Raw genomic sequence first — 53,104 nt, forward strand, 5'->3', positions numbered from 1 at the left:
GGCGAAACCGACGCAGCGGTGCCGGTGCCGATCGAAGTCGGCAAGGTGCTTGCTTCGCAACCTTTTCCCTGCAAGCAATCCGGAGGCGGCATTGTTGGTGATTCAGGCGACTGCTCCACCCGGTCAATCCGCAAGACGACAGGGATCGCTGCGCCGGAGGCCGGGGGGCCGCCTGCCACTGTCACCGGGTGCGCGCTGATTGGCCATGGCAGTTGCGTGAGCAGCGTCACCGCGACCGGCACCGAACTGTCCGTTGCAGCAGCGTCGTCGGTGGCTTCGGCAAGCGTATCGTCGAGCGAATCGCAAGTAATAGCCTGGGGAGGCGTCGGGCCGGCGACCGGCCCCGCAATGGCAGCAGGAACAAGCGGCAGCGGCGCAATGGACACGCAGGCTGAGCCAAAGTAAATGGGCGGGGCCGGCGGACCAGCGAGCCAGTCCGTCATTTGCTGCCAGACGTTGCGCTCAGACGAAAGACTGCGGCTCGAATCCGCTTCGGGCGGCCCTGCAAAAGCGAGCGAGCTGCCTGCGCAGACGACGAGGACGATTGCGAACCTTCGACGCGAGGCATAAGTGAACGCGATGGAAGTGCTGCGCCTGACTGATGTTACCGGAGACCCGAATGCCATTAATTCATCGCTAAAAGAATTGGCCTGCAAATCGTTATCGATTGGACCGTTACGCGTAGGCGAAACATCGAAAGGAGTGGAACCGGTCTGCGCCGCACTTTGCCAGCGTGTGTGCGTCCACAATAGAAGCAGATTGCAAAAGAAATGCCGTATCAGCTTGAAAAACGGCTATCTTCTATAGAGGATGGGTATGCTGGCGGCGCGGACCCGACGCCAGCGCGTGTCCTGCAAGGAGTACGCGTTGAAACGGTACGAGCAGTTGGCCGACCAACTCAGCGAGCTCATCAAGCGCGGTGATCTGCCACCCGGCGCGCGTATTCCTTCGATTCGCGTCGCGTGCAAGGCATGGGGCGTGAGCCCCGCGACGGTATTCCGGGCTTACTACCTGCTCGAAAACCGGGGCTTGATCAAGGCGCGTCCGCGTTCAGGGTATTTCGTGTCGCCGAGTCCCGAAGGGTTACTGCAGGAAAGTCCCTGGCCCTCGATGAGTCCCGACCCGAAGACCGTCAAGATCAGCGACCTTGTCTTTGAAGTCCTCAAGACGATCAGGTGTGCCGGGACTGTCCCCCTTGGTTCTCCGTTCCTGAGCCCCGCGCTGTTTCCGACGGCGCGTGTCGGAAAGTCGTGCGCGACTGTCAATCGTTCAACGCACCTGGCCGGCATGGTCGACGCACTGCCACCTGGGCACGAAGGATTGCGCCAGCAGATTTCATTGCGATACCTGATGGCGGGGATGACCGTGCCGGTCGACGAAATAATCATTACGAGCGGCGCACTTGAAGCCCTCACGCTAAGCACCCAGTTGCTGACCGGTCCCGGCGATGTGATCGCGGTCGAAAAGCCGACGTTCTATGCAGCGCTGCAAGCTGTCGAGCGTCTGAAGCTGAACGTAGTGGAGATTCCCGTCGACCCGGTGGAAGGTCATGATCTGGACGCGCTCGCGCAAGCGCTGCAGCACCATCCGGTGCGCGCCTGCTGGTTCATGACGTCGTTTCACAATCCAACCGGGGTGACGCTAACCGAATCCAGAAAGCAGGCGCTGGTTGATCTGCTCGCCCGACACGACGTGCCGCTCATCGAGGATGACGTCTACAACGAGCTGCATTTTGGCCGCGAGCCGGTGCGTCCGGCGAAATTCTTCGACCGGAAAGGTCTTGTCATCCATTGTGGATCGTTCGCGAAGTGCCTTGCGCCCGGATATCGCATCGGCTGGGCGGCAGCCGGACGATTTGCGGGCAGACTGGAGCGTGCAAAATGGATGACCACGCTATCGGCCAGCATGCCGGCGCAGCGCGCAATCGCCGACTATCTGGAGCACGGTGGCTATGAACGCTTTCTGCACCAGCTACGTCGCGCATTGAACGATCAGCAATCGCAGATGCTTGACGCGATCAGCCGGTATTTCCCGGCTAATACACTAGCGACGAAGTCTGACGGCGGCTATTTCACATGGGTCGCGCTACCGGACCACATCGACTCGATACAGCTTTTCCAGGCAGCGCTTGGCAAGGGCATCAGCATCGCGCCCGGACCTATCTTCTCTGCGGATGGCGCCTTTCGCCACCATGTGCGTCTGAACTATGGATACCCGTGGTCGGCGCGGCTCGATAAAGCGCTCGCGACACTCGGCACCTTGTGCGCCGAACAATCGCGTTGCGGCCTGGACCTGGCCGAGCCGGTTCGTCCCGCATAACGCTGGCATCGATCTCAGCCGGGCATGCGGGCGGGTGAGTCGGGAAGCTCATCTATGACACTGCGCGCGTTGGCCGCCAGCTTCGCACGAGGCATCGCGCCTGTTTCTGGACGCCACGGGACCCGTAACCGGGTCATCCGGTCGAAGTACTGAGCGTCGTTGCTGTCTATCGTGGTTGCTGCTACGCATCCCACGATGCCATCGCCTTTCACGCTTCAAGCTCCGTTCCGGCGCCATCCTGCAATGCCTTTAGCGACGCCGACGCAAATGCCTGGAGTTGATCGACTGCCATCGGCTTCCCAAACCAGTAACCCTGCGCCAGGTCGATTCCCGCACGCCGTACCGCATCGCATTCGGCAGCGTTCTCGACGCCTTCCGCGACAACCTTCGCACCATGGGTATGCACTAATGCGGCAACCGCCTTGAAAAACTCGCTGCGCGCTTCGCCGCGCATGGCTAGAAAACGCCGGTCGACCTTCACGTAATCGAAGTGGAAGTCCGCAAGCAAGTCGAAATTGCTGAAGCCGGTGCCAAAGTCGTCGAGCGACAGGCGTACGTGGCGCTGCCTCAACTGGCTAAGCGCTGCGACAACCCGCGCCGTACGCTCGACGCAGCTGCGCTCGGTGAGTTCAAGAACAAGGCGCTTCAGCACCGGACCGGCGGACTCGCAGACATCCTCGACGAAGCAGTCTTTCATCAGATGCCGCGCGCAGATGTTCACGGCTATATGCCAGTGCTGCGGGAACGGCGGCTGCGTCAGTGCGTTATTCGCCTCGCGCAGCACGAAGCGGGTCAATTCGCCAAGCAGACCCGTGGCCCCGAGCTCTCCAATAAACCGCTCCGGGCCTCCGGCTCCGAACTTCGGGTGCCCCCACCGGAGCAGAGCTTCTACGCCCACGCACTGTTGCGTGCGCATGTCCACGATGGGCTGATAGACGACATGGAACTCCCGACGCCGAAGGCCGATGCGCACCGCGCGCCGCAATCTCGCTTTTGGGCGGACCCAGAGACCGACATACAGAACCGCACCGCAAGCAGATAGTGCAATAAGCGGAACGACGGCTGCGCGAGAGACGAACAGGCTGGCCGCGAGGAGGCCTGCGACGCTGGCCGCAATTGAGAGATTCAGCGCCGCCTCATGATGCTCACAGAATAGAGCTCGCGGCCAGCGTAATCGTGCTGTAAAGCGTTCCGAAAATCGCATGAAATTGTGTTCGCACGGTTATCTCAGTTGCGAACTATGACCTGACTGCGATCCCAAAACGAGTAGCAGTTAGTTGTCTAACGTGCGTATCAGATCCGCATCGAAACAACGAACTTTGTCGATCTCGCTTGCTGCCGCCTGCGCGTGCTGAGGACATCGCTAGCAGACTTGACGGACACTAACCACATGAGCGCCCCTTTTCGTTTGACGAACTCAGCCCAACGTCCGCTTCCATTTGAAAATGAAGCGCGAAGTGTCGACCAGGATACCAAACCGTTCAGAATAGGGATGCTTTTCGAGCTATCGGAGTCCGGCGGCGATCTCGACGTTGGAGACCTCCTCGCGAGTTTGGCGCGGCGATTCAGGCAAGCACGATAGCGCCTGCCGCACACGCTCCCAGACCGAACCATGGCGAAGGCGCTCGCAACGTGTGCCGTCGCTTCGCCGCCTTTTGTCAGACGCCTTCGACGAGAACTGCACGATAGCGCGCGCCCTTGAATCGGTGCTGCACGACCTCCTGATATGCCGGGCCGTCGTACCACGCACGCGCGGCCTCTGTCGAAGGAAACTCCACGATCACGACGCCCTCCGGCGCGTCGCCCTCAAGGACCTGCTGAGGTCCGTAGGCAGCCAGAATCTTGACAGGATGCCCTTTGAACGTCTCGCCCACCTTGCTTTGGTAGACGTCGAGCTCGGCTTGGTCCTGCGTGCTTTCCCTTGTGAAGACAATGTATGTCGCCATGACGTGCACTCCTGCGGTAGTGTGAAGGTGCATGGAATGATGCCATGAAAGCGCATGAAGCCCCATGCAGGAGGCTGCTTCCCCCGCAACTACCGTTACCCATTGACCGCTCGCCGGTCAGGAGGTGTCGCCAGGCGCCGCATGGGGAAACAACGACAGCCGGAGTCCGACAAGCGCATGCAGCGCACCTTTGCGCAGCTTGTAGCCAGGTGCATGCGGATCGTCCGCGAACCTGGCGAGGATCCGTGCAATGGCGGCATCAATGTCGATTGCAAGTGTCAGCGGCACGCTTTGGCGGTGACCCGATGCGACACACCGTTCATAGTGCGCCCGAACGTCGTCGAGCACTCGGTTTAACACGACTGGCAACTCTCCCGGAAACTTTCCCGAGAGTCTGCGCAGGTCGAGTGTGTTGAGCGCAATGCGCATGTCGCGCAAGCTTTCGATCGACGGATGGGCGGCATCCTCGCTTGGCGCCACGCGCGGAATAAGCTGCATGAGCCGGTCGAGCATGCGCGCGTTCAAATCGCGTTGCTGAACGACCGATAACGGGGTCCCGCTCAGGATGACATCCCTCCAGTTGGAACGGGTCAGCCGCGCCGCCGCGGCATCTGCTCCGAACGGGCGCATTATCCCCGTCATCAACGAAGCGAAGAGGACCCCGGCCAGCCCTGCCAGATTGGCATTCAGGAAGTTGAGAATGTTCGCGTCGTACGCGCTATCGATACCGAGAAAGGTCGCGGTCGTCAGCGAAACAAGGGTCGATACCAATGCCCATTTCGGGCGAGCCATCAATAGTCCAAGCGGAACGAAGACGAAAGAAAAGAAAATGACCAGCACCGGAAAGTCCTGGCCACTAGGTAACACGACGAACAGATAGAACGCCGAAATGATAACGCCCACCGTCGCGCACCTGAAGAAAGTGATCATCATGGGCACGGGCTCGTCGAGTGCTGCGAAAAAGCAGACGCCAATGGCGCCCAACGAAACAGCCGCCGCACCGTCCTGCCAGCCGGAAGCAATCCACAGGCATGACGAAACAAACACGACGAGCCCCGCCGAAGCGGCGGAGAACACGGCAAGACCGCGGTCCAGAAATGCGCGTCGGGCGCCGACCCGCCAATGCCGGAAGCGCGGCCGCCAGTGCCCTCGTTCGTGAACGATGATGAGGCGCAGGGTCCGGCAATCGACCCAAAGATCCACCAATTGCCGCAACCGCCAGAGCGCGCTGGATAGCAACGCCGCGCGCCAGGTCGTCAAGTCGTTACGAGCCGATTCCTGTTGCGCAATACGCATCCGCAATAATGGCGCCTCGCGCTCCGGGTCCTCGCTGAGCGGCGCGTCCATCCAGCGTGCGATGTCGCGCAGCAGTTCGCCGATGCCTGCGGGCGTGCCGGAGCCCGATTTCTGCGCGGCGGCGATGATGTCCGCGAGCGACGACGTGATCGGCAGTATCAGCTCCATCCGGCCTTGCAGTTCCTCGCTGCGGGCGAGAATCACGGGGCTGGCGTGATCGTACGCCAGCTGGCTCAACAACAATTCGAAGCCGCGCGCACTCGACGCCATGTTTTGACGGCTTCCCGAAACCAGCGCCCCCGCGACCCGGCCAGCGAGCGACTCTTTCAGGTAAAGGGCGGCCTCGCCAAACCACGAGTCGGTTCGCTGGATCAACGCCGGCGCGAGCCGGTTAGGGAAAAGAACGCTGCCGACGACGCTCGCACAGACGATGCCCAGCGTGATTTCTTCAGTCCGCGCCACGGCAACATCGAAAATGGTCAATGGGTTCGACAAGGCTGGCAGAGCAATGACGGACAGCGAATAACTGGCGAGCAGGAATACATAACTGCGCGCCGCTCGCGTCGAGATCGAAATGTAGACGAACACGCTTGTCCAGAGCGCGATAAGTGCGCTCAACAGATAAGGCGTCTCCGCGAACGGCGGCACAAGGGCGACAGAGGCAAGCGCGCCCAGCACGGTCCCGAGCGCGCGGTATAGCGCTTTCGACCGTGTCGCTCCGACAAACGGGTTCGATACGATATAGACCGATGCCAACGCCCAGTATGGCCTCGGAAGGTCGAAGTAGAACGCGATGTAAAGCGCGAGCATCCCTGAGAAAAAGGTCTTCAGCGAAAAAATCCAGTCACGTAGCGAAGGGAGTTTCATCGGAAGGATCGCGTTGAGATGAGTCTCTCTCCCGGCAGGTCGCATTGGGCTCGCAATAAAACGATCAACAGTGTGAAACCGGGACGTCGACGCGAGACTCTGCGATTGACAAGCTCAGCCCCAAAGCAGTTTTTTTTCGGTAGTTCGCTGAATGAAAAATACGAGTATTCGCCGCATGTCGTCGGTGTGATCATCCTACGCGCTATCGCTGCGGAAATAATTGTTTCGCTCAGTTGCCACCTGCATTTGCGGTTCGCACTGTTCACTTTTTGCGGTCAGCATTGGCCCACTGCCTAATGAATCAAGTAACACGAACATTGCGTAACGACTCAATAGACGCGGAATGAAGCCTGGTTATCCTTCGGAAAAAGTATCCCTTGGATATCGCGCATGGCCGCCTAGAATTCATCGTGCCCCCATGACAGTCAAGCGAACCTGGAGCCAGACGATGAACACAATCAATGTGCTCAGACTTGCCGCGATCGCGCTAGCGACCGTGTTTTCCGTCAACGTGTGGTCGCAAACGGATGGTGCCGCCGCGGCCTCCTCAGGCACGCCGTCGGCGAGTGCGGGAATGTCGAAGAAGGACATTCGTAAAGCCGACCGTGCGCTGAGCAGAAAAGTGTCCCGGGCCCTTCAGAAAGGCGGCGTTCAGATGAATGGCCTCAACGTGATCGCCAAACGCGGTGCAATTACGCTCGCCGGGCAGGCCACCGATCAGGCCGAGATCGACAAGGCCACCGCTATTGCCAAAGGCGTGGAGGGCGTCTCGTCGGTAAAGAACGGTTTGACGGTTCGCTACGGAGGGCAGTAGGCCACGTCACGGGCGTGTGCCGATCTTCGTTCAGCAATCTCCCATGTCATCGTCACGCATCCTCGCTCCCGCATTGCGCCCGTTGGTCCGTACTGCCGACGAAGCCGCCGCCCAGATTCGCCCCAACATGACCGTCGCGATGAGCGGCTTTACCGGATCGGGCTACCCCAAAGCGGTGCCGAGTGCGCTCGCGACGCAGATCCAAACGGCGCACGAGCGCGGAGAAGATTTCCGCATCAACGTGCTCACAGGCGCGTCGACGGCGCCGGAACTCGACGGTGCGCTGGCCCGCGTCGACGGCATCTCCATGCGCCTGCCGTATCAATCCGATCCGACGTTGCGCGACAAGATCAACTCCGGCGAACTCGACTATCAGGACATCCACTTGAGTCACGTTGCGCAATATGCGTGGTTCGGACTGTTCGGCCAGATCGACGTGGCGATCGTCGAAGTTGCCGGCATCCGTGAGGATGGGCTGCTGATTCCTTCCGCGTCGGTCGGCAACAACAAGACGTGGCTCGAGCTTGCGAGAAAAGTGATCCTCGAAGTCAACTCGCGTCAGCCGGCCGGCCTCGATGGGATGCACGACATCTACTATGGCACCGCGCTGCCGCCGAACCGCGAGCCGATTCCGTTGACGAAGAGCAGCGACCGCATCGGCCAGCCGTATCTACGCTGCCCCGCCGACAAGATCACCGCCATCGTCGAAACCAACGCACCGGACCGCAGCAATGCCTTCTCCGCGCCGGATGCAACGTCCAGGCAGATAGCCGCGCATTTACTCGATTTTCTGCGTCATGAGGTTTCGCGCGGACGTCTGCCAACGAATCTGCTGCCACTGCAGTCGGGCGTCGGCAACATCCCCAACGCGGTGCTCGCGGAATTGAGCACGGCAGGCTTTTCCAATCTGACGGCGTTCACGGAGGTGATCCAGGACGGCATGCTCGATCTGCTCGCCGACGGCACGCTCAGCTGCGCGTCGGCGACGGCGCTGTCGCTGAGCCCTGACGCGGTCAAGCGTTTCGCGAACCAGATCGACTTGCTGCGCGAGAAGATCGTCCTGCGTCCACAGGAAATCAGCAATCATCCGGAACTGGTGCGCCGTCTGGGCTGTATTGCTATGAACGGCATGATCGAGGCCGACATTTACGGCAACGTCAATTCGACGCACGTGATGGGTACGAAGATCCAGAATGGGATCGGCGGGTCGGGGGATTTCGCGCGCAACGGATATCTGTCGTTCTTCATGTCGGCCAGCGTGGCAAAGGACGGGGCGATATCCCGGATCGTGCCGATGGCGAGCCACGTCGATCATACTGAGCACGATGTGGCGGTAGTCGTCACTGAACAGGGCATCGCGGATGTACGCGGCCTGTCGCCGAAGCAGCGGGCGCGGAAAATTATTGCGAACTGTGCGCACCCTGATTTCCGGCCGATGCTCGAGGACTATTTTGAGCGTGCATGCCGTGAGAGCTTTGGCAAGCAGACACCGCATCTGCTGGGCGAAGCTCTCAGCTGGCACGAGCGCTTCGTGCGCACCGGCTCAATGAAGCCGTAATGGCGACGCCGCCCGGCGGCGATACCCTGGCAGGCGGCCCGAATGCGCCGCCTCGTGTCCGGGTACCCGCCTGCCCGCGTCGTCTTTCACCTGCACTTCGATAACATTCGGGCGCACTGGGACCGGTCGCTACTTCAAGTATCTGCGCCGTGCACCGAGAACGTCGGATGTGTGGGATCGTTGAGCACACCGTCCTCCTGAGACAGTGCGGCGGGAAGGATCATCTCGCCAGCGTTGGCTGGACGGGGACGGGAAAACGGCATGAACACGGGTGTGCCGGCAACGATGGCGCGCCCGCTGAGTACGCAAGTCCCCTTATGTGGTGCGTGCCTCAGGCGCCATGTCTGCTCTGCGTAACAGCCCCCCTGCGGATCGCGCCAGGAAACGGTGATGGCGTTCTGGTCGAGGCGGTCGAGAACGATCACCAGCTGGTTGCGGTTGTGAGGACGCAGCCCGGCGCGACGCTCGGCGTCGCGCGACGGCGCTGTCCGGCGTACCAACCCCTGCGACGCAACAGATGGGTGATCCGTTGGCGATTTCGATCGCAGCAGATCGAGAATGCCCGACCAGATTCTGCGCTGCTGCCGCCTCGTGACCATAACGTGTTGTCCTCCGTACTGAGCCACCCCGGTCAACCGCATCATGAAAACGACACCTCAGCACGAAGACCCTGCTCAATCGCAGTTAGCCGCAGTCTCGCGGGCACCGGCCCTGCACGAGGAAACGGCCTGCCGCTTGCAAGCACGTTAGCTGCCCTGATAAATATCGCACGACAATCCGACCACGCACGGCTCCCCTCCCCGCGTTTTGCCATAACCGTTCCGTCCGCCGGGCTGGGCGCCGTAGTCCCAGACATTGTCGCGCTCCATCGGCCTCGTGGGCTGCGGTGCATTCATTGACTGCTGCCCGGTTGACTGATCGACATTGCCCGACGGTTGCATGCCTTGAGCGTGCGCAGCACCAGCGGCCGAGAGCAAAAATATCGCAACGACTGCGGAAGGTTGCACTTTCATTTCATCACCTCTTCGTAGTCAACGGGTCGCGCCAGCGACACCGGCCTGGCCAGGAGCGAGTCCCGCGATGAGGCCATTTCCGCTCGCTCCGGAAATTCGGGCGAGCCTCTCTGCCGAGGCACCTCCGCTATCGGGACGTGCCCGCTCCCGAAAGAATGACAGCGTGCACCGTCAGCCGGACCGAGGCTCTGGCATGTTTTGCACTACTTCGTACCTATGTGTCGGACACGCCGCCGTATGCGTCGAATTCCACACCTGGGTACGCAGTCGGGGAATCGGGAGGGTGCTGAGTGCAGCGCGCGCGGTCGCGGCTCACGGCGCGAGTCGGCGTCCGGATCAACAATGTCAACGGACGTGGTAAACAACTGCCGTGTGGCACTCGCCCCTGCAAGTATGTTATAGCGCAGGCAATGACACAGAGTTAGCGAATAATTGAGTCGGCCATCCGGATGAGGGGTGACGGCTTTTGAAGGCCCGATGAGAGCGGTCGCAGACTGGCTGCGCTGCGTACCACACTTGACGACCTGATTCCCGTTCGATGAATGTCGCACTCGCCATGAAGCAAGATTTCGACACGTTTCGGCAGAAACTGGAAAGAAGCGCTGCTGCGCTCCTACTAGACTTGATCTCATCGCCCAAAGGGATGTCGTTCAAATAGCGACCAACGGATCGGTTGGCGTTTCGGACTGATCGATTTGATAGTTCGCAGACGATACCCCTATCCCTATCGAATGTAGTGCTCGCCACTCAATAAGGTATCCTGATCTATTATTGCTCGCCTGACGAAAGTACTTTACTTGCATCAGAACGGTCGTCGGTACGGAGCGCCACTGCACGCAGGTGACATTGCTGATGCGCGCTGTTGACCGCGAACACGCTGGAGTGGGTCAAACACGATGCCGACCACAGAGAGTCCGACCTGCGGCTCGGCCGTCAGGCCGTGCTGACTCGGCGGCCGTCGGAACTCGATTGCCGACGCGGTGACCGCCGAAGTGCGCAAATGCAATGCCGGACATTTTGCTCGGGAAACATGCGGCGGCCCATTTAAAAGGGCTGATTCGATACCTGCTCGCCGGTGTCTCAGCCTCTCAGATACCTATATTTCGAAATGTGCAGGCCAGAGCATGTTTTCTCCGAATTCCATTCCCTATCAGCAACAACCTGGCTATCAGCGCACCTACCGCCAAGGGCGCCTGAGCCTCGGTCTTTTCTTTCCTCTCGAAGCCTTCACCGGCGACACGCCAAGCATGCTCGACCAGGTGAGCCTCGCCCGCCGGGCCGAAAAACTGGGTTTCTCCGCTCTCTGGTTTCGCGACGTGCCGTTACGCGACCCCAGCTTCGGTGATTCGGGCCAAGTCTTCGATCCGTGGGTCTACTTGGGTTTTATGGCGGCGCACACTCGCTCGATTGCGCTGGGTACCGCGTCGGTCATCCTGCCAATCCGCAATCCCCTCCACACCGCCAAGGCCGCAACCAGTGTCGATCAGCTCAGTGGTGGCCGCCTGCTACTCGGCGTGGCTTCCGGTGACCGGCCAGTAGAGTTTCCAGCATTCGGTGTGGACCCGGAGCAGCGCGGCAGCCTGTTCCGCGAATATCTCGAGGTATTTCGCAAGGTTCAGCTCACCAGTTTCGCGACTGTGACCTGGTCCGGCGGCAGGCTCGAGGGAGCAGATCTGATTCCCAAGCCGACCACGGCGGAAATTCCTTTCTTCGTCACCGGCCATAGCCGCCAGTCGCTGGAGTGGATCGCACGCTACAGTCATGGCTGGATCACCTATCCGCGTGCGCCGAAGGTTCAGCAGCTGATTGTCGAGCGCTGGCGCACGGCGGTCCGTGCCGAGTGCGGGGAACTGTTCAAACCCTTCACCCAGTCGCTCTACATCGACCTGACCGCCGACCCGCAGACACCACCGCGGCCGATCCACCTGGGCTATCAACTGGGACGACATCACCTGATTGCGCTGCTGCACAGCCTGCAGGAGGAGGTTGGCGTGAACCATGTGATCTTCAATCTGAAATACGGCCAACGCCCCGCAGCGGAGGTCATCGAGGAGCTCGGTGAGTTCGTTCTCCCGGACTTTGTCATGGCGAGCTGAGCAGATGCTGGAGAGCGACGACCGGCACTTCCTATCCGGTCACCGCGACGCCCAGCGCATCAGCACTGCCCGCTCAAGTGGTCGATACCTGCCCGAAGATGGCCAGTGCGCGAAATTGGATGCTCTCGTGCGGCGCGGCTAGCGGCGGCGCATGGAGTTCTGGAAGAGGCGGTACGAAGGGTGAGGCGGTCACCGCTCGACGGCGCCGAAGTTCTACGACGAGCAGCGATCTCATTGGGCGAATGACAGATTGATGCGATGTCGCTTCGCGGGGCCGGGAACTCGCAGCCGTGAAGTCGCTATGGGTGAACATTTTCGTTTCGAAAACGCTGGAGAGCATACGAACATGAAAACAGTCGTCGTAGCAGGCGCGGTCGGAGTGATCGGGCGCGGATTACTCGCACACTATGAAACCAAAGGCGTCGATCTGGTCGCCGTTTCCCGACGCGCGCCTGATTTCCCGACGCGCGCGCGGCACCTGGCGGTTGACTTGCTGGACAGAGAATCCTGCGAGGCGCTACTTGCACAAGTACCGGAAGCGACGCATCTCGTGTTCGCAGCCTACCAGGAGAAGCCAACGCCAGCGGAACTGGTCGCGGTGAATCTGCAGATGTTGAAGAACATAGTCGAGGTCATGGAGAAGCACGCTCCGAACCTGCAACACGTCGCGCTGATGCAGGGAGGCAAGGCGTACGGCGTGCATATTGGCCCGATTCCGTCGCCCGCGAAGGAAAGCGACCCGCGCCATATGCCACCGAATTTCTATTACGATCAGGAGGATTTCCTTCGGGAACGTTCAGTGGGCAAATCATGGTCCTGGACCGCATTTCGTCCCGAGGGTGTCGCAGGGGTAGCCGTGGGGAATCCCATGAATCTGCTGATGGTGATTGCTGTGTATGGAACCTTGGCGAAGGCCTTGGGCGTTCCCATGTCTTTTCCCGGCTCGCGCGCCGCTTATGACGCACTCTACCAGGTGACCGATACGCGAATTCTCGCGAGCGCTGTCGATTGGGCCGGCGAGACCGACGCATGCCGAGGCGAGATTTACAACATCACCAATGGCGATTACTTCAGATGGTCTCGCGTCTGGCCGCGTCTGGCGCGGTTTTTCGAAGTGGCGGCCGGGGAGCCGTTCCCCATGGTGTTACAGCAGATGATGGCCGACAAGGCAGAACTGTGGAAGAGGCTGGTCGAGAAGCACAACCTTCGAGATTACCCATACGACCAGATCGTGTCGTGGAAGTTTGGCGACATGATTTTCAAAACGACTTTCGACAACATCTCCAGCACGATAAAGGCGCGCAAACACGGCTTCCATGATTGCATCGATTCAGAGGAAATGTACATCGAGATGCTGACCGAGCTTAGGGAGCAACGTTACATTCCCTGAAAGATTCTGCCGCGCGAAAAGCCGTCGTATGAAAATGGGCGGCCGAGCAACGGAGCGATAGTGTGCTCAACGGGCGATGTCCGAAATCCGTGGCGGAAGGCAGCCGGAGTCGAACCGACCTGAGAACGTCTGACGCCCTCAACTGGGTTTGAAGACCGATACGCCTGTGCATCTATACAGCAGTTTGTCTTGGAGCGACGGTCCTATAAGGCTTTGCAGGCAGCCGAGATGCTGTATATGTGAACAGTGTTTGCAGGTTTGAGGCAGAAAAACCCACACCGTTTTCCCGCGCCGATGGTGCGCTCTCCACCGCCGCGGCACTATGCCGACGTGTGATTATTTATGAATTTACGAGCAACAGCATGGATACGCCGGACCGTGAGTGCGAGAATCGCCGCTGGTCTCGAACTGTGGCTGGACCCCCCCTGCTAGGGCCATGGTTCGCTTAGGACGACACCACTGGTGTCGTCTTTTTTTTGTTCGTTAGCCGACCGTTCGGCTGCCTTGTAGTTGAGCGAATTAAAAAGCGCAAGCGGTAGTAATCTTGAGTTGTAGGAATTGAGTAGTAGGCGCTAATCTCCCCCCGCTTTTCGATGTGCCATTCGGATGATCGGCATTTATCCCGTGAAGCAGTGATTTTCTCTATCAAGGACTATTAATGCAAGGTAATCTCATCCTCAAATCCAGCCTAACCATCGCGGACATCATCGGCCACGCTATCATCTGGGTTCTGCTCGTACCGCTCACACTCGGGTTCGCTTTGTTCGTCTACCCGTATTACCTGTACCGCTTCGTCATCAGCAAAACGACTGCTTACAGCGCGGACGGTCGCGAAATCGGACGACTCGCCTGCACGATCGATCTGGCAACTATCATCGGCAACATCGTGATCTGGGCGATCATCTCAGTGGTTACGCTCGGCGTCGGCTACATCTTCTTCATGTACAAAATTATTGCGCATTGCATGAGCCACACTCGCGTCATTTCGCACGCCTCGGCATGACGCTGGACGGCCGCAAGCGCGATAGCGCCGTGCCGCCCCGCGCACCGTCATAACCCTCCGCCTTAAGTCTCAGCCTTCCGAAAAGGAGCCGAAGAGGTCATCAGCGCCTGCTTCGAGATCCCAATTCGCAATGACAAGCTCACGGCTTGGCTGAGACGAGGGGGCACACCCCGACGCGTTGTTCACTGAATAGCGGATGTCGAGCTCCAGCATTGACTGCCCGATAAATGCTCGGCGGATGTCGGGGTGGTCGTTGATACTCACCATCACCCGGCCCTTGCACTCCAGCATGAACGCTGCAAGGCGCTCGTACTCCTCGAATGGAAAAGGGACGCCATAGCCCTCGGTCTGCCAGTAAGGCGGATCGCAATAGAAAAACGTGTGACTACGATCGTAGCGCTCCATGCACGTCAGCCACGACAGATTCTCGACCGTCGCACCGGCAAGGCGAAGGTGCGCCGCCGATAGACTCTCTTCAATACGCAGCAGGTTGACGGTTGGCGCTGTTGTCGCTGTACCGAAATGCTGTCCACTAACCTTGCCGCCGAACGCGTGATGCTGAAGGTAATAGAACCGTGCCGCTCGCTGGATATCGGTGAGCGTTTCCGGGACCGATTGTTGGTGCCATTTAAAGACCTGCCGACTCGAGATCGCCCACTTGAACTGTCGAACAAACTCCTCGAGGTGGTTCTGAACCACGCGATAGAGGTTGACGAGTTCGCCGTTCAGGTCGTTAAGAATTTCGACGCGGGCGGGTTGCGGCCGCAGGAAGTACAGCGCCGCTCCACCGCAGAACACTTCGACATAGCAGTCGTGCTGCGGAAACAGTGGAATGATTTTGTCGGCCAGACGGCGCTTGCCGCCCAGCCACGGGACTATCGGGTTTACCATCGTGATTTTGCCGGAACGTAACCGGTAGAATTCGCCCCGCCTTCGAAGGTAGCAGGGCCTTGGCTAATTCACTGGCATGGGCAGTGGAAAGGTGGTCGGCTCGATGCCCTCACATCGAACCGATCGCCCTGTCTCTCTAATGCTGCCGTTACTGCTGAATCGGTGCTGTGGCGACAGCCGGACATACGCCGTCAATCGCTGGCGTAATATCAGACTGCACCGTATTCAATGCGCCCCCCGTGAACACGTCAGTTGCAATCGCAAGACCGCCGTCAGCAGCCCGACATGCGATCGCGAGTTGCTGTGTGTCGGACAAAGGTGGCTGCGTGCCGCAAGCCGCAAGCGCAGTCGCGAGAAGGCTTGCCAAAAGGCATGCGATGGTTCGTTTCATGCTGTCTCCTTGGGTTGAGCCACGAGCGGCGCAACGCTCGCAGCGGGTTGTGCAGTCGCCGGATTGGCGGCTCGGCGACTCGTGTATTGCTGAACAAGCCAGTGAGCGCTGACGACAATGCCTGTCGAAATCGACACTTGGTCTTGCGCATTCAAACCGAGACCGAAACGGTTGTTCAAAGACGCAATGACAGCGACGAGGCATGCGATTGCGGCACCGGCCGTACCGGTTGCTGTGGGCGACGATTGGTTCATGCTGCTCCTTTTAACAGTCGAGTGACGATAGGTTGTGCGTCCGGATAATCGAGACGAGCTTCTGTCCGTATTGCGGATCGGTGGAATATCCTGCCGCGGCAACCGCCATTGCGAACGCCGAGCCGCTGGTGCACGAGAACGCGGGGTGATAGCGCGGATTCGCGACGAGGAACGTTGCGTGGTCGTCCATGCAGGCTTGCCAGTCGGGATACTTACGCCAGGTCGCTGGCTCTGTTACCCGTTGTCCCTGTATGAACTCCGATGTGTTCATCTCCATGACCGCCCCGTGCCAGGACGCATCGGCTTTTACGCCGAACAGGTTGTAAGCCTGCATCGCCAGCGCTGAAGTCCCCCATCCTGATTCGAGTGCCCCTTGCGCGACTACGAACGATGCTGGGATGCGCGTGTTTTTTGCGCTGGCCTGCGCGGCCGGCGCGATCGCCGCAATGAAATCGCTCGCGTTCATTTGTGGATCCATCCTTGGCCGACGAGCGCGAGATACACACAGCCCGCAAACGCTGCAGCCAGGAGGGCGCCTAACGTCCACTTGCCGAACTGCGCGAACTGCTTGTCGAGCCACGCATCAAGTGACTCGCGGAACACCACCTTCATTTCTTCGCGCTGGAACGCCTCCTTGATCGCGGCGTGCTTGTCTGCTTCGGACATCGAGTACCCCAAGAATGAAAAAAGCCGCCCGGTGGGCGGCTGTGATCGAGTTTTACTGCCGGAAATTCAGGCGATCTTGAGGAACGCGAGATTGCCTTGAAGGCGAAGCGCTACGCCGCCCGGGCCAACGATCTTTGAGAAGCAGACCGCGACCGGGTTAGCGATCCGCACGACGCTGGAAAACGACAGGTAGCCAAGCTCACCGCCCTGTGTGACGGTGGACACGGGTGGCGGTGGAAAATACTGCGCGCTGTATTGATAGATCCCGGGAAACCCGAAACCGAGGAAGCCAGCGGAGAACACCATCTGAATGGGCGACTGAAATGTGTCTTCCGAGTCAGCCACGATGTTTGCAGAGCCAACGACGAGGTAAGTGCCGAAGGGTAGATTCATCGTCTTGTCGTCATTGAACTCGACGCTCAAGCCATTCAGGGAATTGCCCAGGCTCATGTCAAGCTGGTAGTAATTCCCCATGTCAATGCCACGGCCGAAGTTGCCCTGCGAGGTATTGCCCGGTTCGATCTGGAAGCCGGGCAGGCTCGCGGCCGCAGCGGCAGGCAAATCCCTCAGGTCGTTGTAGCTGCCTGAGGTCGCCACATCCGCAAGCCCGGCTACGTCGGCCGCCTCAACTCGCACGCTCAGACCGTTCTGTCCAGCACGCAATAGGTTGCCGTCGATGGGATCAAGCGCCACGGAAACCTGCAGCGGCGACTGCGCTGTCCCGGTCCCTGAGACCGTTATGCCGAGGCCGGACGAGGCCGACACTGCCTGCAGGAAGGCCGTCAGATCGATCTGCACGTCGGGCTCGCCGTCGGTGCCCTGCAGTACCAGTACCCCCGCCTGGAGCGTCGCGCCGGCGAGATGTGCATCGACAGCGGCGAGGTTGACTGTCAGCGTCTGGCCTGCCTCGTTCGTGAACGTCAGCACCTTGTTCACTGCATCCCAGCTCTGCTGCGTGACGGTCTGATGCTGCTTCACAGCGGCATCCGTCAGCAACGCCTTGCCGTCCGTGCCTGACACGAGCACGTTTCCCGCGTCCGACGACGGCCCCTGGTATAGCTTGTTGAGTGCGTCCGCGAGGTCGTCGTACCGGTTTGCTGTCGGCGTGATCCCTGCCTGCTGCAGGACGCGAAGCAGGTTGCCAAGCAGATCGTTCATCGGGTCGGCACCGACTTTTGTCCCCGCGACCCCAGGCGCGCAATCACGCCCCCATCCGCCGGTACCGGTCGGCGGAATTACCTGCCCCTGTGCGGCGTTGGATGGAACGCTTACGCTATTGATCTGAAATCCCTGCATGCCCTACCCCAGATCGACGACGTTTGACGGAAACACGGCTTCTGCGCCACTCCGCAAGGCATTGAGCGCCTGTCGGCAACCGGAAACGTACTGCGCAGCACCTTTCGCGAACGCCATGAAAGATGCTGTGCTCGTGAAGGTGCGGAGGTCCCCACCGGCATCGGGCCACGCGAAGCTGGACTGGCCGTTCGTGAACTCCGAATACGTCGAGATGAATTGCGCCTCTGCGGCAATGTTGCTGACATCCTCAGCCGACACGCCATAGGTGCCTTCGAGCGCTGGCACCGAGCTGCTTCTGACTGACAATCCGGCTGAAATGGCTGCGGCATATTGCTGCTCTGGCGTCAACGCGGGCGCAACGTAGGCTCCCACTGGGCCATATTTCCCGGCGGCCAGATCCGCGAAGATCTCCGCGCCGTGCTGCACCGGATCGTCCCGCACCGCGAGGAATTGCACGGGCTCCGCAAAGCCATCGAACTGCACCATGCAAGCGATGCACGATCCGTCCGCACTGCCATAAACCGGGTTAGTTACTGTCGTGTAATTCATCACGCAATCCTTGTCCAGACACACCAATTGTCGGATGCCGCAGCGGCGTTGCCTCCACTCAGCCAGGCACCCGGCCTTCCGGGCAGCGCTTGAACGGTGCCCTCCGGGGCCGACTGGCTGCTGTCTCCATTGCGGACGATGAAAGCCCGGTAGCCCACTGTGTTGACGCCGAAACCCAGCTGGTCCTGCGACGCGTAGTTCCCTGCGGGCTGATAATTGCCTGCAGGCTGGTAGTTACCAGCTGGCTGATAATTCCCCGCAGGCTGATAGCTTCCCGATGGCTGCTTGCTATCGATCTCGTTCTGCAGCGACTGGGCGACTGCATTCAATTGAGCATTGAAGACCACGTCGCCGAGATCCGTCGAATCCACAGTCACACCCAGACCGGAGCCGTCAGCGCGCCATCCCACATGAACGGTATTTGCGCCCTGCCCGGTGCCACCACCCTGCCGCACGAACGGGCCCGCCTTCTGCAGCGCGTCGATGGCTTGCCCGGGGCCGCTCAAGGCCTCACTGATCAGCGCATTGATAGCCTGGAGCAGGTCATCATAGCGATTCGGCGTTGGCGTGACGTCGCCCGCCTGCAGCACGCGCAGCAGGTTGCCAACGAGGTCATTGAAGAAGTCTGCATCTGGCGTCGTGCCGTCCAGGCCGGGCTGGCAGTTGACTGCCCACCCACCGCCGCCCGTTGGCGGGACCACCTGCCCGGTCACGATTGAGGAAGGCTGCGCGACCTCGTTGATGTTGAAACCTTGCATGAATCAGAACTCCCGATAGGTAACGCACACATGTGCCGGAACGAACTTCGCGATGAGGCACATAAGTGGCGGAGGGTCGGCGCCGCAGACCGGTGTGCAGCCGAGCTGGAAGCTGCACGAACCGATCTGTGCAAAACGGGTGGCGGCCGGCGGTGCGCAGTTGCCAGACGACAGGTCGTTCGAACCCATCTGCGCGCAGCCCATTTCAGCGCTTGCTGCGTCGGCATTGGCATTCACACTCACCAGCAGAAATTGCCTGCACCCATGCAGCGCTGGAGCGTCGGGACTGCCGCCTATCTGCATGCATCCGATCTGGCCGCACCCCATCGACGACTGGGGGACACCCCACTCCGCCAGGCTCGCCTGCGGGTATCCAAACCACTCGGCAACCTGCTGAAGGAACGCTATGGTCGGACCCGCGCACGGGCTATCCTGAAGCGCAATCCACTCGCACAAACGCTCGTAGGTCAGTTCGGGCGCCGGGCAGTCACTTGGATAGCCGAAGATCGCTGCCCACCGCTCCAGCATCGAGACGGACGTGCAGGGAAACATCTCTGCCAAGATGCCGCACAGGAACTGTGAGCACGCGGCAAACCCGCAAGCTATGGCGCGCCAGAAGCGGGCGATCACTCGCGTGTCGTCTTCCAATGACCAGATGGCGCCCTTCGGCAGATTCTGCTGGATCGCCTGGAAGTAATCGTCATCGCTCCACCCGCATGCATCGTCTGTGATCCTGCATGTGGTCATCAGCACGTCTCCCAGTTGATGACTGAATGCGTGAAGAGCTCGGCCGGCGGTCTCGATACGAACGTCGACTGAGGCAACGTGTAGTCGAACAACGCGGCAGCATCGATCACGCGCTGCATGTCCTGCGCGGTATAGCCCCGTCCCGGTGATGCAGTACGCAGCAGATAGCTGTCGAGCTCCGACTGCACCGCACTCTGGATAGCTGCGGTGAACGGGCTCGGGCACCGGATCGTGATATTGAGCGGGATACCCGTGGGCAGTCTCGCCATCGGAATGGCGCCGATCGGTTTGCGACACGGGTCCGTCAGATAGGCATCGAGAATTACGGCGTCGCTCTGCTGAGGCACTCCGAACTGACCTGGGTATGCGGCGTCCATTGCGAAATAGACGTTGATCACGTTGCCGACGGACGACGCCCACGCCCGCGTCACGCCCGGCACTTCGAGGGCCCAATCCTCATAGTCCTGTAGGGTTCCGTAGCGGTTCCGTCGCGCCATCCGTGCGAGCATCCGAGCGCGCAAATCGTCATCCTCTTCGATGTCCGTGCCAGCTCCAATGCCACCGCCCCCGACCACTGCGTCTGAATTGAGGCCCGGCACACTTGAAACGAGCGTCATCGGATCGTTAGCCAGTGCATTGCCGTCAGAACCCGCCACCGAGCACGCGACCGTCGCGACGCCGTCGCCGTTTGCGTCAAGTGCCAGATCCGTCTGCGTGACGTACTGGGTACCGTCTGCGCGAGCAAAGATGGTCTCGGCGGGCACGTCCGTTCCGGGGATACCGCTGACAACAAGTGGGCCTGTGGCGGCCTGCGGCATCTTGACGTAGACGCGAAACAGGTTGGCCCAGCGCTGAAGCCAGATGCCCGTAGCGGTATCCGGCATGCACTGAGCAAGGATTGCGACTGCCTGCGCATACAGTTCCCACAGCATGCCGCCAACGACGGTCGCCGCGATCCACAGGTTGTTCGGGAAAATCCATGCATCGGAATTTGGAAGCTTCGCGCGGAATCCCTGCCGCACGCGCTCGATGAGGCTGGCCTGAGTGGGTTGGTCCATGAGATCGAAAAAAGATCGCCGCTACATGACCCTTCAGGTCCAGTAGCGACGGAACTGCCTGTTGTAAATGATCCGACCATCGCGGCCGTATAGCATTGGCTGGATGAACATCGCGCCTTGCCGCTTGTCGGCGGTGACCGTGCACTCCTGACGCGCCGCTGCGCCCTGATCGACAAGGTGCTGCATGGCGTCCCGTGCATAGCCGCCTGCAGCCTCGATGACCTGGTCGGTTAGTGGTTGGCGATAAAGCGTCCAGAGCAGACTTCCGACAGGAAATGGGCTGTAGACATCGCCCCACCATCCGCGTCTGTCTTCCGGGTTATCCAGAAACGGTGAGTCGGCAGGCGCGCGTGCCTCTGTCAGCAGCTGGATGATGACTGCGCTATGTAGCTGGTTGCCAGCGGCAAGGTCGCCGTTGCTCACCTGCCAGTCGGGGACGTTCGAGAAATCCGCAGCACCGGTCGGATCCGGCATGGCGACGAAATCCCATCCGTCGCCGTAAGTGGGAGAGCATCGAATCATTCGGGACCGTCCGATTCTTCATTTCCGTGCTGCACACCGCCGTGCCGATGCTGCAGACCGGAGACGGCGCCGAACTTCACGTCTGTGTCGCCTGTCACCGTGCCGCTGGCCGTGATGTCGCCCGTCACATTCTGGTCGCCGGTCTGCGCAAAGTTGCCTTGCAGAGTCAGGTCGCCAGTGATGCGAAGATCGCCAATCAGGTCAGCACCCTGCGGCACTTCAATACGCAGCGCTTCTCCGAGCAGCTGAATGGTGCCGTCATTCCTGAAGTGCAGACGGTGCGGCCGCTGCGAGTTGATGTATGTGTAGAGCGCCACCTCACCATCGTCGACCACGAAGCGAAAGCGGCGATCGCCGACGACCACGACGACGTTATGCGACTCGTCACCGTCGATGCATTGAGCGACGGTTTCGGCACCGATCTTCGGCGTGGCGGCCAGGCCGTAGGGCTCGATCCATTCGGCGGTTTTCTGCTGGTCAGCCAGACCCGCGAGCGTCACGACCTTGTTCGCTGCCTGCGTTATCCCAACGACAAAAGCGCGCCGGAACGTCGTTCGGGCACGCTGCACTACCTTTCTCATGACTCACCTTTAGTCGGGCTCTAACGATGCCACAGCACTGACTTGGTTCCCGTGGCTCCCGTGGCAGAGGAAGCGGCTACCGGCTCGGGGCTGTACGCCCCCTGTGGCGCGAGCTCCATCTCCGTCACGGTGCCCGATGCATCCTTGCGGAATTCGACACTGGCGATCAGCAGCTCGTGATCAAGATTCAGACGTTCATCGGTCACGCGCACGAGGCGGTTGACCTGCCAGAGCGTGCCGTCTGGCGCATGGAAGCCCTGAACGATTACCTTCAGGTTGATCGACTCGCCGAAGTCGCGCGCCATCTGCCACTGGACACGCTCAAGCGTGGCGCCATGGTCACACGGACCCTCAGGACGAACGATGCAAGGTCGATAGCGGCCTGTGCGCTTTCCAGCCGGACTTACGTAGTTCGAGATCTGCGCGTCCGTGACGGACGCTGACGGTGCCAGATGCGCCTGTGCCTTTTTCACGTAGGCCGCGTGGTCCGCATTCGTCCACGCTACCGCAGACGCCCCAACATTTCCGAAATGAGGGTCGCTCTGCTGCCCTTTGCCAATGTACTGGGAGAAGCGCTTGGACCAGTCGAACTTGGCGGCTGCGTGCTTGAAGGGAGGTAGTTTGAACGAATAGCGGTCGCTGCCAGCGCGGGCAATCTGGAGATCTCCATCCGCGCGGCTGAAGACCAGAAGGCCCGACAACTTGCACAGCCTTTCGATTGTGTCATACGCTTTTTCTCCCTGATTTATCTCAAAGTTTCCAATACGCGACTTGCCGGCCGACAGCTTCTTGCTAGCCTTTTTCAACGTCGCCCGGCCCGCCTTGTTGAACGTTGCGTTCGCAACGCGGCTCGGCGTGTCGTCATCCGTTTGCGCATGCACCGCGATGCCATATGGCTTGGCAATTGCGCCAATGATCGAAAGCGCATCGGCGCCCCGGAAGTTGCCACCGGGCACCACCGTCGACGAGTCGATCAGATCCCCCGCGCGCGAGCGGCCGCATACATTGATCTGATGCTCGGTATCCGAGATCGAGATCTCGAGCGCGTCGACGAAGCCTGTGCAAACGAGTGTGCCATCAATGAACAGCCGCGCCGCGGCGCCCGGCTGAATTCGCCACGCCTCGGTTCGCCCGTACCATTTCTCGGTGACCTCAAGTCCGAACGCAATCGCCCCCTGCTTGATCGCCTGGGTGACTTTGACCGACTTCCACCCTTCGAATGTGAGGCCGTCCACCTCAAGCGTGACAAGGTTCGGAAAATCAGCTGGTTGCGTTGCGGGCATACTGTATTTGCGGAGGAAGGAAGGATCCGTTCATTGCGCCGTTGCGGTCGATCAGTTCAAGCGCCCGCGTCGGATCCTCGTAGAGGTCATATGCGACCGACAACGACGTTCGTCTCACGGTCCCGTTGAGCGAATCCAGCGGCTGCAGATCGTCCGACGCGGTCGCAAACTGCTCGCCGACGTAACGCAACATATCAGCCAGCATCGCGTGAATTTCCATCTGCTGATCGTCAGCGGCCTGCGCCTGTGCATCGACAACACGCTGTGCAAAATCGTAGCGTGCTGCCATTGCGCTATCGCGATCCGGATAGGACGCGGCGACGACGATCTTCGCTAGCTCGCCGATTGCCGTTCGCGAGATCAGTGTCTCGATTGCCTGCGCTGCACCGTTCAAAAGACTGATCTGTGCACTGGCTCCATCCACTCTCGGCAGCGCTATATGGGCGGTGTCTCGCAGTGACTGCATGAGCGACGCCGCCGGCTGGAACAGAGTCACAGGTGACGCCTCGGTGTCGGGCGATGACGCGCCGTTCAGCGTGGTTTCGGGCTGGTCGATCCTTTGCTCATAGACGGATGTCAGACCCTGAACCAGGCTCACGAGCGACATTGCGGTGTCGAGCGTACCGAACGAGCCCGGCGCGAAGTCCGACGTCAATGCCATCAACCCGCGCAGATCAAAATTCGTCGCAATGAACGACAACGTGTGCGCGTATCCCACCCACGTCACCGCCGTAGCGAGATAGCTATCCACGGTCGTACGAATATCGCGCGCCATGTCTCCGGATGTGATCGCATCGAGATAAGCCGCAATCGACTGATCGCCCAGCGCCTGCGCCTTGTCGGCAATCATGCCGCTGTTGTTCGTGACCTGCAGCGGCGACGCTTCGCCGCCTTCGCGCACGAATTCGAGCGACACGTCGAAGCGGCCAAGCTCATCCTTCGAGCAGCGCATGTCCCACGTAGCGACGCGCGCGTTGATGTACCGTCGCTCGAACGGATGATAGAGAGACCCAGGCCCGGGCTGCCTCAATGCCGCAAGCAGTGCCTCGCGCTTGCGTTCAAGATCTGGCTCGGTGATGTAGCCTTCGAGCTTGATCTTTTCAGCGCCTTTGCCGAGATCCTCGTTGCTCCATTCTTCACGGTTCGGGTATTCGTGCGTGACTACACGGCGACCGCCGGCGTCCGACAGGTCAGCCGTCTCAAACTCGATCCCCCGGAATGAGCCCTTCGTCAGGTAGGGCTTGATGATGTCGGTCATGGTGTCACCATCGACACGCCCGTGTCACCGACGATTCGCGGCGCGCCTGTGCGGTCCACTCCGGTTTGATTGACCTTCAGACCCTGATCGGCGCTGATGCGAACGTCGATACCGAGCTTGCCTTTCGTGTCGACCTGAACCGGCCCGCTGAGCTTCACTTCCTGCGGACGTTCTGACATCGTTTTTGCTGCGGGCCGCTCAAGCACGCGCGCGTTGTCGCGTGCGACGTCGCCTTTGCGGCGCATGTCATCCGCCGTGACCATCTTCGACGGATCGAAAATATCCTTGAGCGGGTCCATCAGCTTGTCCCCCACGCCCTTGAAATTCTGCCCCATCCGCTTTCCAAGGTCGTCGCCTGCGGCCTTTGAGTCGAAAAGAGCCTTGATGCCACCCATGAAGCCATCGCTCCGGAATGCACCCACCACGCGGCTGATCGTATCGAAGATCGTTTCAAGCCAACCGGCCAGGTAGCGAAACGGCACGGTCATCAGCGTCACGCCCACCTTGATGCTGTCCAGTGCTATGCGCAAACCGTTCGACAGACCCGCAAGCAGCGACATATGGTCGGATGTCTGGCCAAACAGATCACCCAGGCCGCTGATCGAGGGGAACATGCCAGCGAAGGTATTCCACAGTTCCTTCGCGATGCCCCAGACCTCCGAGAACGTGTCTCTGCAGACCTGCCAGACACCACTGCCAAAAGCAGCGAGTAACGGCTCCACCGCGTTGTACAGCCCGACCATGGAATTCCAGACCTTCATCACAACCGGTTCGATCTTGTCCCAGTTGTAATAAACGAGGGCTGCGGCGGCACCGATGGCCAGCAACCACGGACTGGCGACCATCAGCAGACGCATCGCGCCTGATACGCGAGTCACACCCACCGACAGAATCTCCATCATCCGTCCGGATACAGCCGCCGTTACGCCTACCTGTCCGATCTGCGCGACCAGCTTGCCGCCGGCCAGAAACGCAAAGCCCAACTGCGCGAGGCGCGCTGCAGCCGCCATCGCGACCAGCCCCGATACGGCCACCAGCAACGCACTTGCGAACTGGAAAATCTGGGGATGGGCAGCCCTGAATGCACCAATGTTGTCTGCGAGTTTCGCGATCTTCGTCCCAAGCAGCTCCATCTTGTCGGCGAACAGGGTGACCATGAGGCCCTGCTTGGCAAATTCGACCTTCTTCATTGCCCGCTCATAGCGCTGCAGCTTTTCGATCTGCTCCTCGGACATTACGCCCCCGGTGCCGTCCGCCTGCGCAAAGGCTCGGCGAATGCCGTCCTTGCCCTGAACGAGCAATGCTGCGACCTCGCGCGCCTTCATACCGAAGAGTTTTTGCGCCGCATTGTTCTCCTCGGTTTCAAGCGAGTCCGCGAGCGCCTTGTTGCCGCCGGCACGCAACTTGGCGATACGGTCCACGTGTTCCTTGAATCGCGACGCCACATCCATGGCAACGTCAGTGATGCCGCGGGTGTTACCCTTCGCGTCCCGCACTGACACGCCCATTTGCTTGAACAGTTCAGCCTGCGCCTTTGCACCGCCGTGCGCGACCTCGAAGACCGTCTCATTCATCTTGGCGACGCCCTTCGTCATCATCTCGGCATCGACACCGGCCTGTTCCGCCGCATAGCTCCATAATTGCAGATCCCGGGTGGACATACCCAGCCCGATGGCCGTTCGGTGCAGGTTTTCGGCTTTCTCTGCCAGCGATCCCATCACCTCCGCGGTGCCACCAGCAGCGAGCGCAGCGCCGAGTGCACCCACTACGCCAGACTGCCCCCAAAGGCCTTTCGTATGGCTCGCGATTTCCTGCATTTTCGCGCCGACGGTACTGGCCATGTCGTTCATGACAAACTTGGTCTTGTCATGCACTTTTCTGGCCATGTCGCCAAGCCGTGCTGCGACACGCTCACAGGTCGCAGACACGGTTTCCGATGCCGTAATCTCGACCTTGGACTTGAAGCTGGTGCCCATCAAAACTCCGGATCTTTGGGTCGATTGCGATCAGAGTGCCGAACCGCCCGCGCATGCAATCTCACAATGCGCGAGAGCGGTGAATCAAGGACGAAGCGCGGCTCCATCCTGACGCTGAAAAGAAGGTCGTCGATGACTTCGTCCAGATTCTTCGGCATTACCCTAAAAAAGCGAACATCTCATCGGTGACCGCACGGATGTCCCTGAGGGGCATTGTCACCAGAAGGGGCCGATGGATCTGGGTGACCTCGGCGACATAGGAAAGCAGGCGTGCACGATTGAGCTCGATGCCGCTCTGCTTGCCGTCGATCATCAGCATGTGATACGCGTCACCGATTTTCTCGTAAGCGGCACCACTCGGCTCCCTGAGAGTCAGCGAACCGTGCTGCTTGCCGTTCTGGTCGATGACCGGGCGGGAAAGTTTGACCACTTTCTCGTCCTGGCTTTGGGATGCGTCGCTCATTATTGGCCTGCTCCATTAATCTTTCGCACGGTCTGGCATGCAATCTTGAAATCGCTGATTTCACCTTTTTCGGTGTTCAGCTTCGGCGAACCGACGATGTGAGCTTTGGGGAAAACGAACGTGTCCCCGTTCACGAGCTCGATCGTGCAGGGCACATCACACAGCGTGTAAAGCGCCTGCAGATCGATGTCACGGGAATAGGACAGCGTGCCGCTCGCACTTGCCGGGACAGGCTTCTGCGTGATGTACACCGTACCATCCATGTTCGCTTCGACCGACCGCTCGAAGTTCAGCGGCATGATGTCGAACGCTCCACGTGCGGACACCTGCTGGCCGTTGACGGTCAGATAGAACGTGCCCGCAATTGCGCAACCGGACATATAACTCTCCAATAAAAGAAACTGGCCCGCGTGACGGGCCTTCGTGAAATCAGTTCGTGGCTGGGTACTGGTTGTAGAACTGAACCAGAATCTTTCCGATACGCCACTGGTTCACGAAGTCCGGCGGCAGGATGATGTCCATGCAGTTCGGATCGGAGTCACGCTGTACCAGCAGCAGGTTGGCGAACTCATCGACGTTCTCGATCACGTTGAGATCGGCCAACTGGTCGGCCAGCGCAATCACGTGAGCGCGGATAATGCTCGGCGTCACCGCGTACTGACCGGGAAATACCGGATTGCCATCATCCTTCAGGGCGACGCGCGGGAACGCTGTCATGATGCCGGTGTTCATGTACTCGATGAAGTACATGATCTGCGCCATCGTGTTGATGTCGAGATACGAGTTATCCGCGGCGCCCATGCCGTTGACCTGATAAGTCGTCAGCAGACGGTCCAGGCGGACGACTCCCGCCTGATCTACGGTCGTTGCACCGATGCCCTTGTAGTACAGGGTCTCGCGCACGTTCTTGTTAAAGCGATCGGCGATCTCCGGCGCGTAGATGCCCGGCAGCTCAATGGTCTGCTCAGGGCGCGACAGCTCGGGCGCATCGGACAGATGCACGAGCGCGTACGCGGCGAGCGCGGCGGACACCTCCCACGGAGAGCTTGGCGTGCCATACAGGCCAAGCACCGACAGGTGCTGGTCGTTATTTGTGCCGCCGAACTGCACCAATTCCGCCGGAGTATCGGTTGTGCGGGCCGAAAACGCCTGCCCGTAGACCATCCGCATCGCGGCCCACCGGCCATTCATGTCATCGAAAAATGCCCGCGAAGTGGCGCGGCTGATGACATCCGTATACGGAAGTGCCACCCACTTGTAGGGCTCGTCACCGAGCGTCGCAAGCGCTGCCGTCATGTCGGGGTTCGATGCACCCACAACGGTTTGCGCTACCGACAGCGACACGCCTTGCACGGGCGCGCCCACCTTGTTGTAAGTGACACGAATATCAATCTCGCCGGCCGTTTCGCCTCCGTGATTGGCGGTCAGTGTCACCACACCAGCGTTGGCGCTGGCCGAAACCTTGGCGAGGGGGTCCGCATTGATCGCGGCTGCGAGGCCGCTTGCGACAACGGCTGCCGTGTCGTTGAGCAGTACGGCAACCGCATACTGCACGCCACCGATAAATACGCCGGCCGTGCCTGGGCTCGTCAGTTCCGTGTTATCGACCGTGCAGGTAAGCGTCCAGACGCTCTTGATCGCCGCCGGACTATCCTGCAAGGGCAACGCCCACATTTCGGCGAACCCGCTTTTCTTGCGCACGATGCGCACCATGTCGGCCAGCATGGAATCAGCACCAAACAGTGCCGCCTCGTTTCCGATGATCTGAACGGGCTCACCGGGTGTTGCCGATCCGCTCCCGGCCATCTGACCGATGAGCAATACACGCTCGGCGCTCTGGAAGTATCCCGCCTGGCTGTTGTCGACGCCGAAATACAGGAACGGTACCCGAACGCCTTGCGGCAGACCCGGGATCGTGATGTCAGGCATGTGTCTCTCCGAAAAAGATGATCCGGTGTTTACGAGGCGGCGGCACCGCCCGCCGGAACGGGTGCAGGCTTGTTACCCGCAACCGCAGGCGGCTGGATTTCGACGACATCACCGAATCGCAACAGCTGCAGGTAGTAGGGATTCACCGGCACCTCCTCGCCTTCGGCCCGCATCTCACGGTAGGCGCGTTCAGGCATCAGCACGACGCCGCGCGTCGGCTTTACAAATTTTGTCAGCATGAGTTACTCCGAGAATCCCGGATTGAATTGCACGAGGTTGTCGCCGCGCTGCACGCCAACTTTCGTACACGTAATGACGGGAGGACCAAGACATTCGCCAGCGATGATCTCGGGCGGAAGACAGTTTTCAACGTAATGCACGGTCAGCGAAAAGCGGCGCATTCCGATACGAGCCTGCCGCTCACTGTCAACGGCACGGTTCGACTGGTACTTCGAAATACGCGTCACGAGCCGCCGCCAGCCCGCAGGATTTCCGCTCGCGTCCGTTATTGCCTCGCGATACAGCCGGACATCCCACAGGAGCTTTCGCCGAACCTGTTCCTCCATCTGGTCGAGCGCCGACTCAGTGTTGAAATCAGTATTCAAGCTAGCGAACATCTCGATATGGAGCACCAGATCGACGTGCGAACTGTAGTTGTTGGTCATGCCTGCGCCCAAGTCGCCGTCCTCCGCGTCCGTGTAGACGGAAATGGCAGGCAGCTCGTCGTCTTTTTCAAGCAGTTGCAGCGGCTCCGAGTGACTATCGAACACTCGGTCGCCAGCCAGTGTCAGCCCGGTTGCGCATGAGCCTGTCTCCAGAGCCGTGGACGGGTCGGACAGAATCGTGACGACAGCTCGACGGATAGCAGTTCGAATCAGCATGACTGACCACCAGGACAGAGAAACGACGCCAGATCGGTATAAAAGTCTGCATCGCTGCCACCGGAGATTCGCAGCAGTTCAAGCCGGATTTCCCCCCACGGATTGCGCTTCACGTCCTGCACTTCGAAGAGGTCGCCGCGCACAATCATGATTGAGCCGGTGCCGTTACGCGCATGCCCTTCGGCATACTGCTTGTACTTCTGTGCGGGCACCGTAAAGTCGGCGTCCAGTCCTCGCAGCTTGGGGTTGACCTCGGAAATCTGAAGGTCGGCAACGCCCAGGTGAAGGTCGTCCGGAGGCGCGATGTAGTGCATGAACACCCAGTCGTCGGCACCGTCAGACGGCCGGTGCTTCACCCACTCACCGAACTCCTTGAGCTGCGCCCGCACGGCCGCAACATAATGCTGCGCCCACCCCCCTGTGTATCCCTGAGGCACCCAGGCCGACCCCATCAGGCCTCCTTCGATGGCTCATTCAGCGTTACGGTTGGTCCCTTCGGCGTGGTGACGACCGGCGCCGGAGCCGACTTGGCAGCCTCATCCACCGCATGGCCTGCGTCGATCAGCGCCTTCGCCAGTTCCTTGTCTTTCGGATCGAACCGTTCGTTCGGCAGGATGTACTTCTCGACACCGATGTGTCGATGGCCGGTGACATTCCCGTCTTTATCCTTGACTTCGACGACAGGACTTTCGATTTTCAGGCGACGTTTTGCGATCAGCATGTTGGACTTCCTTGAAGACAGCGGGCATCGCGCATTGGCGCGGCGCCCGGTCGGAATTAGAGAACCTGCGCGCTGACAGTCGCGTTAGGACGGACCGGCACAACGAGCGGGGCCGATTGAGTGAGCAGGATGACCGCGCTCGGGTCGAACTCCTCTTTCATCTTCGCGAAGAAACGCTGCGGCAAGAGAGAGGCCACATCCTGAATCGCGCCGTACGCCTGAACACCAGCAACGCCGGTGTCGCCGCTTGCCACCATCGTGACGGTGCCTGGAGGCATGTAAAGCGACTTGTTGCCAAGCTCATCGCGATACCAGTCCTGATAGACCCAGATGTTGAAGTTGCCAAGCTGGCCCTTGTACAGATTGCGCTTCTGGACCGAGGGCAGGACGTTGGGCAGCGGGCCACCGAGATTCTGGTACCGCTTGAACATGTCGGTGAACTGCGGATTGTTTTTGACCGCCTTCCACACGTCCGGCGTCATGATCACGTCGGTGCCTGCTGCGCCGGTCAGCTCCAGGATGAGCATCGACCACGTTTCGAGGTCGTCGAGCGGCGTCGCGGTGAGCTGCGACCATAGCGCACTGCCCGCCAGCACGATGCTGTTGCCCGGGTCCCGACCGAAGTCGACGGTGACGGACGGATAGCCGTCGCCCACGACCGTGACCTGACCAGTGACCAGTGCCTGCGCCGCCATCCATTCAAGCCGTCGCTCGATCGCACGCAACTGCTTGGCGAGGCCGCGCATGACTGCGAGCTGGAATCGCTCCTGCGGCGAGAGCGTGCCTTGCCCCAGCGCCTCGCCGGCCGCCCGCTTCATGCCCTCGTCAGGCGTGACCGTCATCTTGGGCTTCACATACGCAGGCGTGAAGGCCTGCACGATGCGCCCCTCGCGGCGCATCGGCTTGCCAGCGACATTCGGGCTGACGAACGGCGCGATGCTTTCGTTTTCGGTCAGGCGTTCGAACAGGATTTCTGCGGTATCGAATTCATGGACGGTGCCGAAGAACGAATTGACGAGAAAATTCTCGGGTTCGAACACCGTCTGGATCAGTTCGGCGAGTTCAGCCGGGTCGTAAATGCTGTACGCGGACATGCGCAACTCCGATGCTTGGCGCCGGTTTTATCGACGCCCCAAAAAAAAGGGCTGCCCGAAGGCAGCCCAGAAGGGGATAGGGTTGACGACCGTTGGTCAGGTCATCTTTCTGAGACGGATGTTGCCCGCGCCGTTAAGCGCACCCTTGGCCGTCAACAGATCGGCCGACGAAAGCGGCACACCCGCCATCGTGACAGCGAGTTCGTTGAAATCGCCTTCGCAGTACACCTGCATCTGGTAATTGCCCGTCGCCTGCGCGCTCGCCTGCGCTGCGGTGATGGTGAACGGGCAGATGAAACGAGCTGTATCTGCCGCCGTGGCGGGCGCAACCGTGTTCGTCGACGCGGTGAAGGCGAGCAGGTCGCCGCGGTTGTAGGCGACACCTCCCGTCAGCATGACTTCAGCTGTGCGCACGTCCCCGCCGACGACCAACTGGTCCGGCGTGAAGGCAAACTCGCTGCTCGATGCGCTGAACGGGTTCAGCAATGCGGGATCGCTTTGCGGATAGAAATCCATTTGCTACTCCTGTGATTCGGATACTGACCGAAAGCGGCGCTTATGCGCGCTTGCCGTGAGACTTCCAGAGCGCAGAGGCGCCCTGGATGCGCGCTCGCTTTGGATCGACAGTGCCGCGTCCCTCTGCCTCGGCTTCCACGCCAGCAGCGACGGCCAGCTCAGCCAGTGAACGCCCCGTTGCAGCCGTTTTCGGGAAGGTGGCGAGCAGACTGGCCGCCGTTTCCGGCGTCATGCCGGGCGTGAGCGCGAGCGTCCTTGCCTGTGCCGAACGATCAGCTGCTTCTGCGTGCTCGAGGATGGCACTGATGCGTGCGCGCTCCGTCTCCGCACCTGCTCTCATCCCTTCCGCCCGCGCCTCTTCTGCGAGGCGCATTGCTTCAGATGCGGAAATCATGTCTTGAGCCGGCGCCGGGGCACCAGCGTTTGGCATATTCATACGAACGCTTCCTTGTGTGCCGCCCGGTCGGGACAGCTGGGTTGAAAAAACATTGAGCGCATCCGAGAACGGCATCACGGCGTCAGCCAGTCCGGCAGACACCGCCGCCGAACCGCGATATGTGCGGGCCTCGGTGTTGAGCACTGTCTGAACATCGATGCCGCGTCCCGCGGCTACGCTCGAAGCAAACAGCGCGCGCAGATTCTCGATTTCGGCCTGCCATTCATCGCGCACAGCGGCCGGCAACGGCTCATATGGATTGCCGTCCACCTTGTTTGCCCCCGCATGTATCAGCGTGACCTTCACGCCCTCATCCTTGAGCTGCTCGCTGTAATCGGCATGCGCGACAAGTACGCCAATGCTGCCGACCTCGGCGGTTTCAGTAACGATTACCCGGTCAGCCGCGCTTGCCAGCCAGTAAGCAGCGCTCGCCGCGAGTTCGTTCGCGTGAGCCCACACTGGTTTTGCTGAACTCGCGATTTTGGCTGCCAGATCATTAACGCCCGACACCTCACCGCCAGGCGAATTGATGTCCAGCATGATTCCCCGCACGTCGGGATCTGCCATCGCGCCCGCAAGCTTGGCCTCGATACCGTCATACCCCTGCATGCCGGACACGGGATCAAGACTCGCATTTTTGTGCACCAGCGTGCCGTCCACCGGAATGATGGCGATTCCGTTCTGCACATCGTAGGCGCGGTACCCGCGCGAAGCGTCGTATGCGGTGAGTGAACCAGCGATCGCCGATCCCTCGAGCGTCTCGCCGGACGGAGTCACGAGCTGGGTGATGTTCAGACGCGGCGAAAGAGCGGCGAAAAAAAACCGGGCATAGCCGGGTTCGAGCAGCAGCGGACGATTGAGCGCCCGCGCCGCAATATGAGGATAGCTTCTCATTCGGTTTCCACAGTCAACATCTGCAGTGTCAGCGGGTCAGCCTCGCCGGCATACGGGTCGGTGAGCGGCATGCCGAGCTCTGCCATCTTTTCGCGCTCACGTGCACGCTGTTCAAGTGAATCCTCCCAGTTGTTACCCTGGTCACCGCATACCTCAGACAACGTCGTCTCGCCTGTAGTCAGCTTGGTCTGATTCGCCTTCGCCGTTTTCAGCTCGTCGATCACCATCTTTCCTGCGCCAATCCACGACGCCTTCGTCAATGCAGCGCGCGCCTTCCAGTAGTCGATGCCCTTTGGCGGCAGGACGCGGCCGCGTGTGATGGCTTCGTCCAGCCAGCATCGGAACATCAGCGTGGCGAGACGATCAACAAAACCGGCGCGCTTACCCGTCACATATTTCCACGCGACATCGATCGCCGCCCGCGCGCTGCTGTACGTGACCTTGGAAAAGTCACCCGTCATTTCCTCATAGCTCGTGTTCAGACCGCGCGAGCAATGTCGCAGCATCCAGGCGCGGAACACCTCGGAATCCGCATTGGGATGACTTGGCGAGGGGAATTCCAGCGACTCGTTGGGGAACAGGTGCGGGATCTTGACGCCGTCGAACGTCAGGTTCGTGCCCCGGTGATACGCTCCCTGAGCACCGAGGAAATTCTTCAGCTGATCATTGAAGTCGCCGGTGAGCGCCTCCATCGCCGACTTCGCACCGAACTCCGACTTGATGACCATGGCATATGTCGTCGAAATGATCGCGGCCTCAAGCTCGGCATCCTCGAACCGGTCAAGCATCTTCATTTTCTGAATGATGCTTGCAAACTGGCTGAATCCCCGCGTCTGGTTGGCCCGCTCGGCCTCGAACACGTGAATGATGTTGAGATCGCCAAACCGGTTGTATTTGGGATAGCGGTCCCACGTGTACGAGCCCATGCTGTAATCGATGTCCTGCTGGTGCCGGGTCCTGATCCAGTACGCTGCAGGTGCACCCCACGCGTCGAGCTCCACGCCCGCGCGCATCCGGTCGACGTCCATTGTCATGTTGCGATTACACATCCGCTCCGGCTCAATGGTCATGAAGCACGTCGAATAGCCCACCGGACTATTACGCCACTCGCGGGAAACGATGGCCTCGCCCTGGAGCATCTCCGTACCCACGCACTCACGCAATATCTGAGTGAATGTCCGGCGCCGCGTTGCATCGATAAAGCACTCTGGATCATCGGCGTAGAGCCTGAACTCCCGTTCAACAGAGACGGCCCAATCGTTCGCTTCCTTGAACGTGAGGCCCAGCACTTTGTATTCAGGTCGCAGCTGCAAGCGATAGTTGGCGCCGACAATGCGATCCTTCTGCGACTGCAATGCTCCGCGCGCGAAGCCGTTGTTTCTCGACAGATCATGCGCGCGGCCCTCGACGATCGCCTTCTCGGGCAGCATGTCGCGGTCCGCGCTCTTAAGCGACGGCCGCCAGTGGGCCAGCTCTCGGCTGACACGTTGACCCGACTTGAAGGCGGCCGCATGCGGGCCTGTACCGTCGTCAAAGCTGCGGATAGGGCTGCCCTTGTGATCGAGAATCTGGATGGTCATGCTCAGTACCAGAAAGTGCGGCGCACGGGAAACGAGCCTTCCCAGCCACGATCGACGAAGTTAGGCTGAGCCGCGCGGCGGTGCGCGGGCACGCCGAGCACTGAGAGGCTAGCTTCGCACGGACAGCGCTGGTTGAGGTTGCGGATCAGCTCGAGCAGAGCAGGCTGGTTTCGGCGTGAGTACTCGGTCTCACTATCCATCGACTTGATCTTGACCACGTCAAGCGTTCCCGCCATCAACGCGATATAGGCAGAGATGGCACTTGCCATCATTTCTTCGCACGACGGCAGCGCAACTGGCGCCGGTGCACAATTGGGCGTCGTTGGATCACTCATCCGTTCATATTCCTTGCCAGTGCCTCGAAGGCGGAAAATTCATCTTCTGTTGGCGCCGCACGGCTCGCTACGGGCTTCGCCCAGTGCGGCGGTGCGGACCAGTCGATAGCTTCGGCATTGAGCATGATGAAACCCGCGAGGTTGTAGACCATCAGGTCGAGCGCCTCATTGCCTTGACTGCGGCTTCGCCGACGCCAACCGTCAGGCGTGCGGACTTCCGCAGTCAGCTCCTTATAGAACCATCCGCCGAGCCAGTCGGGGAAATGGATGTAGTTCGGCCCGGGTTCTTCGCGCGTCAGCGCACGATCGATTTCGTCCTTAAGCACGTCCACGTTGAGGATGTAAAGCGGCACGCCCGCGCGTTTTCCCTCCGTCGTGGAGCGCGCGCAACGCGGTTTCGATTTGCGGGAGTCCCCCTTGATCAGCATGACGCGCGCGCCTTTGCCAAGCTTGTTCAGCCGTCGCCAGTACGCGTATGCGTTCTCCGTCGCGTCGTCCGATCCGCCGGTGTCAATCAGGACCAGCTTTACTTCCAGCGCGTTGCCCGCAGCATCGCGATAGCTCCGCTCGATAACCTTGTCGAGCATGTGCCAGTCTTCCGCGTGCGTGAAAGGCTGAATCCGTTGCGGCCGACTGTCATCGCCCAGGCGGTCGGAGTCGGATACATTGAAGCGATCAACGACCCAGCGCTCGCCATGTGGTCCCCAACCAATGACCTGAACAACGAAGCGGTTTTTCTGCTGGTCGATCGCCATGGTCAGGAACCGCACGTCACCCCAGAAGCAACGCTTCTCGACTTTCTCCGCGCGCGCCTGATAGATGTCCGGATCGGCAGCGACCGTCGCCACCTTCGGCATGAACGGAACGCCCCAATCAACGTTTAGCGTCGCCTTGAGGGACTCCGCATTGCCGGTCGTCTCTTCGTTCCGCTTGGCCTTTAGGTAGTTGGTGACCAGGCTCGACCAGGACTGGAATGCTGCTGCCACGCCAAACATCCAGAACGATGCAATTCTCGATCGCCGCGGCGTGCCGGTTCGCCAACCTTCCGCAAGCCAAACGCCCGCCTTGTTCATCGCATACTTGTTACGCTCATCAATCACCGCGCCGCACTCAGGGCAGATGACGTGGGCGGTGGCTCCCGCCGCTTCGGGATCCTCAATCGAACGATCCCAATGCAGCACACTGCGCGGATGGTCTGGCCAGCTGAACGCCTCGAACAGATCGTCGCAATGCGGGCACTTCCAGTACCAGCGGCGCCGATCGCCGCCGTTGTACAGCGCAAGCGCGCCATCGGTAGGCGGAGCCTCATGATCCGTTTTCGCTTTCCACTCGGGATCGAGAATCTCGAAGCCGGGTGACGTTTCGACAAGCGTCATGCCGCCGGACATGAAGGACGTCGTGCGCTTGCGCGCCAGTGCGAATGCACCGCCCTCGCCTCCCACGTCCTTGGGATAACCGTCATAGTCCGTCAGGGCTACGCGCGGGATATTCTTGCCTCGGAACTTGCCCGGTGTAGGCCATCCGACGCTGAGACTGTTGCCCGCGCGAAAGCGCTTGTCGAAGACGTTGTCGTCATGCCCGAACGGCGAGAGCCGACTACGCATCTCGGGGCTTGCGTGCACCATGCGGTCAACGCGGTTCCTGCTAAACGTCCGCGCATCATCTTGGGTGACATGCACGATCATCATGTCTGCGGGATCATCGACCACGGAATAGACGAGCCATCCTTCGACCAGTCCCTGCGTCTTCCCGCTTTGTGCCACGCCAACGAAAATCACGGCTTCAAGATCCCGGCGTGTCAGGCAGTCCATCGGCGTCACGACGTACGGCGTGCGCTCCGGGTCCCACGGCCCCTCATAACCACCGGGTGTGCTAATCCGCAGATTTGCGACTGCGCTTTCGCTTACGCTGTCCCGCTTCGGGGGCAGCAGACTCTCCAGCGTCTCCGCTGCCTCTCTCCGCCCTGACGACAGGTTGCTCGTCGGGTACGACGACTGATACCGCATTCTTGTAAAGCTCCCCCCGCAGGTGCGAAATCTTGCGGGCAAGTTGGACTACCTGTTCGGGGGACAATCCGGCCGACTGCTCCAGCACGTCAGGCAGCGTGTTCAAAAAGGTGGCGAAGAACTTGGAAAGCTCGGCCATCTGCTCGATGTGCTGAACGACGGGCATCAATTCAGATTCGAGCTTTGCCAGTTCCAGATCGTTGATCCGGGTTTTGCTCCTCAGGTTATCGATCTGCGCCTGCTTGTACGGATCATCGACCTCGGTCTGCGCGACATTCTGCTTGTCCAGCTCGCGTCGCCACAGATTGCCGAGACTGCGGCCAGCGAAGTACCGACCTCGCCCAGCTTTGACCGTCACTCCTTCTGCCGCGAGTCGGATCACCTGCTCTCGCGACGAGTACGGCCCGAACTTCGTAAGCCAATGAACGCTCACTTCGAAGTCCGCGTCCGCGCCGCTTGCCTGGTCGGTCATATGCGCTTTCCCCGGATTTGCCAGTCACAAATCCGGGGGGGCAAAAGCCCCTGCGTAATCACAAACTGCGCAAGTCCCAAATCGCTGCAACCCATATGCACAAAGGCTTTCGGCGATTGTTTCAATATTCGTAAAAGCCGTTTTGTGATTGTGACTGGGCTCGTTTTGAGACCAAAAATTACTTAAATACCGCGGTTGCCGCTTTCCCCGCGATTCGTGACTGTCGCGGAAAGGACCCGCGATGATTTTGGCGCTGCAATACCATCAAAACCGCCGTTGAGCGGTCCATGCATCATTGGCAACACCCCGCACACAAACACCCGACCAGGCCCGCTTAGAGCCTGTCGTGGCGCCTGCCTATTCGCCGCTTGCGTGCTTCAATTAGTTCTGCTCGCGATGCGCTCTAACTCCGCCCGGAGCTTTGTATCAAAGTTTGCACGAATCGTTGCTTCGACCGATGGCTGCATATGCAGTCGTTCCTTGATTCGCACCTGCGGCTTCAGAATAAAAAGCGGTACTACGCCTCGCGGATTACCCGATTCACGAGCCACCACTGCGAGGTTGCCTGATCTGAGCTGCACTACGAACGCCTTGTTCCTCGCAATCAGCGCGCTTGCACGCATGCCCTTGGCAATGACTTTCGAAGGCGCACCGCCGACCGGGATGGCAAGATAGGGACGCCCTTTCACCTTCAGGCTTTCGCGCCCCTGATTGCCAGCGATTCGCGTCGTATCTTCGGTCTGTTCGCTAGTCCACCAGTCCTGCGTGCCGACTGCGCCTGTCAACCTCTGTTTCGATGCCTTCTCGATCTGGATACCAGACTGCGTGCGCTTGTTACGCAACTGGAACGTGCCAGGCAACGTGTCGTTCCGAAGGGTTCGCTGCGACTGGAACAGAACCGTATTGATTGCCTGCGCCGTGGCGTACGGCAGATCAGCAGACAGCATGCGATGCCTCAACGCCAGTTTGTCGAAACTGGTTTCAACATCGAGCTTGATCATCGGCAAACACCGGAAAATTTAGCGCCCACAGATGTTGCGGTGTCACCCGCCGCATCGCTTCAGCTCGAAAGAGCCGCTTGCCGCCCTGAGCAAGACACCAGGCCAGCAATTCGGAACAAAACCATTTTTCGTCGCTTTGCCAATCGCGGTGCAAACCGATCCCGAGCAACGCACGCCAGTCATATGGCTTGCCGACCTGAGACAGGGCTGCTTCGGCCGCCGCGCCCTCATCAGCACACGGAATATCAACAAGCGAGATCCGCGTATGGTTGCGCACCAGCTGCTCGATCGACGTTACGCGAACGCCTGGCAACACAGCTTCGACGACGCGCTCACCATCGGGTAAAACCTGCGCGACATGCGAGAACTCGGACCATGTCGCGGCGCGGATGATCGCCGAACCGGGATCATCCGATGTGCAAAAAGCAATTTTCATATTTTGCGAGGCGTCAGAGTCGGCGTCGCCTGACGCTCACCATGTCACGGCCTGAATTGCCGTCAGAGTCGCGGCACTGTCTACCGCCGCCTTCAGGCTTTGCAACCGCGCGAAGTTCGCAATGCCCGGCGTCGCAATAGCGAGTGCGAGACCTTGCATGTCGGCATAAGTGAATGGCACTTGCGAGTTGTCGGCGGCCACCCAGAAAAAACCGGCCGGCGTCGTCTCGGTTGGCCGAAACACCATCAGCATCTTGAGCAGATTCGACTGACTGACCTCGTCCGCCTGATAGACGCTTGTAATGCCAGCCGCGTTCGTGAAACTCACCGGCGCAGTCAGAGCGGCGTTGTATTCGGCTTGCAATATCGCCTTACGCGCGGAACGCACCGCGGCGAGTTCTTCCGCTGTCCATGGGCGCACGATCCATGCGTTATTCGCGGTGTCGGCACATACGACCATGTCAGGATCGCTGTTGTCCGGCGGCGCAACACTGAGGCAGAACTCCACGACCGACGAATCGTCAACCTGCCCCGCGTATATGAGCGTGTCTGGGAAGTACAGATATTTCATCGAAATGCGACCTCAACACTGCCTACCATTCCAGTGTAGATCGCAGCCGCCGATAAACAAGCATTCGGCAGCTGCGCATGGCTCGATTACACCGATTACTGGCCGAGCGAGACGCTCACTTCTTCCCACGACAGACTGGCCTTCACCACGTGGTTCGTACCTGCGGCCTGAGCAAAAATGCCGACGATCGCGCCCGGCGGCACGATCACATCACCGGCCGTTTCTTCGTCGACCGTATAGATGCCAGCGCCCGTGATGATCGCAGCGGGACCGCCGATCTGACGGAGTTCGGAGACCGTCACCGTCGTGCCGCTGAGCGGTGCGTTGACGATAACGCCGGCGCGACCGCCGGATGTCAGCGTCGATGCCTGCACACCTTTCGTGAATGTGCCGGTGTAGTTTGCGATCTGGCTCGTGAGATAGCCAAACATGAAGCCGCCGCCCGGCGTGCCCGAGATCGTCAGCACTTTCGCGCGATTGATCACGAGATTGACGCCGGAGTTGACGGGGTTCGCCAGCGCGAGGATCGGGGTCGCAGAGCCCGCGCCCGGAACTGCACCGAGTGCGTTGGCGGTGACCAGCGTGACGCCCGCACCCGTGTTCGAAGCATGATAGTTGCTTCCGTTGAGGCTCGATTCAGCGTATCGGCCATGCAACTCCGATACGACGACATCGCCCTGCGCCGAAAGTCGAATCGTCGGATTCGAACCCTTGGCAACTGCCTGTTGACCGACCTGACCTTGCACCAGCATGTTTCTTCCTTCCTGATTTTGGCGATATGGTTAATTCAACAACGTTGCGTCCTGCCGCAACGCGGACAGGTCGTCTTTTACCCGCAACTCTTGCGCGAGCAGCGAATTCGTTACAGCAACTTCGCGATGCAGTTGCACCAGCAGATCGACCAGCACCCGGAACTGCTCGAAACTGATCGCGACCGGTGTGCTGCTTAACTGTTGCGCCTGCCCCGTCGGTAGCGCCACCTGCTGCACCGCCGGGAAATTGGTCACGTGGGCAAGTGCGCCGCCGTCCGCGTTCAGCGACGGCTGGTTCGCTGCGATCGCTGTCAGCTGCGTCAGCTCATTGCCATCGAGCGTGCTAAGCGCCGTCTGCAACGCAAGAATGTCTGCACTGGTCGCCAGCGGGTTCAGTGCGGTGACGATCTGCGCCAGCGTGGCGCCGCCGCCGAGCGACGTGATGTTCGTCGCGATCGTATTGAGCGACGCTATCTCAGTCGTCGCCGCTGCATTGAGCGAAGCAAGCGCCGCGTTCATCGTCGCCTGATTCGCCGCCGTGCTTCCAGCCTGCGTTGCGCTTTGGATCGCTGCGAGTGCCGCATTGCCAGCAGATACGAGGCCTTGAAGGTTGATGCCATCGGTGTGCAACGTACCGAGCGCAGCATTACCCGTCGTGGCCAGCGCCTGCAGGTTTGACAGTGCCGATGTAAGCGACGCCGTTTGCGCCGCGATCGTTGCCGCCGATGCATCGCCAGCCGACACTGCCGTCTGGACGTTGTTGACGGCTGCCGTGACCGCATTCACCGCGCTGGTGACGTTGCCCACTGCAGTGTTGATCGTGGCCAGCGCCGAATTCGTGCCGGTGATGTCCGCATGCAACTGCTGGACTGCGGTGACGACTGCCTGTACGGAGGCGTCCTGTGCGAGCGCGCCATTCGGCCCTACCGCCTGCACTGCGAGCGGATTGCCCGCGGTGCCTGTCGGATTGTTGCCCTGATCGAGCAGGGTTACCTGTGCTGTCATTTAGCCGCTTTCCTATGCAATCTGATACCCGATGACGAAGCGCCCCTGGAACTTTCCGCGTTTGGGCTGAAGATCGAAACGGATGACCCCGTCACCCGGCGTCGCTAAAACGCTGACCTGCTCGAGGTAGATTTCCTGCGGCGATCTTCCATCTGATGGCGAAGTGCCCAGTACCTGCGCAATAACGTGCGACGTTGCCTTCACATCGCTATCGGTCACCTGAAAGGTTGCGTCGTAAACAAACGCCGTTCCCACATTGACTTCGGCAGTCTTGACCGACGCGCTACCCGCCTTGAGCTGCTCAGTTGCGTTTATCTGCGTTCGCGACATTTTTCGGCTTTCGGGTTCGCAACTGCTCTGCGAGTTCAGTGCGCGCCGCTTCGGCTTCTTTCACGCGCCGCTTGAGTGCATCGATGAGCGCGGCGTCCTGAGTAATCTGCTTCGCCATCTGATCGCGCTGAAGCTCGAGCAGCATCACGTTCGATGACAACACGCCCAGCTCCGTCTGCATGCGACCGAGCCATGCGCTGTCGATAGATGTTTCCATTTACTTCTCCGGGGAATCCCCAGCCCTCAGGCCGGGGAGCGGGACTTACTTGAAGTAGTACGCGCGAAGCTTGTCGCCCGGCACCGGCGCGAACAGCATCGTGATGTTGGCGCCGCTGCGCGTGTAGTCGTTGCCGACGCCTTCTTCCAGCGTCGTGCCGTTCAGTTGCAGCTGCAGGCCAAACGCATTAGCGCTGGCCAGCGTGAACGAGTTATTCGCACCGTCAACGTCGCCAAAGGGCGTTTCGTTCGCGATGATGTCCGCGTATTTCAGGAAGCCGCTGCCCGACGTATTGTCGACGGTGATCGAGCCGTTGTCCGCGATCGTCGCGTCGCCCGATGCTGACACCCAATGCACAGAGCCATTGGCACCCGTGACGAGGATCTGTCCATCGGTGCCCGGCGTGATGCCGATGCCGTTACCGCCAACGCTCAGAAGGCCAGCCGGATCCGGCTGCACGGTCAGCGAACCGTTCTGATCCAGACTGATACCGTTGCCCATGAGCGCGCGAATCTGGTTGCCGACCTTCGTCAGACCGGAACCGGCCGTGATCTGGTTGCCCGACGTGTCCTGAACCCACGCGGTGGCCGTCGTGTCGACGGTAATGCCGTCACCCGCCGACGGCATACCGAAGTACTTGGTGTCCGCCCCTTGCGCGCCCTTGCTCACGAGCACGTACATCACGCGATTGATAACCTCGCCAGATGCATAGTTGCCCGGACGCGTCCACGCGCCTGCGGAGGCAGTCCACAGACCGTTTTGCGTCGCATCGTCCTGAGCGGTCAGGAGAACCAGATTGCCCTCGGTCAGGACCACGCCATCCACCGTCTGCAGTCCGGCCGGCGCGCCAACGCTCGTGAAGCCAACGACATCGGCTTCCGCGAAATGCAGGCCGTTGATCGCGTTGGCGACCGCCGTGTCGACGTAGTTCTTGTTCGCTCCGTCACCCGCGTTCTGCGGCGCAGCCACGTTCTGCAGACCGAAGCCGCCCATGTTGAGCGCGGCCTCCATCGAAACGGAGCCATCCGACTGGATGAGCTTCGCACCGTCGATCAGACTCGACGTCGGCACGATCGCGCCAGCAACCATGGCTGCCCAAGGAATCGAACCCGACATGATTTGCGTGGAACCGCGGATAAGAGTTCGTGACATGCTACTTCCAGTATGTGATTGTTAAAAAATCGCCAGCAACGATGCATGTGTCGGCCGGGATGCTGACGAAACCCGGACCTGCCTCAAACGCACTGTCGGATTGACTAAGGCCGTTGACCGAAAGGGCGATACTCCTCGCGTCGGGCGGGACCGCAACGACCTGCGCACCGTTCGTCGGTGCGACATACTCGAGGTCGTATCGCGATGTCCGCTCAAGCTTGCGCAAACGACGGAGAATGCCGAGCGCTGCGAGGTTTATGAGTGTGTTGACGATGCTCATCCATCACACCCACGCGCTAACGGACAGCAGATTTCCCGATCCATCCCATTGCAACGTCTTGGTCTGGCTTACCCCATTGATCTCGCGCGTGATGGAGGTCAGGTTATCGTCCGAGTCATACGCCGTTGCAGTCACCGCATAGTCCTGCACCGCGAGCAAAATCTGCTGCTGTGTCGGCTCCAGTGCAATTGGTACGTCGCTATCCAGCGACTTGAGCGACACGGGCACCGCGCCCGCGTCCAGAAATAGCTGCGCGCCAGTCTCGTCAACAAGCTGACGATACGGAATGTTGGTTGGGGAATTCATGAACGGCCCTGCGGAGTGTCGTAGCGACGAGCTTCACACGCATCCGGAGAAATAGGATTCAGCTCCTGAACGATGAGCGTTTTGCAATGAAAAAACCCCGCTCGATTGCTCGAAGCGGGGTTTTGCGCAACTTTCCTACGGTATATGAAAACGGATTATATGGCGGTGTTTTCCGCCACGCAAGTACTCAACGATCCTGCGACGCCCTTTCACGGAATCGTAGGGCAATCGTTCCGAGTGGCGATCAAGCGGGCTGGTGGTCTTTGAGCCAGTCGCGCAACGCGTCGTTCATGCGGGTTTGCCAACCATCACCGGAAGCCTTGAATGCTTCGACGATGTCCGCATCGTAACGAACTGAAAGCAACACCTTTGGCGAATCGAGCCGCGGCCGCCCGCGCGCGCCGAGCCGCTTCATCTTCCTGAAATCCTCGTCCGACACTTCATAAGTGTCCGGGTCCGCGGCAATGCCGCGATTGATAGCCTCGTCCTCTTCGGGCGTCGGCAATTCGAGCACGCGGCCCGACCGCGTCTTAATAGTACTGGGCATAGTTGCGCACCTCCCGGTGGTTTGCCTTGCGAAGGCTGATTACATGCATCGTCTCGCCGCGCTGCGTAAAAACCACGCAATGCAGGCGCGTGCCGATCGGCGCGAAACCGACTTCACGTACCTCGCTGTAGTCGTGGCGGGTATCGACGTAGAACAACACTTCCGACCAGTTAATCGCTGCTGCCATTTCGAGCGACACGCCATGCTTTGCGATGTTCGCTTCGTTTTTCGAGGGATCGTAAGTGATGTTCATGCAAATAATTGTAGCTACGTTTATTGTTTGTCGCAAGAATTATTTGTAGCTACATAATGCAAGCTTGGCGCGCGTTAGCCGCCCCCTTCTCTACTCACACGGCAACAGCATGCCAATCTCGTCCAGCCGCTCATTAAGCTCGGTCCACGCGGCCTTTTCCAGCCCATCGAGATAGCGCCGAATGTCCATCGCGTAGCGCTCCGCCGTGCGCTTCGGAATGTCGAGTCTTTCAGCTACCTCTGCGAGTTTCAGCTTCTCACCGAAATACCGCGACACGGCCGCCTCTCGGTATCGACGATTCGACACACCCGTATCCAACGCCACGATAATGACGTCGGTCAACTGGCTGACGGCGTCCCGGCGAGCGGGGTTCACAACCCATCCACTACAGCACGCGTGGTTGCACGTGCACTCATCCTTGATCGGCGCGGTTCGCGCAACAAGCGTCAGCATGCGGACGTAGTCGAGGCGCTGCAGCTCCGCCAGCACCATTCCGGATTGCGCAGCACCGTCGAGACCGATCAGATCACGACCACTGCCATATGCTCCCTGACGGAGAATCTTGGCCATCGGCGACAGCGCGTATTGCTGCGAACTGAAGTTACATGCGAACACGACCGCCTCGTATGCGCTCTTGAAAATTCCCTGCTGTTCGATGGCTTCCATAATCACTCTTGGAGTTGCGGCGTCACATGACGACCGTGAAATGAATACCGTTGTGCGTTAACCAGTCAGCAAGCGCGTGGCGCCGCTCAATGTGGTGCGGCCACGGAAAATCTATGCTGCCGAGATCAGCAGTGCGCCGACCGACGAGTGGACAACCGGTCAGCTCCAGCAACTGCGTCCCATCCGCCTCGACGATGCCGAATCGTGCTGTGTCAAGAATTGCCTCGGGTACGTCCGCGTATTGAACCGTAGCGTGTGCACTCACTGCGACACCGCCTTTGGGAGACATTCAATGTCGAATTTCGGCTCGATGAGTCCGCTTTGAGCCTTTGACTCAACGCGCATCTGATCGCGAATATAGTCCGCCGCCCTACCGCAAGCGCGCTGCGTCAGGAACTCCTGCATTGCAATCGAGGCATGCTGCGCGCCTCCGGCGGCGTACGACATCGACACGACGACCAGAATCCACGAGTTCATGTCCCGCTGCCTCCCAATACCCATTCCTTGTCACCGCTGGCGAGGAACGGTCCCAACGTAGTACGGTTGTCCTGCAAGTAAGCGTAGGTTCGGTAGATACCGTCTCCTACCCAGTTCAGATCCCCCGGCAGAAAGCCGTCACGGTGGTGCTCCGGAATCCAGGCGTCAACGCGGATACGCGGCGGCCCGACATCCCGATCCATCCGCTCGATGCGATAGACCATGGTTTCGATCTTCTTCATTCGCTCGTAGCGCAGAAACGTACCGAGCCCCGCCTTCCGCTTGTGGTATCCAACGCCGTCCGGAATGTTGACCAACAAATTCATTCGATCTCCAGCTGCTCAATTCCCATCTTTCTCGCGCGTCGCGGCTCCCACCGAGCCAATGCAGCGTCAAACACTGCGCATTTCTGATCAAATGGCGCGCCGCTGTTATCAAGCCAGTCATGGCATCTCGCACAACCCGGCACGGTGAACCAGTGCTTTGCTTTCAACGCAACACCTTTGCCATGCTTCGACTGGTTCGAATGACAGGCCACGACTGTTGGGTCCTCCCAATCAGTCCAGGGACATTTCACGTTGAGATAGCAGGCTTCACTTCGACAGGCTGCGAGATACTTGCTGCCCTGTTCGACGGTCGGCTTCTTTACTCGGCTCTTAATGCGCGATCGCCGCAGCGGCGTGTCTGGCAGCGGCGCATCCTTTCTCGACCAACTGCCTCGTGACATCGGTTTCGATCGCGGCGCAAACCCCGATCTCTTCACGCAGCAGGACCAAAGAACGCTGAAACCAGAGGATCCCGAAATGGGGCGACTGGCCGCCCCTTAGCCATCGTCTCATCGCAATGCTGCCGCTCCTTTGCATATGAGTTGACAGCATTCCGGCCCGCGCCCGCGACCCAAACTGCAAACTCGCGGCCGCCGGAACAAACCCAGTCTGCGATATGGCACTTGCGCGCTTTGCTGAGCCGCATCAGAAGCGCATCAACCTCACTTTTTTCCATGCTGCTGCGCGCCGCGATTTCATCTGCCGTGGTCGGAATGTCGGTCAGGAAGCTGGCGAAGTGACGAAGCGACTCGTCCCGCTCAGCACGACAGAGTTGTCTCGGCGACGGCACTTCCCGCTTCAGTCCGAGCTTGAACGCTTGGCGCATCACAGACGGCTTTCCGCGATTCAGAATCTTGCACACGTCCGTGATGTACCTCGCCCGTGGATAATGTGCCTTCAGGATCCCGATTTCTTCGTCTGTCCAATACCGCTTCACCTTACCTCCCTGATTTCGAAGCGCCAGCCGTGATGGCCGTCGCGGAAAACTGCAATGAAGCGGCGATTCCGGTACCGCTCAGCCGCTACCTTGAATTTGACGCGGGCGTCGTCCGTCCAGCGCCCTTTAACTTCGTGCACCTCCAGCTCGCCACCCGGCAACGTCACTTCGAAGTCGGGCGTGTACCACGTGCCATCCGCAAGGCGCAATTTCACGGATTCAAAACTGAAGTCGACGATATCGCCCGCGTGCTTACGCGCCTCGAGCTGGTCCGCGTATGCAGCCTCGGTTTTGTTCATCCGGCCTTTGCCCAGGCGGCCAAGCTGCTGCATTCGCTCTAAAGCCGACTTTTCGCGAACGAGGCTGCTCAGCTCCCTGCTCGTCGACGCGCCTTCCTGCGACGCTGTTACACCCGGTTCGACGTGGCCACGGATGCGTGCCGTGCCGAAGCGACCGCCGACGATCGCGCTTTCCGGAAAGCGAGGTGCGCCACCTTTACCCATCAGCACACAGCTCCGACTGTTCCGTTGACGAATGTCGTCCGCACCATCGCGTCAACTCGACGCGATGCAACGGCCTCCAGCACCACGAAAAGTTGCCCCGGTCGCACAAGCGCGAGACGCTCCGCTTCCTCGGTCGCAGCTCGCAGGCTCTCCCAGCGATATTTCGGTGGCGTTGCCCCGGTCGGCGACCAGACGAGCCAGAAGGCGTTTTCAGTCGGGTTGTTCACGATGCGTAGTCGTCCACTGGCATGAGCGCGTCGCCGAACGTGGCCCGCGCGAACTGGTACAGGTCGTGCGCATTGAAGCGCTGTGCGTCGCTCAGCACGTGCTCAATGGCCCTTGCGTCTCTGGCTGCGCGCGCCACGAGCACGCGGAAGTAACGCCAATCCTCGTCTGCCTTACGCTCGCGGTGACCGAGCTCAGCAGACTTCGCGTCCACGCCCTCGGGCGACCGGAACCAGTCGCCGGCCGGTGCGGATGACGCCGCAGGAGGCGTTGCCGCAGGTGTGAGCACTTCCGTCACGAACGGCGCCACGAACGCGGCGTAAGTCGGCCGCACGTCACCGTCGTCAATCCGCCGAGCAACGGCACGGCGATGTGCCTCGCGAAGCTGGTCGGCCGTCACGCCCTTCCCAACCCACGTGAGCACGTGCACCCTGTCCCTGCTGCTGTCCATGAGCAGGCGCTTGCCGCGTCCGGCTTCGAGAGCGACCAGCAAGTCCGCGAGTTCGCGCTCGGGGTTGGTGTCGATTTTCGAATCGCAAGCAGCAGCAGCAGCGGAGTTATCCACAGGGACTGCCTCGCGCGCATTGCTGCTGCTTTTGCTTAATCCGTTAACATCTGCTTTATTGCCCTCCACTTTTGGACCCCCTTGACGGTAAAAGTGGAGGGGCTTCGATCCAAAAGTGGAGGGGCTTCCCTCTGAAGGGGTGCCACTTTTGGAGGGGCTCCGTTTTTGGACTGGCTTAGCCCCTCCGTTTTTGGAGGGGCTTCGCTTATGCTTGCCTTCGCACTCTTGACGCGTCGGCGGGCTAAGAGAAATCGTTTGCTGCGTGCGCTTGTCGATCACCTGAACGACGGATGACCCTTCGGGGGCCAGCATCTGATAGACAACGATGCTGCGTGTCTCACCCCGGCGAACGGCCGTCTCGGCGAGGTAACCGAGTTCGATAAGGAGCGCGCGCGCCTTTCGAATAGTCTTGACGTCGAGCTCCGTGTCGGCGATCAACTCGTCGTTCGACACCCATGTGCTGAAATCTTCCGTCGCCCAGTCGGCGTAGACCTTGAGAACGGCTTTGGCGCTGGGGTTACCAATGACCTGGCGCTTTGCCCATGCTAGTGCGTAGGTGCTCATCGTGGCCCCTTGTAGCCTGGGTCGATGACTGCCCGCATGTCGGCAATGAGGTCGGCCATCATCCACACGAAATTGCAGAGCTCTGTCGCGGTCAGGTCTTCAAACGAATTGCTCGCGGTGACGGCAAGAAACGCCACGGCGGCTTGCAGCTGCAGGGATTTTCGGTCGAGCAGCTCGCGTTCGGAATTAAGCATGAGCGGCCTCCCGATGCGTCATGGCGGCCAGAGCGATTAGCGCCGCCGCCAAGGTATCGATGGCGTCGTTCGCCGTGTGCGACAGCGCAGCGTCGTGCAGCGCGCGATTGACGAGCTCAGAGGGTGTTTGGGGTTGCTCAGGACGAGCGAGGGCATCAGATCGCATTGCGGCCTCTTACGTGAGTGTTTAACCCGCGTCCCACTGCTAAATGGGGTGGGCGGGCACAAGGCGGGGTTAGCAGACCGGTCACGTAAGAACCCGGCGAGCCCGAAGGCTCCCCCGCCAAGGCCCGCCCATAGAAAAAGGCGCGCAAAGGCATTACGCACAAAAAAGCCGCTTTGCGCGGCTGTGCGCTCACGTGAATCAGGCTGCTAAACCCGTCCTGCCTTGTTTCGGCATTGGGAACAGTATAGGCAGCCGTCGGGCAGGCAGTCAAGGTAGGGCTACCGGCCGAGCGCAAGTTGCCGAGTGTAGCCATATACGCTACACTCTCGGGATGATATTGACCTTCCGACACAAGGGCTTGGAAGCGTTTTTCCGCAGCGGTAGCAAATCCGGCATACAGCCGCACCACGCGGGAAAGCTGCGCATTTTGTTGACGGCGCTGGATCAGGCGCAAAGCCCGCAAGACATGAGCGCACCCGCCTGGAGACTTCACCAGCTTACGGGCGACCTCGCGGGCCACTGGTCGGTCTGGGTGAACGGCAATTGGCGGCTCACCTTCACATTCAAAGGCGCGGACGCCGAGCTGGTCGACTACCAGGACTATCACTAGAGGCGAAGAAATGAGCAGAATGCACAATCCGGCGCATCCCGGCGAGGTCTTGCGGGAATGGATTCCAGAAGGAATCACCGTGACCGAGGCCGCGGATGCATTGAAAATCAACCGCGTGACACTTTCGAAGCTGCTCAACGGCAAGGCGAGCGCGACGGCAAACATCGCGCTGCGTTTATCGGCATGGCTCGGTACGTCGCCCGACTTTTGGGTCGGCATGCAAGCGCAATGGGACTTGTGGCAGGCAGAACAGCAGCCCAGGCCCGAAATCAAGCCACTCGACAAGCGTGCCGCCTGAGTCATGAAGCGGTCACTCTTGACTGACGAAGCCGGTGAAGTTCGCGAACTGACCGACGCCGACACGAAGGACTTCAGACCTGCCGCCGAAGTGCTGCCCGCGACGCTGCGCAAGAAGCTTGGCGTGCGCGGACCGCAGAAGGCACCGACTAAGAAGCAGCGGTCGACGAGGCGCGCCGTGAATTCCGGCGAGAGCTGCGCGACGATCACATAGCTGTCACGCTTGCCAACGCGGTATGCCGACGTCGGCTTCGTCGCCGTGGGGATTTCCTCAATTTGAGGGAATCCGACTGCGCCGCGCCCGGCAAGCATTTCGATCGTGCGCTCGACGTTGTCATGACGCTTCTTGACAAGTTCGGCGATTTCGAGGCTCGACATCGTCGGCTCGGTGTTGCGCACAATCAGATCCATGTCAGGAAACCTTCCGCGTGGCAATGTTGTGCACGGACGGCGCCTCGGATTGCGGTTTGCTATAGACCAGGTAGGTAAGCGCGAGCAGTTCCTGAACGCTGCGATGAATCTGCTGCGCGATGGCGTCGAGGTTCGCGCGTTCGTCCGCGTCGACGTGACCGTCTTCCGTCGCCTTGCGATGCGCATTCGCCAACTCGCCGACATGCTCCACCATGTGCAGGAACTTGTCGTGAATTTCTTCGTTGCTGATCTGGTCAGCGACCTGCGGCAGCGGAACGAATGTGCCGCCAGACTGGTGGGCCACTTCTTCAGCGAAGAACGTCGTGCCGCTGATGACCTGCATCTGGATTGCCATGTCCGGGTAGACGCGTTGCGGGGGCGTACCCTTCTCGTGCACGCGATTGTCGAGTGCCGATGTGGTGATCGCCAGTTCGCGAGCCATGTTGTCCCGGCCGCCGGCCGCCTCAGTCATCTTCACGTACGCTTGACGGAATCCCACGATTACCTACCTCATCTGGTGGTGTTGCATTGCAGTAAAGACGCTGATACTGCATCTGAAATTAGTTGTACTGACCTGCCAAGCGCGATAGGAAATACCCACAAACCCTAACCATGCTCGAAGGAAGATTGATGCAGCCGCTACTCACCTACCGTGCCGAGCTGATCGCTTCGGCACAGCAAGCTCGATCGGTGTCAGGACAGCCGGTGCCTGATACGGAAACCCTTCATCGGCTCGTTGCGGACGGGCTGATCGAAGAACGTGCGCTGCGACAGCGTTTCGTTTTCGCCTTCCTCGATGTGGAAGGCTTGAGGATTCTCTTTGCGCATTTGCTGGATGACACTGTCGAGGTTGTCGGCGGTGGCGTTGCAGAGCAGGAAAACGTGTTGCGGGGAATGCATTTCTAGGAAGCCGTGAATGTAATTAGACGCTTGCTACTGGTACTCAGGACGTATCCACTTAGGCATACAGTGGTCGCAGCCGGCTACGCCTGTGCCATTGAAGAATCGGCGCTGCCTTACATCAACGCCGAGTTCTTCGCTAAGCTCGTAAGCATCGTGGAGCAAGCTGTCGAGCTCGCAAAGCTGCTCGTCCGTCAATGGAACCGTTGCACTCGATCTGATTAAATCCCAGTGCCTGTCGAATGACGCTTGCGTTCGAAAGACATAGGTTGGCACCCAGATCCGCGGCAACTTTTGTTTTGCGTCGGGGAACTTTGATTCGGACATTACAGGCCTCCCTAGAAAGGCGAAGGCTCTGCTCGCGCACAGTAGAATCGCGGTCCCACAACCCGATTCACTGCTCCCTAAGGAGGAGCCCTCATGATCGTTACTGACTACCTCTTTCAAAACGAGCAGGTAAAAGCCAAAATTTTTTATGTCGGGAAAGGCCGCTTCGCAGGCTGGTTCGTAGAGGTGAATGGCGACTTATTTGGCGGACCATTTCCCAATGCCTACGAGGCGGCGTCTGCCACGTCTATGGGCTTGCTGTCGCAGGCAAAATTCGACACGAGTTCGCTGGGCATCCCACCACTTTTAGACAAATGGAAGACGCTCCGCAACTGACTTGTAGTTCGGAGAAAGCACGACGGTATGGGCAAACCACACCGCAGCCTCCTCCGTCATCTTGAGATACACCGGACGCCCGCTCGCGCTCATGCGCACGATGACTGAGCCGGGCGTTTCAGTCACATGGAACTGTTCAATGTCATCGATGACACCGTCGACGATAATGGGACCATCGGTGCGGAGTTCGGGCCAGATTTCTTCCCAATCCGCGCGAAGGTCTTGCCGGAGCACCCGGCAGTCAGTTTCTCGCTCGATCTTGACGCAGAGCTTTTCACCAGGTACACGCTGTCCATACATAACGTTTCTGATGAACGCCACCGACGTGCCGCAGCGCGAAGCAAATTGCTTACGCTCTGGGATCGACAGTGAGCTGAAGAACTCTTTTAGCTTTTCCATACGACGACTGTACACCAAGAGGTGTACCATAGCAACACCGCTTGGTGTATATCACCATTTGGTTTACCATGGTCTAATTGCCCGATGGACGATGATCTGCTTACTCACAAGCAAGTGACGGAGATGAGGCGAAACGCCCTCGCGCTACTTGTGCAAACTTATGGCGGTGCCGAGGTTGCGCGTCGCGTTAAGCGACAGGCACAACAAATCAATGACATGGCACGGACGAAATCCTTCGGAGAGAAAGTTGCCTTGGAATTCGAACGTGAATGGCGCAAGAGCGGCGGCGACCCGATAGACCTGATCGCGCCGCGTCCTAGAAAGGATGTAAGCGACAAACCTGCTGGCTGGGACCGCCTAGACGACCTCGGCCGCGCGAAGGTTGAAGCCTACATTAGTGGACTACTTGCGCAGGCTTCCCCCCACGCTACAGGGCGGATCAAAGCCGATTGACGTCTCGCAATCGGCATCGCCCGCAAACTCAAACGGGCGC

General features: G+C 59.9%; 68 protein-coding genes (1 of these 68 cut by a window edge). 12 read left to right on the forward strand and 56 right to left on the reverse strand.

The window, feature by feature from the left end; translation table 11 throughout:
- Positions 1-656, reverse strand: partial view of an EAL domain-containing protein gene (locus AAGS40_RS23075; RefSeq protein ID WP_345815226.1) — the beginning only. Its footprint begins 937 nt before the window's first position; only the first 656 of its 1,593 coding nucleotides appear in the window; it begins with the start codon at positions 654-656; its stop codon lies beyond the left edge, outside the window.
- Between the two features lie 211 nt (positions 657-867).
- On the opposite strand from AAGS40_RS23075, the gene AAGS40_RS23080 reads away from it, so the two are divergent.
- Positions 868-2,319, forward strand: coding sequence for a PLP-dependent aminotransferase family protein (locus AAGS40_RS23080; protein WP_345815227.1), 1,452 nt, complete (start codon positions 868-870; stop codon positions 2,317-2,319).
- 208 nt (positions 2,320-2,527) lie between these two features.
- Here the strand turns inward: AAGS40_RS23080 and AAGS40_RS23085 are convergent, their stop codons facing one another.
- The 3 genes from AAGS40_RS23085 to AAGS40_RS23095 all read right to left on the reverse strand — a co-directional run bounded on the left by AAGS40_RS23085 (position 2,528) and on the right by AAGS40_RS23095 (position 6,428).
- A complete protein-coding gene (locus AAGS40_RS23085) occupies positions 2,528-3,523 on the reverse strand; it encodes an EAL domain-containing protein (protein WP_345815228.1) in 996 nt (331 codons plus the stop codon).
- A 454-nt stretch (positions 3,524-3,977) separates the two neighbouring features.
- The gene (locus AAGS40_RS23090; RefSeq protein WP_345815229.1) at positions 3,978-4,265 is read right to left on the reverse strand and encodes a DUF1330 domain-containing protein; all 288 of its coding nucleotides are present in this window, start codon (positions 4,263-4,265) and stop codon (positions 3,978-3,980) included.
- 117 nt (positions 4,266-4,382) lie between these two features.
- The gene (locus AAGS40_RS23095; protein WP_345815231.1) at positions 4,383-6,428 is read right to left on the reverse strand and encodes an FUSC family protein; all 2,046 of its coding nucleotides are present in this window, start codon (positions 6,426-6,428) and stop codon (positions 4,383-4,385) included.
- Positions 6,429-6,876: 448 nt separating this feature from the next.
- Here AAGS40_RS23095 and AAGS40_RS23100 point away from each other — a divergent pair, with 448 nt between their 5' ends.
- Positions 6,877-7,242 (forward strand): BON domain-containing protein, encoded by a 366-nt coding sequence (locus tag AAGS40_RS23100; protein WP_345815232.1) that lies wholly within the window; start codon positions 6,877-6,879, stop codon positions 7,240-7,242.
- A 43-nt stretch (positions 7,243-7,285) separates the two neighbouring features.
- Complete coding sequence (locus AAGS40_RS23105; RefSeq protein WP_345815233.1) at positions 7,286-8,800, forward strand: acetyl-CoA hydrolase/transferase family protein; 1,515 nt, start codon at positions 7,286-7,288, stop codon at positions 8,798-8,800.
- A 134-nt stretch (positions 8,801-8,934) separates the two neighbouring features.
- On the opposite strand, the gene AAGS40_RS23110 is transcribed toward AAGS40_RS23105, so the two are convergent.
- Complete coding sequence (locus AAGS40_RS23110) at positions 8,935-9,444, reverse strand: DUF3331 domain-containing protein (RefSeq protein WP_345815235.1); 510 nt, start codon at positions 9,442-9,444, stop codon at positions 8,935-8,937.
- Between the two features lie 1,493 nt (positions 9,445-10,937).
- Between AAGS40_RS23110 and AAGS40_RS23115 the strand changes: the two genes are divergently transcribed.
- From AAGS40_RS23115 to AAGS40_RS23125, 3 genes are all read left to right on the forward strand, one after another.
- A complete protein-coding gene (locus tag AAGS40_RS23115; RefSeq protein WP_345815236.1) occupies positions 10,938-11,909 on the forward strand; it encodes an LLM class oxidoreductase in 972 nt (323 codons plus the stop codon).
- Between the two features lie 346 nt (positions 11,910-12,255).
- Positions 12,256-13,299 (forward strand): SDR family oxidoreductase, encoded by a 1,044-nt coding sequence (locus AAGS40_RS23120; RefSeq protein WP_345815238.1) that lies wholly within the window; start codon positions 12,256-12,258, stop codon positions 13,297-13,299.
- Between the two features lie 658 nt (positions 13,300-13,957).
- Complete coding sequence (locus AAGS40_RS23125) at positions 13,958-14,302, forward strand: DUF6693 family protein (RefSeq protein WP_345815239.1); 345 nt, start codon at positions 13,958-13,960, stop codon at positions 14,300-14,302.
- A gap of 69 nt (positions 14,303-14,371) precedes the next feature.
- Here the strand turns inward: AAGS40_RS23125 and AAGS40_RS23130 are convergent, their stop codons facing one another.
- From AAGS40_RS23130 to AAGS40_RS23370, 49 genes are all read right to left on the reverse strand, one after another.
- The gene (locus AAGS40_RS23130; RefSeq protein ID WP_345815240.1) at positions 14,372-15,193 is read right to left on the reverse strand and encodes a DNA adenine methylase; all 822 of its coding nucleotides are present in this window, start codon (positions 15,191-15,193) and stop codon (positions 14,372-14,374) included.
- 148 nt (positions 15,194-15,341) lie between these two features.
- Positions 15,342-15,584: a hypothetical protein gene (locus AAGS40_RS23135; protein WP_345815241.1), complete on the reverse strand. Its 243-nt coding sequence runs from the start codon at positions 15,582-15,584 to the stop codon at positions 15,342-15,344.
- Positions 15,581-15,838, reverse strand: a complete 258-nt coding sequence (locus AAGS40_RS23140; RefSeq protein ID WP_345815242.1) for a hypothetical protein — start codon at positions 15,836-15,838, stop codon at positions 15,581-15,583. The genes AAGS40_RS23135 and AAGS40_RS23140 overlap by 4 nt, the downstream gene beginning before the upstream one ends.
- A gap of 10 nt (positions 15,839-15,848) precedes the next feature.
- Complete coding sequence (locus AAGS40_RS23145; RefSeq protein WP_345815243.1) at positions 15,849-16,304, reverse strand: glucosaminidase domain-containing protein; 456 nt, start codon at positions 16,302-16,304, stop codon at positions 15,849-15,851.
- On the reverse strand, positions 16,301-16,504 hold the full coding sequence (locus tag AAGS40_RS23150) for a hypothetical protein (RefSeq protein ID WP_345815245.1): 204 nt from the start codon (positions 16,502-16,504) through the stop codon (positions 16,301-16,303). The genes AAGS40_RS23145 and AAGS40_RS23150 overlap by 4 nt, the downstream gene beginning before the upstream one ends.
- A gap of 66 nt (positions 16,505-16,570) precedes the next feature.
- Positions 16,571-17,662, reverse strand: a complete 1,092-nt coding sequence (locus tag AAGS40_RS23155) for a hypothetical protein (RefSeq protein WP_345815246.1) — start codon at positions 17,660-17,662, stop codon at positions 16,571-16,573.
- Between the two features lie 141 nt (positions 17,663-17,803).
- On the reverse strand, positions 17,804-18,349 hold the full coding sequence (locus tag AAGS40_RS23160; RefSeq protein ID WP_345815247.1) for a hypothetical protein: 546 nt from the start codon (positions 18,347-18,349) through the stop codon (positions 17,804-17,806).
- Positions 18,349-19,107: a hypothetical protein gene (locus tag AAGS40_RS23165; protein WP_345815249.1), complete on the reverse strand. Its 759-nt coding sequence runs from the start codon at positions 19,105-19,107 to the stop codon at positions 18,349-18,351. Before AAGS40_RS23165 ends, AAGS40_RS23160 begins: the two co-directional genes overlap by 1 nt.
- 3 nt (positions 19,108-19,110) lie before the next feature.
- Positions 19,111-19,860, reverse strand: coding sequence for a hypothetical protein (locus AAGS40_RS23170; RefSeq protein WP_345815250.1), 750 nt, complete (start codon positions 19,858-19,860; stop codon positions 19,111-19,113).
- Positions 19,854-20,912 carry a baseplate J/gp47 family protein gene (locus tag AAGS40_RS23175; RefSeq protein WP_345815251.1) on the reverse strand — a complete coding sequence of 353 codons (1,059 nt, stop codon included), beginning with the start codon at positions 20,910-20,912 and terminating at the stop codon, positions 19,854-19,856. The genes AAGS40_RS23170 and AAGS40_RS23175 overlap by 7 nt, the downstream gene beginning before the upstream one ends.
- A 33-nt stretch (positions 20,913-20,945) precedes the next feature.
- Positions 20,946-21,434 carry a phage GP46 family protein gene (locus tag AAGS40_RS23180; RefSeq protein ID WP_345815254.1) on the reverse strand — a complete coding sequence of 163 codons (489 nt, stop codon included), beginning with the start codon at positions 21,432-21,434 and terminating at the stop codon, positions 20,946-20,948.
- Entirely contained in the window at positions 21,431-22,015 is a 585-nt protein-coding gene (locus AAGS40_RS23185) for a phage baseplate assembly protein (protein ID WP_345815256.1), read from the reverse strand. Before AAGS40_RS23185 ends, AAGS40_RS23180 begins: the two co-directional genes overlap by 4 nt.
- A gap of 20 nt (positions 22,016-22,035) precedes the next feature.
- Positions 22,036-23,298, reverse strand: a complete 1,263-nt coding sequence (locus tag AAGS40_RS23190) for a phage baseplate assembly protein (protein ID WP_345815257.1) — start codon at positions 23,296-23,298, stop codon at positions 22,036-22,038.
- Complete coding sequence (locus tag AAGS40_RS23195; protein ID WP_345815258.1) at positions 23,276-24,556, reverse strand: DNA circularization N-terminal domain-containing protein; 1,281 nt, start codon at positions 24,554-24,556, stop codon at positions 23,276-23,278. Before AAGS40_RS23195 ends, AAGS40_RS23190 begins: the two co-directional genes overlap by 23 nt.
- A complete protein-coding gene (locus AAGS40_RS23200) occupies positions 24,553-26,532 on the reverse strand; it encodes a hypothetical protein (protein ID WP_345815261.1) in 1,980 nt (659 codons plus the stop codon). The genes AAGS40_RS23195 and AAGS40_RS23200 overlap by 4 nt, the downstream gene beginning before the upstream one ends.
- A gap of 157 nt (positions 26,533-26,689) precedes the next feature.
- A complete protein-coding gene (locus AAGS40_RS23205) occupies positions 26,690-26,995 on the reverse strand; it encodes a phage tail assembly protein (protein WP_345815262.1) in 306 nt (101 codons plus the stop codon).
- Positions 26,995-27,375 carry a phage tail tube protein gene (locus AAGS40_RS23210; protein ID WP_345815264.1) on the reverse strand — a complete coding sequence of 127 codons (381 nt, stop codon included), beginning with the start codon at positions 27,373-27,375 and terminating at the stop codon, positions 26,995-26,997. Before AAGS40_RS23210 ends, AAGS40_RS23205 begins: the two co-directional genes overlap by 1 nt.
- 49 nt (positions 27,376-27,424) lie before the next feature.
- The gene (locus tag AAGS40_RS23215; RefSeq protein WP_345815265.1) at positions 27,425-28,924 is read right to left on the reverse strand and encodes a phage tail sheath subtilisin-like domain-containing protein; all 1,500 of its coding nucleotides are present in this window, start codon (positions 28,922-28,924) and stop codon (positions 27,425-27,427) included.
- A gap of 29 nt (positions 28,925-28,953) precedes the next feature.
- A complete protein-coding gene (locus AAGS40_RS23220) occupies positions 28,954-29,163 on the reverse strand; it encodes a hypothetical protein (protein ID WP_345815267.1) in 210 nt (69 codons plus the stop codon).
- Positions 29,164-29,166: 3 nt separating this feature from the next.
- Positions 29,167-29,805 carry a hypothetical protein gene (locus AAGS40_RS23225; RefSeq protein WP_345815269.1) on the reverse strand — a complete coding sequence of 213 codons (639 nt, stop codon included), beginning with the start codon at positions 29,803-29,805 and terminating at the stop codon, positions 29,167-29,169.
- The gene (locus AAGS40_RS23230) at positions 29,799-30,257 is read right to left on the reverse strand and encodes a hypothetical protein (RefSeq protein WP_345815271.1); all 459 of its coding nucleotides are present in this window, start codon (positions 30,255-30,257) and stop codon (positions 29,799-29,801) included. The genes AAGS40_RS23225 and AAGS40_RS23230 overlap by 7 nt, the downstream gene beginning before the upstream one ends.
- Positions 30,257-30,526, reverse strand: coding sequence for a hypothetical protein (locus tag AAGS40_RS23235; protein WP_345815273.1), 270 nt, complete (start codon positions 30,524-30,526; stop codon positions 30,257-30,259). The genes AAGS40_RS23230 and AAGS40_RS23235 overlap by 1 nt, the downstream gene beginning before the upstream one ends.
- A 56-nt stretch (positions 30,527-30,582) precedes the next feature.
- Positions 30,583-31,620, reverse strand: coding sequence for a major capsid protein (locus tag AAGS40_RS23240; RefSeq protein ID WP_345815276.1), 1,038 nt, complete (start codon positions 31,618-31,620; stop codon positions 30,583-30,585).
- Positions 31,621-31,716: 96 nt separating this feature from the next.
- Positions 31,717-32,136 (reverse strand): hypothetical protein, encoded by a 420-nt coding sequence (locus tag AAGS40_RS23245; RefSeq protein ID WP_345815278.1) that lies wholly within the window; start codon positions 32,134-32,136, stop codon positions 31,717-31,719.
- Positions 32,137-32,176: 40 nt separating this feature from the next.
- Complete coding sequence (locus AAGS40_RS23250; RefSeq protein WP_345815280.1) at positions 32,177-33,349, reverse strand: S49 family peptidase; 1,173 nt, start codon at positions 33,347-33,349, stop codon at positions 32,177-32,179.
- A gap of 113 nt (positions 33,350-33,462) precedes the next feature.
- On the reverse strand, positions 33,463-35,046 hold the full coding sequence (locus AAGS40_RS23255; RefSeq protein WP_345815282.1) for a phage portal protein: 1,584 nt from the start codon (positions 35,044-35,046) through the stop codon (positions 33,463-33,465).
- A 2-nt stretch (positions 35,047-35,048) separates the two neighbouring features.
- Positions 35,049-35,381: a hypothetical protein gene (locus AAGS40_RS23260; protein ID WP_345815283.1), complete on the reverse strand. Its 333-nt coding sequence runs from the start codon at positions 35,379-35,381 to the stop codon at positions 35,049-35,051.
- Positions 35,378-37,192 carry a terminase gpA endonuclease subunit gene (locus tag AAGS40_RS23265; RefSeq protein ID WP_345816556.1) on the reverse strand — a complete coding sequence of 605 codons (1,815 nt, stop codon included), beginning with the start codon at positions 37,190-37,192 and terminating at the stop codon, positions 35,378-35,380. The genes AAGS40_RS23260 and AAGS40_RS23265 overlap by 4 nt, the downstream gene beginning before the upstream one ends.
- Before the next feature lie 61 nt (positions 37,193-37,253).
- The gene (locus AAGS40_RS23270; RefSeq protein WP_345815286.1) at positions 37,254-37,859 is read right to left on the reverse strand and encodes a hypothetical protein; all 606 of its coding nucleotides are present in this window, start codon (positions 37,857-37,859) and stop codon (positions 37,254-37,256) included.
- A gap of 377 nt (positions 37,860-38,236) precedes the next feature.
- Complete coding sequence (locus AAGS40_RS23275) at positions 38,237-38,860, reverse strand: hypothetical protein (RefSeq protein ID WP_345815288.1); 624 nt, start codon at positions 38,858-38,860, stop codon at positions 38,237-38,239.
- A complete protein-coding gene (locus AAGS40_RS23280) occupies positions 38,841-39,296 on the reverse strand; it encodes a YiiX/YebB-like N1pC/P60 family cysteine hydrolase (RefSeq protein WP_345815290.1) in 456 nt (151 codons plus the stop codon). Before AAGS40_RS23280 ends, AAGS40_RS23275 begins: the two co-directional genes overlap by 20 nt.
- Positions 39,297-39,332: 36 nt before the next feature.
- Positions 39,333-39,866 carry a DUF4376 domain-containing protein gene (locus tag AAGS40_RS23285; protein ID WP_345815291.1) on the reverse strand — a complete coding sequence of 178 codons (534 nt, stop codon included), beginning with the start codon at positions 39,864-39,866 and terminating at the stop codon, positions 39,333-39,335.
- A 95-nt stretch (positions 39,867-39,961) separates the two neighbouring features.
- Positions 39,962-40,618 carry a hypothetical protein gene (locus AAGS40_RS23290; protein WP_345815294.1) on the reverse strand — a complete coding sequence of 219 codons (657 nt, stop codon included), beginning with the start codon at positions 40,616-40,618 and terminating at the stop codon, positions 39,962-39,964.
- A gap of 30 nt (positions 40,619-40,648) precedes the next feature.
- Positions 40,649-41,623, reverse strand: a complete 975-nt coding sequence (locus AAGS40_RS23295) for a hypothetical protein (RefSeq protein WP_345815296.1) — start codon at positions 41,621-41,623, stop codon at positions 40,649-40,651.
- A gap of 12 nt (positions 41,624-41,635) precedes the next feature.
- Entirely contained in the window at positions 41,636-41,953 is a 318-nt protein-coding gene (locus AAGS40_RS23300) for a hypothetical protein (RefSeq protein WP_345815298.1), read from the reverse strand.
- Positions 41,925-42,170, reverse strand: a complete 246-nt coding sequence (locus AAGS40_RS23305) for a hypothetical protein (protein ID WP_345815299.1) — start codon at positions 42,168-42,170, stop codon at positions 41,925-41,927. Before AAGS40_RS23305 ends, AAGS40_RS23300 begins: the two co-directional genes overlap by 29 nt.
- A 45-nt stretch (positions 42,171-42,215) precedes the next feature.
- Positions 42,216-43,322, reverse strand: coding sequence for a hypothetical protein (locus AAGS40_RS23310; RefSeq protein ID WP_345815302.1), 1,107 nt, complete (start codon positions 43,320-43,322; stop codon positions 42,216-42,218).
- Position 43,323: 1 nt separating this feature from the next.
- Positions 43,324-43,602, reverse strand: coding sequence for a hypothetical protein (locus AAGS40_RS23315; protein ID WP_345815304.1), 279 nt, complete (start codon positions 43,600-43,602; stop codon positions 43,324-43,326).
- A 3-nt stretch (positions 43,603-43,605) separates the two neighbouring features.
- Positions 43,606-43,908, reverse strand: a complete 303-nt coding sequence (locus AAGS40_RS23320; RefSeq protein WP_345815305.1) for a hypothetical protein — start codon at positions 43,906-43,908, stop codon at positions 43,606-43,608.
- A gap of 244 nt (positions 43,909-44,152) precedes the next feature.
- The gene (locus AAGS40_RS23325) at positions 44,153-44,455 is read right to left on the reverse strand and encodes a BrnA antitoxin family protein (RefSeq protein ID WP_345815306.1); all 303 of its coding nucleotides are present in this window, start codon (positions 44,453-44,455) and stop codon (positions 44,153-44,155) included.
- On the reverse strand, positions 44,439-44,708 hold the full coding sequence (locus AAGS40_RS23330) for a BrnT family toxin (RefSeq protein ID WP_345815307.1): 270 nt from the start codon (positions 44,706-44,708) through the stop codon (positions 44,439-44,441). The genes AAGS40_RS23325 and AAGS40_RS23330 overlap by 17 nt, the downstream gene beginning before the upstream one ends.
- 90 nt (positions 44,709-44,798) lie before the next feature.
- Entirely contained in the window at positions 44,799-45,374 is a 576-nt protein-coding gene (locus AAGS40_RS23335) for a hypothetical protein (protein ID WP_345815308.1), read from the reverse strand.
- Positions 45,375-45,635: 261 nt separating this feature from the next.
- Positions 45,636-45,851, reverse strand: coding sequence for a hypothetical protein (locus AAGS40_RS23340; RefSeq protein ID WP_345815309.1), 216 nt, complete (start codon positions 45,849-45,851; stop codon positions 45,636-45,638).
- On the reverse strand, positions 45,848-46,177 hold the full coding sequence (locus tag AAGS40_RS23345) for a hypothetical protein (protein ID WP_345815310.1): 330 nt from the start codon (positions 46,175-46,177) through the stop codon (positions 45,848-45,850). The genes AAGS40_RS23340 and AAGS40_RS23345 overlap by 4 nt, the downstream gene beginning before the upstream one ends.
- Positions 46,174-46,614: a hypothetical protein gene (locus AAGS40_RS23350; protein WP_345815311.1), complete on the reverse strand. Its 441-nt coding sequence runs from the start codon at positions 46,612-46,614 to the stop codon at positions 46,174-46,176. The genes AAGS40_RS23345 and AAGS40_RS23350 overlap by 4 nt, the downstream gene beginning before the upstream one ends.
- The gene (locus tag AAGS40_RS23355; RefSeq protein WP_345815312.1) at positions 46,611-47,003 is read right to left on the reverse strand and encodes a hypothetical protein; all 393 of its coding nucleotides are present in this window, start codon (positions 47,001-47,003) and stop codon (positions 46,611-46,613) included. Before AAGS40_RS23355 ends, AAGS40_RS23350 begins: the two co-directional genes overlap by 4 nt.
- Positions 47,004-47,110: 107 nt before the next feature.
- On the reverse strand, positions 47,111-47,446 hold the full coding sequence (locus AAGS40_RS23360) for a DUF1064 domain-containing protein (RefSeq protein WP_345815313.1): 336 nt from the start codon (positions 47,444-47,446) through the stop codon (positions 47,111-47,113).
- 394 nt (positions 47,447-47,840) lie between these two features.
- The gene (locus tag AAGS40_RS23365) at positions 47,841-48,971 is read right to left on the reverse strand and encodes a helix-turn-helix domain-containing protein (protein ID WP_345815314.1); all 1,131 of its coding nucleotides are present in this window, start codon (positions 48,969-48,971) and stop codon (positions 47,841-47,843) included.
- A complete protein-coding gene (locus tag AAGS40_RS23370) occupies positions 48,968-49,165 on the reverse strand; it encodes a hypothetical protein (RefSeq protein ID WP_345815315.1) in 198 nt (65 codons plus the stop codon). The genes AAGS40_RS23365 and AAGS40_RS23370 overlap by 4 nt, the downstream gene beginning before the upstream one ends.
- Positions 49,166-49,662: 497 nt before the next feature.
- On the opposite strand from AAGS40_RS23370, the gene AAGS40_RS23375 reads away from it, so the two are divergent.
- The 3 genes from AAGS40_RS23375 to AAGS40_RS23385 are packed head-to-tail and all read left to right on the forward strand — an operon-like array spanning position 49,663 to position 50,452.
- A complete protein-coding gene (locus AAGS40_RS23375; protein WP_345815317.1) occupies positions 49,663-49,941 on the forward strand; it encodes a type II toxin-antitoxin system RelE/ParE family toxin in 279 nt (92 codons plus the stop codon).
- Between the two features lie 19 nt (positions 49,942-49,960).
- Positions 49,961-50,239: a HigA family addiction module antitoxin gene (locus AAGS40_RS23380; protein WP_345815318.1), complete on the forward strand. Its 279-nt coding sequence runs from the start codon at positions 49,961-49,963 to the stop codon at positions 50,237-50,239.
- A gap of 18 nt (positions 50,240-50,257) precedes the next feature.
- On the forward strand, positions 50,258-50,452 hold the full coding sequence (locus AAGS40_RS23385; protein ID WP_345815320.1) for a hypothetical protein: 195 nt from the start codon (positions 50,258-50,260) through the stop codon (positions 50,450-50,452).
- Between the two features lie 198 nt (positions 50,453-50,650).
- On the opposite strand, the gene AAGS40_RS23390 is transcribed toward AAGS40_RS23385, so the two are convergent.
- Positions 50,651-51,148 carry a YmfL family putative regulatory protein gene (locus AAGS40_RS23390; RefSeq protein ID WP_345815321.1) on the reverse strand — a complete coding sequence of 166 codons (498 nt, stop codon included), beginning with the start codon at positions 51,146-51,148 and terminating at the stop codon, positions 50,651-50,653.
- A 131-nt stretch (positions 51,149-51,279) separates the two neighbouring features.
- On the opposite strand from AAGS40_RS23390, the gene AAGS40_RS23395 reads away from it, so the two are divergent.
- Both AAGS40_RS23395 and AAGS40_RS23400 read left to right on the forward strand, forming a co-directional pair.
- Positions 51,280-51,555 carry a hypothetical protein gene (locus tag AAGS40_RS23395; RefSeq protein WP_345815322.1) on the forward strand — a complete coding sequence of 92 codons (276 nt, stop codon included), beginning with the start codon at positions 51,280-51,282 and terminating at the stop codon, positions 51,553-51,555.
- 414 nt (positions 51,556-51,969) lie between these two features.
- Positions 51,970-52,212 (forward strand): hypothetical protein, encoded by a 243-nt coding sequence (locus AAGS40_RS23400; RefSeq protein WP_345815324.1) that lies wholly within the window; start codon positions 51,970-51,972, stop codon positions 52,210-52,212.
- On the opposite strand, the gene AAGS40_RS23405 is transcribed toward AAGS40_RS23400, so the two are convergent.
- A complete protein-coding gene (locus AAGS40_RS23405; protein WP_345815325.1) occupies positions 52,183-52,611 on the reverse strand; it encodes a hypothetical protein in 429 nt (142 codons plus the stop codon). The genes AAGS40_RS23400 and AAGS40_RS23405 overlap by 30 nt on opposite strands.
- A gap of 84 nt (positions 52,612-52,695) precedes the next feature.
- On the opposite strand from AAGS40_RS23405, the gene AAGS40_RS23410 reads away from it, so the two are divergent.
- Positions 52,696-53,064 (forward strand): hypothetical protein, encoded by a 369-nt coding sequence (locus AAGS40_RS23410; RefSeq protein ID WP_345815327.1) that lies wholly within the window; start codon positions 52,696-52,698, stop codon positions 53,062-53,064.
- The last annotated feature ends 40 nt before the right edge of the window (positions 53,065-53,104 follow it).

The sequence above is a fragment of the Paraburkholderia sp. PREW-6R genome (assembly GCF_039621805.1).
Classification (GTDB): domain Bacteria; phylum Pseudomonadota; class Gammaproteobacteria; order Burkholderiales; family Burkholderiaceae; genus Paraburkholderia.

Excerpts from the sequence above, each read along its gene's own strand:
- AAGS40_RS23085 (WP_345815228.1), bottom strand. The coding sequence starts at position 3,523 with ATGCGATTTTCGGAACGCTTTACAGCACGATTACGCTGGCCGCGAGCT.
- AAGS40_RS23090 (WP_345815229.1), bottom strand. The coding sequence starts at position 4,265 with ATGGCGACATACATTGTCTTCACAAGGGAAAGCACGCAGGACCAAGCC.
- AAGS40_RS23095 (WP_345815231.1), bottom strand. The coding sequence starts at position 6,428 with ATGAAACTCCCTTCGCTACGTGACTGGATTTTTTCGCTGAAGACCTTT.
- AAGS40_RS23100 (WP_345815232.1), top strand. The coding sequence starts at position 6,877 with ATGAACACAATCAATGTGCTCAGACTTGCCGCGATCGCGCTAGCGACC.
- AAGS40_RS23105 (WP_345815233.1), top strand. The coding sequence starts at position 7,286 with ATGTCATCGTCACGCATCCTCGCTCCCGCATTGCGCCCGTTGGTCCGT.
- AAGS40_RS23110 (WP_345815235.1), bottom strand. The coding sequence starts at position 9,444 with ATGATGCGGTTGACCGGGGTGGCTCAGTACGGAGGACAACACGTTATG.
- AAGS40_RS23115 (WP_345815236.1), top strand. The coding sequence starts at position 10,938 with ATGTTTTCTCCGAATTCCATTCCCTATCAGCAACAACCTGGCTATCAG.
- AAGS40_RS23120 (WP_345815238.1), top strand. The coding sequence starts at position 12,256 with ATGAAAACAGTCGTCGTAGCAGGCGCGGTCGGAGTGATCGGGCGCGGA.
- AAGS40_RS23125 (WP_345815239.1), top strand. The coding sequence starts at position 13,958 with ATGCAAGGTAATCTCATCCTCAAATCCAGCCTAACCATCGCGGACATC.
- AAGS40_RS23130 (WP_345815240.1), bottom strand. The coding sequence starts at position 15,193 with ATGGTAAACCCGATAGTCCCGTGGCTGGGCGGCAAGCGCCGTCTGGCC.
- AAGS40_RS23135 (WP_345815241.1), bottom strand. The coding sequence starts at position 15,584 with ATGAAACGAACCATCGCATGCCTTTTGGCAAGCCTTCTCGCGACTGCG.
- AAGS40_RS23140 (WP_345815242.1), bottom strand. The coding sequence starts at position 15,838 with ATGAACCAATCGTCGCCCACAGCAACCGGTACGGCCGGTGCCGCAATC.
- AAGS40_RS23145 (WP_345815243.1), bottom strand. The coding sequence starts at position 16,304 with ATGAACGCGAGCGATTTCATTGCGGCGATCGCGCCGGCCGCGCAGGCC.
- AAGS40_RS23150 (WP_345815245.1), bottom strand. The coding sequence starts at position 16,504 with ATGTCCGAAGCAGACAAGCACGCCGCGATCAAGGAGGCGTTCCAGCGC.
- AAGS40_RS23155 (WP_345815246.1), bottom strand. The coding sequence starts at position 17,662 with ATGAACGATCTGCTTGGCAACCTGCTTCGCGTCCTGCAGCAGGCAGGG.
- AAGS40_RS23160 (WP_345815247.1), bottom strand. The coding sequence starts at position 18,349 with ATGAATTACACGACAGTAACTAACCCGGTTTATGGCAGTGCGGACGGA.
- AAGS40_RS23165 (WP_345815249.1), bottom strand. The coding sequence starts at position 19,107 with ATGCAAGGTTTCAACATCAACGAGGTCGCGCAGCCTTCCTCAATCGTG.
- AAGS40_RS23175 (WP_345815251.1), bottom strand. The coding sequence starts at position 20,912 with ATGGACCAACCCACTCAGGCCAGCCTCATCGAGCGCGTGCGGCAGGGA.
- AAGS40_RS23180 (WP_345815254.1), bottom strand. The coding sequence starts at position 21,434 with ATGATTCGATGCTCTCCCACTTACGGCGACGGATGGGATTTCGTCGCC.
- AAGS40_RS23185 (WP_345815256.1), bottom strand. The coding sequence starts at position 22,015 with ATGAGAAAGGTAGTGCAGCGTGCCCGAACGACGTTCCGGCGCGCTTTT.
- AAGS40_RS23190 (WP_345815257.1), bottom strand. The coding sequence starts at position 23,298 with ATGCCCGCAACGCAACCAGCTGATTTTCCGAACCTTGTCACGCTTGAG.
- AAGS40_RS23195 (WP_345815258.1), bottom strand. The coding sequence starts at position 24,556 with ATGACCGACATCATCAAGCCCTACCTGACGAAGGGCTCATTCCGGGGG.
- AAGS40_RS23200 (WP_345815261.1), bottom strand. The coding sequence starts at position 26,532 with ATGGGCACCAGCTTCAAGTCCAAGGTCGAGATTACGGCATCGGAAACC.
- AAGS40_RS23205 (WP_345815262.1), bottom strand. The coding sequence starts at position 26,995 with ATGAGCGACGCATCCCAAAGCCAGGACGAGAAAGTGGTCAAACTTTCC.
- AAGS40_RS23210 (WP_345815264.1), bottom strand. The coding sequence starts at position 27,375 with ATGTCCGGTTGCGCAATTGCGGGCACGTTCTATCTGACCGTCAACGGC.
- AAGS40_RS23215 (WP_345815265.1), bottom strand. The coding sequence starts at position 28,924 with ATGCCTGACATCACGATCCCGGGTCTGCCGCAAGGCGTTCGGGTACCG.
- AAGS40_RS23220 (WP_345815267.1), bottom strand. The coding sequence starts at position 29,163 with ATGCTGACAAAATTTGTAAAGCCGACGCGCGGCGTCGTGCTGATGCCT.
- AAGS40_RS23225 (WP_345815269.1), bottom strand. The coding sequence starts at position 29,805 with ATGCTGATTCGAACTGCTATCCGTCGAGCTGTCGTCACGATTCTGTCC.
- AAGS40_RS23230 (WP_345815271.1), bottom strand. The coding sequence starts at position 30,257 with ATGGGGTCGGCCTGGGTGCCTCAGGGATACACAGGGGGGTGGGCGCAG.
- AAGS40_RS23235 (WP_345815273.1), bottom strand. The coding sequence starts at position 30,526 with ATGCTGATCGCAAAACGTCGCCTGAAAATCGAAAGTCCTGTCGTCGAA.
- AAGS40_RS23240 (WP_345815276.1), bottom strand. The coding sequence starts at position 31,620 with ATGTCCGCGTACAGCATTTACGACCCGGCTGAACTCGCCGAACTGATC.
- AAGS40_RS23245 (WP_345815278.1), bottom strand. The coding sequence starts at position 32,136 with ATGGATTTCTATCCGCAAAGCGATCCCGCATTGCTGAACCCGTTCAGC.
- AAGS40_RS23255 (WP_345815282.1), bottom strand. The coding sequence starts at position 35,046 with ATGACCATCCAGATTCTCGATCACAAGGGCAGCCCTATCCGCAGCTTT.
- AAGS40_RS23260 (WP_345815283.1), bottom strand. The coding sequence starts at position 35,381 with ATGAGTGATCCAACGACGCCCAATTGTGCACCGGCGCCAGTTGCGCTG.
- AAGS40_RS23265 (WP_345816556.1), bottom strand. The coding sequence starts at position 37,192 with ATGGACTGCCTGACACGCCGGGATCTTGAAGCCGTGATTTTCGTTGGC.
- AAGS40_RS23270 (WP_345815286.1), bottom strand. The coding sequence starts at position 37,859 with ATGACCGACCAGGCAAGCGGCGCGGACGCGGACTTCGAAGTGAGCGTT.
- AAGS40_RS23275 (WP_345815288.1), bottom strand. The coding sequence starts at position 38,860 with ATGATCAAGCTCGATGTTGAAACCAGTTTCGACAAACTGGCGTTGAGG.
- AAGS40_RS23280 (WP_345815290.1), bottom strand. The coding sequence starts at position 39,296 with ATGAAAATTGCTTTTTGCACATCGGATGATCCCGGTTCGGCGATCATC.
- AAGS40_RS23285 (WP_345815291.1), bottom strand. The coding sequence starts at position 39,866 with ATGAAATATCTGTACTTCCCAGACACGCTCATATACGCGGGGCAGGTT.
- AAGS40_RS23290 (WP_345815294.1), bottom strand. The coding sequence starts at position 40,618 with ATGCTGGTGCAAGGTCAGGTCGGTCAACAGGCAGTTGCCAAGGGTTCG.
- AAGS40_RS23295 (WP_345815296.1), bottom strand. The coding sequence starts at position 41,623 with ATGACAGCACAGGTAACCCTGCTCGATCAGGGCAACAATCCGACAGGC.
- AAGS40_RS23300 (WP_345815298.1), bottom strand. The coding sequence starts at position 41,953 with ATGTCGCGAACGCAGATAAACGCAACTGAGCAGCTCAAGGCGGGTAGC.
- AAGS40_RS23305 (WP_345815299.1), bottom strand. The coding sequence starts at position 42,170 with ATGGAAACATCTATCGACAGCGCATGGCTCGGTCGCATGCAGACGGAG.
- AAGS40_RS23310 (WP_345815302.1), bottom strand. The coding sequence starts at position 43,322 with ATGTCACGAACTCTTATCCGCGGTTCCACGCAAATCATGTCGGGTTCG.
- AAGS40_RS23315 (WP_345815304.1), bottom strand. The coding sequence starts at position 43,602 with ATGAGCATCGTCAACACACTCATAAACCTCGCAGCGCTCGGCATTCTC.
- AAGS40_RS23320 (WP_345815305.1), bottom strand. The coding sequence starts at position 43,908 with ATGAATTCCCCAACCAACATTCCGTATCGTCAGCTTGTTGACGAGACT.
- AAGS40_RS23325 (WP_345815306.1), bottom strand. The coding sequence starts at position 44,455 with ATGCCCAGTACTATTAAGACGCGGTCGGGCCGCGTGCTCGAATTGCCG.
- AAGS40_RS23330 (WP_345815307.1), bottom strand. The coding sequence starts at position 44,708 with ATGAACATCACTTACGATCCCTCGAAAAACGAAGCGAACATCGCAAAG.
- AAGS40_RS23335 (WP_345815308.1), bottom strand. The coding sequence starts at position 45,374 with ATGGAAGCCATCGAACAGCAGGGAATTTTCAAGAGCGCATACGAGGCG.
- AAGS40_RS23340 (WP_345815309.1), bottom strand. The coding sequence starts at position 45,851 with ATGAACTCGTGGATTCTGGTCGTCGTGTCGATGTCGTACGCCGCCGGA.
- AAGS40_RS23345 (WP_345815310.1), bottom strand. The coding sequence starts at position 46,177 with ATGAATTTGTTGGTCAACATTCCGGACGGCGTTGGATACCACAAGCGG.
- AAGS40_RS23355 (WP_345815312.1), bottom strand. The coding sequence starts at position 47,003 with ATGCGCCAAGCGTTCAAGCTCGGACTGAAGCGGGAAGTGCCGTCGCCG.
- AAGS40_RS23360 (WP_345815313.1), bottom strand. The coding sequence starts at position 47,446 with ATGCAGCAGCTTGGCCGCCTGGGCAAAGGCCGGATGAACAAAACCGAG.
- AAGS40_RS23365 (WP_345815314.1), bottom strand. The coding sequence starts at position 48,971 with ATGAGCACCTACGCACTAGCATGGGCAAAGCGCCAGGTCATTGGTAAC.
- AAGS40_RS23370 (WP_345815315.1), bottom strand. The coding sequence starts at position 49,165 with ATGCTTAATTCCGAACGCGAGCTGCTCGACCGAAAATCCCTGCAGCTG.
- AAGS40_RS23375 (WP_345815317.1), top strand. The coding sequence starts at position 49,663 with ATGATATTGACCTTCCGACACAAGGGCTTGGAAGCGTTTTTCCGCAGC.
- AAGS40_RS23380 (WP_345815318.1), top strand. The coding sequence starts at position 49,961 with ATGCACAATCCGGCGCATCCCGGCGAGGTCTTGCGGGAATGGATTCCA.
- AAGS40_RS23395 (WP_345815322.1), top strand. The coding sequence starts at position 51,280 with ATGCAGCCGCTACTCACCTACCGTGCCGAGCTGATCGCTTCGGCACAG.
- AAGS40_RS23400 (WP_345815324.1), top strand. The coding sequence starts at position 51,970 with ATGATCGTTACTGACTACCTCTTTCAAAACGAGCAGGTAAAAGCCAAA.
- AAGS40_RS23405 (WP_345815325.1), bottom strand. The coding sequence starts at position 52,611 with ATGGAAAAGCTAAAAGAGTTCTTCAGCTCACTGTCGATCCCAGAGCGT.
- AAGS40_RS23410 (WP_345815327.1), top strand. The coding sequence starts at position 52,696 with ATGGACGATGATCTGCTTACTCACAAGCAAGTGACGGAGATGAGGCGA.